Annotated in this window: 49 protein-coding genes and 1 riboswitch (1 of these 50 running past the window's edge); of the genes, 29 read left to right on the top strand and 20 right to left on the bottom strand. The window is 70.0% G+C overall.

All coding sequences use genetic code 11. The features are described from left to right. Positions 1-639, top strand: partial view of a molybdenum ABC transporter ATP-binding protein gene (gene modC, locus UAJ10_RS22010; RefSeq protein WP_322917411.1) — the 3' portion only. It extends 462 nt beyond the left edge of the window; the window shows 639 of its 1,101 coding nt (coding positions 463-1,101); the start codon falls outside the window, past its left edge; its stop codon occupies positions 637-639. On the opposite strand, the gene UAJ10_RS22005 is transcribed toward modC, so the two are convergent. Further along, entirely contained in the window at positions 636-1,619 is a 984-nt protein-coding gene (locus UAJ10_RS22005) for a TolB family protein (protein ID WP_322917410.1), read from the bottom strand. The genes modC and UAJ10_RS22005 overlap by 4 nt on opposite strands. A gap of 96 nt (positions 1,620-1,715) precedes the next feature. After that, complete coding sequence (locus tag UAJ10_RS22000) at positions 1,716-2,063, bottom strand: winged helix-turn-helix domain-containing protein (RefSeq protein ID WP_322917409.1); 348 nt, start codon at positions 2,061-2,063, stop codon at positions 1,716-1,718. 135 nt (positions 2,064-2,198) lie between these two features. On the opposite strand from UAJ10_RS22000, the gene UAJ10_RS21995 reads away from it, so the two are divergent. From UAJ10_RS21995 to UAJ10_RS21975, 5 genes are all read left to right on the top strand, one after another. Beyond that, a complete protein-coding gene (locus UAJ10_RS21995; RefSeq protein WP_322917408.1) occupies positions 2,199-2,894 on the top strand; it encodes a PadR family transcriptional regulator in 696 nt (231 codons plus the stop codon). Positions 2,895-2,903: 9 nt separating this feature from the next. Continuing rightward, positions 2,904-4,283 carry an MFS transporter gene (locus UAJ10_RS21990; RefSeq protein WP_322917407.1) on the top strand — a complete coding sequence of 460 codons (1,380 nt, stop codon included), beginning with the start codon at positions 2,904-2,906 and terminating at the stop codon, positions 4,281-4,283. A gap of 153 nt (positions 4,284-4,436) precedes the next feature. Next, positions 4,437-4,766 carry a hypothetical protein gene (locus UAJ10_RS21985; protein ID WP_322917406.1) on the top strand — a complete coding sequence of 110 codons (330 nt, stop codon included), beginning with the start codon at positions 4,437-4,439 and terminating at the stop codon, positions 4,764-4,766. Positions 4,767-4,915: 149 nt separating this feature from the next. Further along, on the top strand, positions 4,916-5,749 hold the full coding sequence (locus UAJ10_RS21980) for a substrate-binding periplasmic protein (protein WP_322917405.1): 834 nt from the start codon (positions 4,916-4,918) through the stop codon (positions 5,747-5,749). A gap of 82 nt (positions 5,750-5,831) precedes the next feature. Continuing rightward, complete coding sequence (locus UAJ10_RS21975; protein ID WP_322917404.1) at positions 5,832-6,785, top strand: NAD-dependent epimerase/dehydratase family protein; 954 nt, start codon at positions 5,832-5,834, stop codon at positions 6,783-6,785. Here the strand turns inward: UAJ10_RS21975 and UAJ10_RS21970 are convergent. Beyond that, positions 6,775-7,662 (bottom strand): LysR family transcriptional regulator, encoded by an 888-nt coding sequence (locus UAJ10_RS21970; RefSeq protein ID WP_322917403.1) that lies wholly within the window; start codon positions 7,660-7,662, stop codon positions 6,775-6,777. The genes UAJ10_RS21975 and UAJ10_RS21970 overlap by 11 nt on opposite strands. A gap of 142 nt (positions 7,663-7,804) precedes the next feature. Here UAJ10_RS21970 and UAJ10_RS21965 point away from each other — a divergent pair, with 142 nt between their 5' ends. From UAJ10_RS21965 to UAJ10_RS21950, 4 genes are all read left to right on the top strand, one after another. Then, positions 7,805-8,563 carry an SDR family oxidoreductase gene (locus tag UAJ10_RS21965; protein WP_322917402.1) on the top strand — a complete coding sequence of 253 codons (759 nt, stop codon included), beginning with the start codon at positions 7,805-7,807 and terminating at the stop codon, positions 8,561-8,563. Positions 8,564-8,596: 33 nt separating this feature from the next. Beyond that, positions 8,597-9,493: an SDR family oxidoreductase gene (locus tag UAJ10_RS21960; RefSeq protein WP_322917401.1), complete on the top strand. Its 897-nt coding sequence runs from the start codon at positions 8,597-8,599 to the stop codon at positions 9,491-9,493. A gap of 269 nt (positions 9,494-9,762) precedes the next feature. Further along, positions 9,763-10,044: a hypothetical protein gene (locus tag UAJ10_RS21955; RefSeq protein ID WP_322917400.1), complete on the top strand. Its 282-nt coding sequence runs from the start codon at positions 9,763-9,765 to the stop codon at positions 10,042-10,044. Between the two features lie 295 nt (positions 10,045-10,339). Further along, a complete protein-coding gene (locus UAJ10_RS21950) occupies positions 10,340-11,302 on the top strand; it encodes an NAD(P)H-dependent flavin oxidoreductase (RefSeq protein WP_322917399.1) in 963 nt (320 codons plus the stop codon). A gap of 66 nt (positions 11,303-11,368) precedes the next feature. Here the strand turns inward: UAJ10_RS21950 and UAJ10_RS21945 are convergent, their stop codons facing one another. The 3 genes from UAJ10_RS21945 to UAJ10_RS21935 all read right to left on the bottom strand — a co-directional run bounded on the left by UAJ10_RS21945 (position 11,369) and on the right by UAJ10_RS21935 (position 14,295). Continuing rightward, entirely contained in the window at positions 11,369-11,713 is a 345-nt protein-coding gene (locus UAJ10_RS21945) for a hypothetical protein (protein WP_004272344.1), read from the bottom strand. A gap of 105 nt (positions 11,714-11,818) precedes the next feature. Then, entirely contained in the window at positions 11,819-13,171 is a 1,353-nt protein-coding gene (locus tag UAJ10_RS21940; protein ID WP_322917398.1) for an O-antigen ligase family protein, read from the bottom strand. Positions 13,172-13,341: 170 nt separating this feature from the next. Further along, positions 13,342-14,295: a glycosyltransferase family 9 protein gene (locus tag UAJ10_RS21935; protein WP_322917397.1), complete on the bottom strand. Its 954-nt coding sequence runs from the start codon at positions 14,293-14,295 to the stop codon at positions 13,342-13,344. 195 nt (positions 14,296-14,490) lie between these two features. Between UAJ10_RS21935 and ygfZ the strand changes: the two genes are divergently transcribed. Further along, a complete protein-coding gene (gene ygfZ, locus UAJ10_RS21930) occupies positions 14,491-15,414 on the top strand; it encodes a CAF17-like 4Fe-4S cluster assembly/insertion protein YgfZ (protein WP_322917396.1) in 924 nt (307 codons plus the stop codon). On the opposite strand, the gene UAJ10_RS21925 is transcribed toward ygfZ, so the two are convergent. Beyond that, on the bottom strand, positions 15,383-16,567 hold the full coding sequence (locus UAJ10_RS21925; RefSeq protein WP_322917395.1) for a glycosyltransferase: 1,185 nt from the start codon (positions 16,565-16,567) through the stop codon (positions 15,383-15,385). The genes ygfZ and UAJ10_RS21925 overlap by 32 nt on opposite strands. A 344-nt stretch (positions 16,568-16,911) precedes the next feature. On the opposite strand from UAJ10_RS21925, the gene UAJ10_RS21920 reads away from it, so the two are divergent. Further along, the gene (locus tag UAJ10_RS21920) at positions 16,912-19,284 is read left to right on the top strand and encodes a HAMP domain-containing protein (RefSeq protein WP_322917394.1); all 2,373 of its coding nucleotides are present in this window, start codon (positions 16,912-16,914) and stop codon (positions 19,282-19,284) included. A gap of 87 nt (positions 19,285-19,371) precedes the next feature. On the opposite strand, the gene UAJ10_RS21915 is transcribed toward UAJ10_RS21920, so the two are convergent. Further along, positions 19,372-19,812, bottom strand: a complete 441-nt coding sequence (locus UAJ10_RS21915) for a winged helix-turn-helix transcriptional regulator (protein WP_322917393.1) — start codon at positions 19,810-19,812, stop codon at positions 19,372-19,374. Between the two features lie 174 nt (positions 19,813-19,986). Between UAJ10_RS21915 and UAJ10_RS21910 the strand changes: the two genes are divergently transcribed. Together UAJ10_RS21910 and UAJ10_RS21905 are read left to right on the top strand one after the other, a co-directional pair. Next, positions 19,987-20,601 carry an NAD(P)-dependent oxidoreductase gene (locus UAJ10_RS21910; protein ID WP_322917391.1) on the top strand — a complete coding sequence of 205 codons (615 nt, stop codon included), beginning with the start codon at positions 19,987-19,989 and terminating at the stop codon, positions 20,599-20,601. Positions 20,602-20,834: 233 nt separating this feature from the next. Beyond that, positions 20,835-21,578, top strand: a complete 744-nt coding sequence (locus UAJ10_RS21905; RefSeq protein ID WP_322917390.1) for an acetoacetate decarboxylase — start codon at positions 20,835-20,837, stop codon at positions 21,576-21,578. A 53-nt stretch (positions 21,579-21,631) separates the two neighbouring features. Here UAJ10_RS21905 and UAJ10_RS21900 read toward each other — a convergent pair whose 3' ends face one another. Together UAJ10_RS21900 and UAJ10_RS21895 are read right to left on the bottom strand one after the other, a co-directional pair. Next, a complete protein-coding gene (locus UAJ10_RS21900) occupies positions 21,632-22,315 on the bottom strand; it encodes a LysE family translocator (protein WP_322917389.1) in 684 nt (227 codons plus the stop codon). A gap of 26 nt (positions 22,316-22,341) precedes the next feature. Next, positions 22,342-22,442, bottom strand: a riboswitch (ZMP/ZTP riboswitch). A gap of 20 nt (positions 22,443-22,462) precedes the next feature. Continuing rightward, on the bottom strand, positions 22,463-23,740 hold the full coding sequence (locus UAJ10_RS21895) for an MFS transporter (RefSeq protein ID WP_322917388.1): 1,278 nt from the start codon (positions 23,738-23,740) through the stop codon (positions 22,463-22,465). Positions 23,741-24,588: 848 nt separating this feature from the next. Here UAJ10_RS21895 and UAJ10_RS21890 point away from each other — a divergent pair. The 5 genes from UAJ10_RS21890 (at position 24,589) to UAJ10_RS21870 (ending at position 30,480) form a co-directional block, all read left to right on the top strand. Beyond that, positions 24,589-25,155 carry a RidA family protein gene (locus UAJ10_RS21890; RefSeq protein WP_322917387.1) on the top strand — a complete coding sequence of 189 codons (567 nt, stop codon included), beginning with the start codon at positions 24,589-24,591 and terminating at the stop codon, positions 25,153-25,155. Between the two features lie 84 nt (positions 25,156-25,239). Then, positions 25,240-26,841: a flavin monoamine oxidase family protein gene (locus UAJ10_RS21885; RefSeq protein WP_322917385.1), complete on the top strand. Its 1,602-nt coding sequence runs from the start codon at positions 25,240-25,242 to the stop codon at positions 26,839-26,841. A gap of 11 nt (positions 26,842-26,852) precedes the next feature. Continuing rightward, a complete protein-coding gene (locus tag UAJ10_RS21880; protein ID WP_322917384.1) occupies positions 26,853-27,248 on the top strand; it encodes a c-type cytochrome in 396 nt (131 codons plus the stop codon). 294 nt (positions 27,249-27,542) lie between these two features. Next, entirely contained in the window at positions 27,543-29,993 is a 2,451-nt protein-coding gene (locus UAJ10_RS21875; RefSeq protein WP_322917382.1) for a TonB-dependent receptor plug domain-containing protein, read from the top strand. 124 nt (positions 29,994-30,117) lie between these two features. Beyond that, the gene (locus UAJ10_RS21870) at positions 30,118-30,480 is read left to right on the top strand and encodes a DUF1304 domain-containing protein (protein WP_322917381.1); all 363 of its coding nucleotides are present in this window, start codon (positions 30,118-30,120) and stop codon (positions 30,478-30,480) included. A gap of 15 nt (positions 30,481-30,495) precedes the next feature. On the opposite strand, the gene UAJ10_RS21865 is transcribed toward UAJ10_RS21870, so the two are convergent. Next, the gene (locus UAJ10_RS21865) at positions 30,496-31,509 is read right to left on the bottom strand and encodes a DUF6607 family protein (protein WP_322917380.1); all 1,014 of its coding nucleotides are present in this window, start codon (positions 31,507-31,509) and stop codon (positions 30,496-30,498) included. 127 nt (positions 31,510-31,636) lie between these two features. Beyond that, entirely contained in the window at positions 31,637-33,934 is a 2,298-nt protein-coding gene (locus UAJ10_RS21860; RefSeq protein ID WP_322917379.1) for a TonB-dependent hemoglobin/transferrin/lactoferrin family receptor, read from the bottom strand. A 245-nt stretch (positions 33,935-34,179) separates the two neighbouring features. Here UAJ10_RS21860 and UAJ10_RS21855 point away from each other — a divergent pair, with 245 nt between their 5' ends. The 3 genes from UAJ10_RS21855 to pnuC are packed head-to-tail and all read left to right on the top strand — an operon-like array spanning position 34,180 to position 38,195. Then, a complete protein-coding gene (locus UAJ10_RS21855) occupies positions 34,180-36,360 on the top strand; it encodes a TonB-dependent siderophore receptor (RefSeq protein ID WP_322919041.1) in 2,181 nt (726 codons plus the stop codon). A 17-nt stretch (positions 36,361-36,377) separates the two neighbouring features. Beyond that, entirely contained in the window at positions 36,378-37,580 is a 1,203-nt protein-coding gene (locus UAJ10_RS21850; RefSeq protein ID WP_322917378.1) for a phosphotransferase enzyme family protein, read from the top strand. 36 nt (positions 37,581-37,616) lie between these two features. Then, the gene (pnuC, locus tag UAJ10_RS21845) at positions 37,617-38,195 is read left to right on the top strand and encodes a nicotinamide riboside transporter PnuC (RefSeq protein WP_322917377.1); all 579 of its coding nucleotides are present in this window, start codon (positions 37,617-37,619) and stop codon (positions 38,193-38,195) included. Positions 38,196-38,248: 53 nt separating this feature from the next. On the opposite strand, the gene UAJ10_RS21840 is transcribed toward pnuC, so the two are convergent. Together UAJ10_RS21840 and UAJ10_RS21835 are read right to left on the bottom strand one after the other, a co-directional pair. Continuing rightward, positions 38,249-38,524 (bottom strand): hypothetical protein, encoded by a 276-nt coding sequence (locus tag UAJ10_RS21840; RefSeq protein WP_322917376.1) that lies wholly within the window; start codon positions 38,522-38,524, stop codon positions 38,249-38,251. Then, positions 38,521-38,880, bottom strand: coding sequence for a hypothetical protein (locus UAJ10_RS21835; protein ID WP_322917375.1), 360 nt, complete (start codon positions 38,878-38,880; stop codon positions 38,521-38,523). Before UAJ10_RS21835 ends, UAJ10_RS21840 begins: the two co-directional genes overlap by 4 nt. A gap of 138 nt (positions 38,881-39,018) precedes the next feature. Between UAJ10_RS21835 and UAJ10_RS21830 the strand changes: the two genes are divergently transcribed. Beyond that, positions 39,019-39,507: an Lrp/AsnC family transcriptional regulator gene (locus UAJ10_RS21830; protein WP_322917374.1), complete on the top strand. Its 489-nt coding sequence runs from the start codon at positions 39,019-39,021 to the stop codon at positions 39,505-39,507. Between the two features lie 60 nt (positions 39,508-39,567). Next, a complete protein-coding gene (locus tag UAJ10_RS21825; protein WP_322917373.1) occupies positions 39,568-40,359 on the top strand; it encodes a type 2 periplasmic-binding domain-containing protein in 792 nt (263 codons plus the stop codon). Positions 40,360-40,457: 98 nt separating this feature from the next. Here UAJ10_RS21825 and ppdK read toward each other — a convergent pair whose 3' ends face one another. The 3 genes from ppdK to UAJ10_RS21810 all read right to left on the bottom strand — a co-directional run bounded on the left by ppdK (position 40,458) and on the right by UAJ10_RS21810 (position 46,443). Next, complete coding sequence (gene ppdK / locus UAJ10_RS21820) at positions 40,458-43,142, bottom strand: pyruvate, phosphate dikinase (protein WP_322917372.1); 2,685 nt, start codon at positions 43,140-43,142, stop codon at positions 40,458-40,460. Between the two features lie 253 nt (positions 43,143-43,395). After that, positions 43,396-45,525: a glycine--tRNA ligase subunit beta gene (gene glyS, locus UAJ10_RS21815; RefSeq protein ID WP_322917371.1), complete on the bottom strand. Its 2,130-nt coding sequence runs from the start codon at positions 45,523-45,525 to the stop codon at positions 43,396-43,398. 3 nt (positions 45,526-45,528) lie between these two features. Further along, positions 45,529-46,443 carry a glycine--tRNA ligase subunit alpha gene (locus UAJ10_RS21810; protein ID WP_322917370.1) on the bottom strand — a complete coding sequence of 305 codons (915 nt, stop codon included), beginning with the start codon at positions 46,441-46,443 and terminating at the stop codon, positions 45,529-45,531. Between the two features lie 359 nt (positions 46,444-46,802). Between UAJ10_RS21810 and UAJ10_RS21805 the strand changes: the two genes are divergently transcribed. The 4 genes from UAJ10_RS21805 to adhP all read left to right on the top strand — a co-directional run bounded on the left by UAJ10_RS21805 (position 46,803) and on the right by adhP (position 50,954). After that, positions 46,803-48,500, top strand: a complete 1,698-nt coding sequence (locus UAJ10_RS21805; RefSeq protein WP_322917369.1) for a bifunctional aminoglycoside phosphotransferase/ATP-binding protein — start codon at positions 46,803-46,805, stop codon at positions 48,498-48,500. A gap of 6 nt (positions 48,501-48,506) precedes the next feature. Next, positions 48,507-49,466, top strand: a complete 960-nt coding sequence (locus tag UAJ10_RS21800) for a DnaJ C-terminal domain-containing protein (protein WP_322917368.1) — start codon at positions 48,507-48,509, stop codon at positions 49,464-49,466. A gap of 3 nt (positions 49,467-49,469) precedes the next feature. Further along, positions 49,470-49,835: a chaperone modulator CbpM gene (locus UAJ10_RS21795; protein WP_322917367.1), complete on the top strand. Its 366-nt coding sequence runs from the start codon at positions 49,470-49,472 to the stop codon at positions 49,833-49,835. 90 nt (positions 49,836-49,925) lie between these two features. Then, a complete protein-coding gene (adhP, locus tag UAJ10_RS21790; protein ID WP_416235397.1) occupies positions 49,926-50,954 on the top strand; it encodes an alcohol dehydrogenase AdhP in 1,029 nt (342 codons plus the stop codon). A gap of 31 nt (positions 50,955-50,985) precedes the next feature. On the opposite strand, the gene UAJ10_RS21785 is transcribed toward adhP, so the two are convergent. The 3 genes from UAJ10_RS21785 to UAJ10_RS21775 all read right to left on the bottom strand — a co-directional run bounded on the left by UAJ10_RS21785 (position 50,986) and on the right by UAJ10_RS21775 (position 53,794). Beyond that, positions 50,986-51,234 (bottom strand): hypothetical protein, encoded by a 249-nt coding sequence (locus tag UAJ10_RS21785; protein WP_322917366.1) that lies wholly within the window; start codon positions 51,232-51,234, stop codon positions 50,986-50,988. Positions 51,235-51,368: 134 nt separating this feature from the next. Beyond that, a complete protein-coding gene (locus UAJ10_RS21780) occupies positions 51,369-52,847 on the bottom strand; it encodes a class I SAM-dependent methyltransferase (RefSeq protein ID WP_322917365.1) in 1,479 nt (492 codons plus the stop codon). Positions 52,848-52,915: 68 nt separating this feature from the next. Then, positions 52,916-53,794, bottom strand: a complete 879-nt coding sequence (locus UAJ10_RS21775; RefSeq protein WP_322917364.1) for a glycosyltransferase family protein — start codon at positions 53,792-53,794, stop codon at positions 52,916-52,918. A gap of 407 nt (positions 53,795-54,201) precedes the next feature. Between UAJ10_RS21775 and UAJ10_RS21770 the strand changes: the two genes are divergently transcribed. Then, positions 54,202-56,088: a glycosyltransferase gene (locus tag UAJ10_RS21770; protein WP_322917363.1), complete on the top strand. Its 1,887-nt coding sequence runs from the start codon at positions 54,202-54,204 to the stop codon at positions 56,086-56,088. The last annotated feature ends 77 nt before the right edge of the window (positions 56,089-56,165 follow it).

The following is a 56,165-nucleotide window of genomic DNA, read 5'->3' as shown; positions in this document are numbered from 1 at the left end:
GCCGCCCCGCGCATCCTGCTGATGGATGAGCCGCTGGCCGCATTGGATGAGGCGCGCAAGGCCGAGATCCTGCCCTATCTGGAACGGCTGCGCGACCATGCCGGCCTGCCCATCCTGTACGTCACCCACGCGGTGGCGGAGGTGGCGCGCCTGGCCACAACCGTGGTGATGGTGGACCACGGCCGCGTGCGCGCGGTGGGCGCCCCGGGCACCCTATGGTCCCGCCCCGACCTGATGGACCTGACGGGCGGGGCGGAGGCCGGGTCGCTGCTGGACGCGGTGGTGGAGGCGCGCACCGGCGACGGGCTGTTCCAACTGGACACCGCCGCGGGCCGCATCTTGGTGCCCCACCTGCCGCCCCACCTGGCGCCGGGCGCCCGCACCCGTCTGCGCATCCCCGCCCGCGACGTGCTGCTGTCCGACAGGCCGCCGCAGGGCCTGTCGGCCCTGAATATCCTGCCCGGTATCGTCGCCGACGTGCGGGAGGACGCGCACGGCAGCCGGGTGGTGCGCCTGGACTGCGTGGGCGTCCCGGTGATGGCCCGCATCACCCGCACCAGCGCCGACGCGCTGAGCGTCACCCCCGGCCAGGCGCTGTGGGCCATCGTCAAGGCGGTTGCCCTCGACCAGGGAAGTTAAGGCATGGGTTCGTAGCTGACGAAGGCGAAACGCTGGCTGTCCGGCGACCATGAATTGACGTTCAGGGAGCCCTGGCCGCCGAAAAAGGTCAGCAGGGTCCGAATGGGGGCGTCGGCCCGGGGCGCCGCGTCGCCCGGCAGGGCCATCAGACGCAGTTGCACGCCGGGGATGCGGCCGTCGTGCGTCTTGGTGCCGGCGGGGAAGGACAGCATCAGCAGGTGGCGCCCATCCGGTGACGGGTGGGGGAACCAGTCCTCCAGCGCGTCCTGCGTCACCCGCTGCGCCCGCGATTCGTTGGGACCGGCGCCGTCGGCCGGCAGGCGCCAGATGTCCCAGCCGCCCTGCCGGTCGGAGTTGATGTAGATCCAGCGCCCATCGGGGCTGTAGTCCGGGCCGTCGTCACTGGCGGCGATGTTGGTCAGGCGCTGTTCCGCGCTGCCATCCACGGGGCCGTCCACCGGCACGCGGTAGAGGTTGTAGGTTTGGGCGCCGTCGCGCTTGGCGACGAAAGACAGCCACTGGCCATCCGGCGACCAGCCATGGAAATAGCTGGGTGTCGCGGGCGTCATGCGCCGCGCGTCCTCGGTCCGGGCCACGCCGTCCTTACCCACGACATAGACGAAGCTGTCGCGCATGGACCCCACGCCGCACGACGCGGCGATCCTGCCGCCGTCGCGGGTGTAGGCCTTATCGTTGTTGCAGCGCAGGTCGCCCATGGGGATGGCCGTGGGGTGGCCGGCATCCGGTCCCGCCACGGGGATGCGGTAGAGGATGCCCTGGCTGTTGGCCAGCAGCGACTGGCCGTCCGGCGCCCAATTCGGCGCCTCCCACACCGTGTCGTCGGTGAACAGCACCGTGGTCTTGCCGCTGGCGACGTCGAACAGGGTGATGCGGCTGCGGAAATGGTCGTTGTCGGCCGCATGGGCGATGACGGCCGTGGCCAAGGCGGCGACGAAGGTCGTGAAGCCGGCGAAGCGCATGGGGTGTTCCTCCTGCCAATTCTTATGGTGGGAGGGATAGCACGGGGGCCGGTCCGGCGTCTTCTGACAACGTTGTCCAGACGGCCGCGCGCGACCTTAGGCGCCGGGTGGCCGCAGGCGGCCGGCCAGGCTGGCGCGGACGTCGGCCGTGGCCTCGGCCGCCGCCTTCTCCATGGTGCGATAGGCCGCCACCAGCTCATGCCCAAACTCCGTCAGGGCGGCCCCGCCACCCCCGCCGCCGCCCACCTGGGTGGTGACCGAGGGCTGGGCGAAGGTTTGGTTCAAGGCGTCGACCAGCTGCCAGGCGCGACGGTAGGACATGCCCATGGCCCGCCCGGCGGCGGAGATGGAGTGGTGCTCGGCGATGGCTTCCAGCAGACGAATCTTGCCGGGGCCGACGGCGCCCTGGTCACCGAAATCGATGCGGAGGGTGAGGCGGTTCATGGTGCGCATTGAATCGCGGGCGGCGCCCGCCCGCAAGGGGGATGCGCAGGGCCGAACGGAAAACCATCACGCCCATAAAATCCGGGTAAAATGCCGATTGATAGTTTAATCCAACTATATTAGTTTGTTTAAACTATGAAAGCGGAACTCCTCATCCTGGGCGTGCTGCAGGGCGGCGACCTGCACCCCTATGAAATCAAGCGGCGGCTGACGGCGGCCCACGTCGACCATTACATCGACGTGGACGTGGGCACGCTGTACTACGCCGTGCGCAGCCTGGCGCGCGACGGCCTGATCGAGGCCAAGGGGGTGGAGGCGGTGGCCCGTGGGGGAGAGCGCACCACCTATGGGCTGACGCCCGCCGGCCGTGCCCGGTTCCACGCCTTGATGGCGGAACGGCTGGCCGACGTCTCGCCCCGTTATCACCCGCTCTATCCCGCGCTGATGTTCCTGCACCACGCCGATCCCGACGCGGTGGCGGACGCGTTGCGCCAGCGCCTGGCCGTGCAGCGGGACTATCACCGTCCCCTGAAGGCGCTGGCGGACTATCTGGCGCCCGTCCAATCCACGGGCATGCGGGCCATCCTGGAAAACGGCCTGGCCCACCTGGAGACGGAGAACGCATGGCTGGCCAAGCTGGTGGAAACCATCGAGGCCGGCGACATCCGTCCGCCCGACTATGACCGGGCGCGCCTGATGGGCCTGTTTCCCGCGGGCCAGCCGCCCCTGCCCCCGGAATACGCCCAAACGCCGCCGCCGGTGCCGCCGCCACCGGCGGCCAAGACCAGACGTCCCCGGGCGGCCAAGCCCGCCAACCCCCCGTTGTCCTGAGGCACGCCCATGTCCGCCACGACAAAGCCGAAGCGCCCGCCCAATCCCCTGATGCGCAACCGCAATTTCCTGTGGCTGCTGGGTGGCGGCGTCATTTCCATGCTGGGCGACCAGTTCAGCCTGCTGGCCATGCCCTGGCTGGTGCTGGCCGTGACCAACGACACCCTGGCCATGGGCCTGGTGCTGGGCCTGATCAGCCTCCCGCGCGCCGTGTTCCTGCTGGTGGGCGGCGCCCTGGTGGACCGCTATCCCGCGCGCAGCGTGCTGCTGCTGACCAAGTATGTGAACGCCGTGCTGTTGGGCGGATTGGGCGTGGGGGTGCTGACCGGCACCCTGACCATTCCCGTGCTGTGCGTGGTGGCCTTCGGCATCGGCCTTGCCAGCGCCTTCAGCATCCCGGCCGGCACCACCATCCTGCCCCGCGTGGTCCCGGGCGACCAGTTGCAGGCCGCCAACGGCATGATGATGGGCTTGCGCCAGGCCACCCTGCTGCTGGGCCCGCTGATGGCCGGCGGCCTGATCGCCGTGGTCGGCGGCAGCGGCAAGGCCGCCGCCGGCGCACAGGTCCCTGGGGCCCCCGGCGACCTGGCCGGCCTGGGCGCCGCCTTCCTGGTGGACTGCGCCACCTTCGTCATCTCCGCCCTCACCTTGTACCGGGTGCGCATGCTGACCTTGCCCGGTGGCGCTCCGGCGCGGACGGGGGAAAGCCTGGGCGCCGTCTTCCGCTCCATCGGCGACGGCATCCGCCATTTCTGGCGGGATCCGGAGCTTAGGGCCCTGTGCCTTTATTTCTCGGCCACCACCTTCTTCATCGGCGGCCCCTTGCAGGCGGTGCTGCCCGTCTTCGCCCGCGACCGGCTGGCCGACGGCGCCGACGGCTTCGGCCTGATGATGGGGCTGCACGGCGTGGGCACCCTGGTGGGCATGACGGTGTCGGGCGCCCGGCCCAACTTCCGCCTGCGCACCCTGGGCGCCACCATCCTGCTGATCGACAGCCTGGTGGCCCTGGTATTCATGCCCATGGGCCTGGCCCAGCACACCTGGCAGGCGGCCCTGCTGATGGCCATCGCCGGCTGCCTGGCGGGCTTCATCCAGATCGGCGTCTTCACCTGGATCCAGCGCCGCATCCCGCCCGCCATGCTGGGCCGGGGCATGAGCCTGTTCATGTTCATCGTCATGAGCCTGGCACCCCTGTCGTCCGCCTTGTGCGGCTGGCTCATGCGCTACACCCCGCCGCAGATCATGTTCCTGGGCAGCGGCCTGGCGCTATGGGGTATCGTCGCCCTGGGCTTGACGTCGACGTCGCTGCGCGCCATCGCCATGCCGGTCCGCACCCCGCCGGCGGCGGCGCCGGCGGAGACGCCCATCGAAAACCCCGCGGCGGTGTAGCGACCACCCGGTGGGCGGCTGGAGCGGATCGCGGACAGTCTCGAGCCATAGCCCGAACGGCCCTCTCCGTTTGGCAGCCTCCCCCGCGCCGGGGGCCGATGTTAGGGTATCCGACGTCCCGACCGACCTCTTCTACCCCGAAGGAACGGCCAGATGACGCCACCCGATATCCCCGATACCGACCTCCAGGTCACCGACCCGGCGCGCCCGCTGTACAGCCAGGATCCCGATGGGGCGGCCGCCCGCATGCGCCATCTGTTCCAGGCCGGCACGGCGGGCCAGGCGGCCGACTGCCGCGCGCTGGCGGAACTGCTGCTGAACGCCGCCACCGACATGACGGCGGGCGACGCGCTGGCGGTGGAGGCCATCCTGGACCGCCAGCCGCCGGAAATGCGGGGGTGGCTGTTGCAGCGCGCGGCGGCCCTGGCGGCCGCCAGCGGTGTGGTGCGGCACAAGATCGCCAACGCCGCGAACCTGCAATGAAGCGGGCGGTTGCCGCACCTTCACCATCGTTAAGAAATTGGCGTTAAGAAATTGGTAGGTAATCCGGCGGACAATGCCCCACTCCGCCCGGCCCTCCATTCGCCTCTTCCCGGCGCGGATCTTCCCCGCAGCGCCGCCGCCAGGAAGCGATGTCCCATACCCCCGCCGCAGTCCGTACCCCCCATGCGCCCCGCCTTGTGCGGCTGATAGCGCTGTGTCTGGGCGCCTTGCTGGGGACGGCGCCGGCGGCCCTGGCGGGAGAGGCGGCGGTGTCCCTGACGCTGATCACCGAGGAAAACCCGCCGCTGAACTATACCGACCCCGCCACAGGGCGGCTGACGGGCATCATGGGCGATCTGCTGCCGTCGCTGATGACGGCGGCGGGCATCGCCTACCAGGTGCAGGTCATGCCGTGGCGCCGGGGCTATCACACGGTGCAGGAGGTGCCTGGAACCTGCCTGTTCGCGGTGAACGAGACGCCGGAACGGCAGGCCCAATTCCAGTGGGTGGCGCCCATCGCGCAAGGCGGCGCCGCCCTGTTCGCCCGGGCGGACTGGCTGCACTATGATCGCGCCCATCCCGACGGCACGCACACCCTGGCCAGCCTTGACGAGGTGAAGACCCTGGCGGCCGAGGCCCAGGCGCGGGGCACGCCACTGTCCATCCTGGTGCCGGTGGGCACCATGCTCGCCACCACCCTGCGCGATCAGGGGCTGGACATCACCGAGGTGGCGCTGGCCAACCAGATGCCCATGCTGGCTGCCGGGCGCGCCGACCTGGCCGCCGCCGGCGCCATCAGCGGCCGCTGGCTGGCCCGCCAGGCGGGGGTGGCGATCGAGCCGGTGCTGACCTTCGCCGTGGCCCCCGTGGGCATCGCCTGCAACCTGGGCACCGACCCTGCCCTGGTGGCCCGCCTGCGCGCGGCGCTGGAGGGCCTGCGGCGCGACGGCACGCTGGACCGCGTCATCCGGAACTATCAGTAAAGCTTGGCGGTTTCCCCCGTTGCCCTGCCGCCCGCGTCCGTGTCATTGAGGCGGAATCCAGGGCAGGCACAAGGAAGCGGACATGGCCAAGATCGTGGTGACCGGGGCCACCGGGTTCGTGGGCCGCGCCCTGCTGCCCCGGCTGCTGGCCGGCGGGCATGAGGTCATCGCGGTGGTGCGCAACGCCGGCGTGGGCCTGCCCGCCAGCGTGACCCCAGCGCCGGTGGGCGACCTGGCCGGCCCGGTGAACTGGGCCCCGGTGCTGGAGGGGGCGCAGGCCTTGGTCCATCTGGCGGGCCTGGCGCATCAGCGCAACGTCACGCCAACCGCGCTGCAGGCCCTGAACGTCATCGCCACCGTGCGCCTGGCGCAGGCGGCGCAGGCGGCGGGGCTGCGCCGCCTGGTCTATGTCAGCAGCGTCAAGGCCCAGGGCGACCACAGCCCCGGCCGGCCCCTGACGGAACTGGATCCGCCCCTGCCGGAGGACGCCTACGGCCAGTCCAAGCGCGCGGCGGAAGAGGCGCTGGCCACCCTGTGCCCGCCGGACGGCCCCCTGTCGCTGGCCATCCTGCGGCCGCCCCTGGTGCATGGGCCGGGGGTGAAGGCCAACATGGCGGCCTTGTTGCGCCTGGCCACGCGCTGGCCCGTGGTGCCCCTGGGCGGCATCGCCAACCGGCGCAGCCTGGTCAGCCTGGACACCCTGGCCGATGCCATCACCCGCGCGGTGGAACGGGTCGAGGTCACCGGCACCTTCCTGGTGGCGGACCAGCCCGCCCTGTCCACCAGCGGCCTGGTGGCCACCCTGGCCGCCGCCGCCGGCAAGCGGCCCTGGCTGGTCCCCCTGCCGGCGGCGTTCTGGAGCCTGGCTGGCCACCTCCCCCGCCTGTCCGGCATCGCCGACCGCCTGACGGGATCGCTGGAGATCGACGACACGGCCTTCCGCGCCGCCTTCGATTGGCATCCGCCACTGAACCAGAACGAAGCCCTGGCCCGCACGGTCCAGGCCTATCTGCGCGAGACCCGGCCTAGCCTTTGAACAACCCCACCGCCCAGTCGACGAATACCCGGACGCGCGGCGACAACTGGCGGTTGTGGGGATAAAGGACGGAGACGGGAATGGGCGGCGGCGGATAAAGGGGCAGCACCTCCACCAGCCGACCCGACGCAAGGTCCGGGCCCAGGTGATAGCGCGGTGTCTGGATCAGGCCCAGGCCCAGGCGAGCGACCTCCGTGAAGCTTTCCGCGCTGGCGACGCTGATCCGGCCCGGCAGGGTCAGGCTGCGCCTTTCTTCCCCCACCATGAAGTCGAAGGGGAAGGGTCGGCCGGTGGTCGAAGAGACGAAGTTCACCGCCTGGTGCCCGTTGGCCAAGTCGTCGGGCGTGGCCGGCGCGCCGTGGCGCTCCAGATAGGCGGGGCTGGCCACCGTGGCCTGGGGCATCAGGCCCACGCGCCGGGCGATCAGGGCGCTGTCGCGCGGTTCACCCGCGCGCAGCACACAGTCCACGCCCTCGCGCACCAGGTCCACCAGGCGGTCGCCCTCGCTGATGTTCAGCTCAAGGCCGGGGTGGCGGGCCAGGAAATCGGGCAGGGCGGGAAACAGGAAGTGCCGCGCCAGCTTGCCATGCACGTCCACCCGCAGCAGGCCTTTGGGATCGGTGGCGCGGAAGGCGCCCTCCGCCTCTTCCACATCGGCCAGCAGGCGCAGGCAACGCTGGTAGAACGCCTCGCCATCCAGCGTGGGGCTGACGTGCCGCGTGGTGCGGTTCAGCAGCCGCGTGCCCAGCCGCCCCTCCAGCTGTTGCAGGGTGTGGGTCACGGTCGCCCGGGGCATACCCAGATCCTCCGCCGCCGCGGTGAAGCTGCGCCGTTCCACGATGCGGGTGAAGACGCGCATGGCGTCGAAGCGATCCATGGGACATCCGGCTATTGTTTATGTTTTTTGGATAATGATGGCAGATATAACCCATTTATCCAGAAACGGCCAGGGCGCACCTTTCCTTCATCGAATGCAGCGGCCCGCGACGCGGCGCCGAACCGAAGGAAAGGAACACGTCATGACCACGAACACGAACCCCAAGAAGACCGCCCCCAAGGTCGCGCTGGTCACCGGGGCCGCCCGCGGCATCGGCGCCGCCATCGCCGAACGCCTGGGCCGTGATGGCCACACCGTCATCGTCAACTACGCCGGCAGCGCCGCCGCGGCCGAGGCCGTGACCGCCAAGATCGAGGCCGCCGGCGGCCGCGCCCTGACCGTGCAGGCCGACGTGGCCGACGCCGACGCCGTGAAGACCATGTTCGACCGGGTGGAGGCCGCGTTCGGCGGCGTCGACATCCTGGTCAACAACGCCGGCATCATGCCCCTGGGCGCCATCGCCGACATGGCCGACGACGCCTTCGACAAGCTGATGGACGTCAACCTCAGGGGCACCTTCAACACCCTGCGCGAGGCGGCGCAGCGCCTGCGCGAGGGCGGCCGGGTCATCAACTTCTCCTCCAGCATCGTGGGGCTGTACCCGCCCACGTACGGCGTGTACGCCGCCACCAAGGCGGCGGTGGAGGCCCTGACCGTGGTCATGGCGCGGGAGATGCGCGGCCGGTCCATCACCGTCAACGCCATCGCCCCCGGCCCGACCGCGACCGAGCTGTTCCTGAACGGCAAGCCGCAGGAGGTGGTGGACCGCTTGGCCAAGCAGGCCCCGCTGGAGCGGCTGGGCCAGCCCGAGGACATCGCCGCCGCCGTCGCCTTCCTGGCCGGCCCGGATGGCGCCTGGATCAACGGCCAGGTGCTGCGCGCCAACGGCGGCATCATCTGAACCGGCACCCGAAGGAATGAGGAGCACCCGATCATGAGCCAAGTCATCGTCATCACCGGCGCCTCCAGCGGGTTCGGCGCCCTGGCCGCCCGCGCCCTGGCCCAGGCCGGCCACACCGTCTACGCCACCATGCGCGACACCCGGGGCCGCAACGCCCCGCAGGTGGAAAAGGCCAAGGCCTACGCCGCCGAACACGGCGTGGACCTGCGCGCGGCGGAGATGGACGTGCAGTCCGACGCCTCGGTCGAGGCCGCCGTCGCCCAGATCATCAATGAGGCCGGCCGCCTGGACGTCATCGTGCACAACGCCGGCCACATGTCCTTCGGCCCGGCGGAGGCCTTCACCCCGGAACAGTACGCCCGGCTGTTCGACATCAACGTGCTGAGCACCCAGCGACTGAACCGCGCGGCGCTGCCCCACCTGCGCCGTCAGGGCAAGGGCCTGGTGGTGTGGGTGTCCAGCAGCAGCACGCGGGGCGGCACCCCGCCCTACCTGGCGCCCTACTTCGCCGCCAAGGCCGCGATGGACAGCCTGGCCGTCAGCTATGCCTCGGAACTGACCCGCTGGGGCATCGAGACGGCCATCATCGTCCCGGGCGCCTTCACCAAGGGCACCAACCACTTCGCCCACTCGGGCTCGCCGGCCGACACTGCCCGCGCCGCCGAATACAACCAGGGGCCCTACGCCGATGTGCCGGACCGGGCGCTGAAGGGCCTGGCGGCGCTGGAGCCGCCGGACGCCGACGCCGCCAGCGTGGCCGACGCCATCGTGCGGGTGGTGGACCTGCCCCACGGCAAGCGCCCCTTCCGCACCCACATCGATCCGTCGCAGGACGGGGCGGAGGTGGTGAACGGCGTCGCCGACCGGGTGCGGGCCGAAATGTTCCACCGCATCGGGCTGGAGGATCTGCTGTCGCCCAAGGTGTCATGAACTTGGGGCGCCTAATCCGGCGCCGTGGCTTCTTAAACCAACCCGTGTAGACCGGATGGGGGTGCCTTAGTACTAGGGCACCCCTTTTCGTCGTGGGGAAGCAGAGCCCCAGAATTCACCCGCCTTTCCGCCTACGTCGGACTGCTTCATGACAGGTGGCGGTGCCCATGCTAGCGTTCCACCTGTGATTGGTCATTTGCAGTCCCATTTCCCGATCCGTGAAAAAGACTTGGGGGCGCCGTTCAAACCCTTGCTGACCGGAGGAAATCTTGAAGAATAATCGTCACCGCTTCCTGTGGCGCGGCCTGCTGGCCGCCGCCGCCCTGACCACCGTCGCCGCCTGCGGGTCGTCCCGGCCCGAGCGTGTGGACCTCAGCCACAGCTACCGCATGGTGGATGAGCGCGGCCGCACCGCCGGCCAGGTGGTGTTCTATCCGGCCGGCGGCGGCGCTGTTTACGACGCCGACAACAATCTGATCGGCAGCGTCGCCCCGCCCAATTCCACCACCATGGCGCCGCCCCCGGCGCCGGTGCCGCGCAACTATCCCTAAAGCTCTCCCAGCCCTCAGACACGTGGTTCCCCTCCCGCCTGAGGCTCCTTGGGTGGGGACCGGCCGCCCCGGTCCCCACCCATTTTCTTGCGCGCGCCGTGAAAAATTTCTGGGCGCACGGCAGTGGGCTGCGCCTGGACTTTCACTCCGCCCGTGGTTTTTGGCCTGCCGCCCCCGCATTGACGGGCCCCGGACCCCATGGCATTCAGGCGGAACCGGCCGTGCGCGGCCGAGGAGGTTCAAGCCAAATCCAGGGCCAAGAACCAAGCCAAAAATACAGGGGAGACGCCGTTCCATGAGCCTGCCGCCCGTCCTTGCCCAGAACCTGGCGCTGCCGGTCATCGCGTCGCCCATGTTCATCGTGTCCAACCCGGATCTGGTCATCGCCCAATGCCTGGGCGGCATCGTCGGGTCCTTCCCGGCGCTGAACGCCCGGCCGAAGGAGGCGCTGGACGATTGGCTGACACGGATCGACACCACCCTGGCCGACGCCCGCGCCGCCCATCCGGACGCCAAGATCGCGCCCTATGCCGTGAACCAGATCATCCACCAGTCCAACGACCGGCTGGAACACGACATGGAGGTGTGCGTGCGCCACAAGGTGCCGATCATCATCACCTCGCTGCGGGCGCCCGGCGACATCGTGCCCCACGTCCACAGCTACGGCGGCCTGGTGTTCCATGACGTCATCAGCCTGCGCCATGCGGAAAAGGCGCTGGAGGCCGGGGTGGACGGGCTGATCCTGGTGGCCTCCGGCGCCGGCGGCCATGCCGGGGCGCTGAGCCCCTTCGCCCTGGTGGGGGAGGTGCGACGCTTCTACGACGGCCCCATCATCCTGTCCGGCGCCATCGCCACCGGCGACGCCATCCTGGCGGCGCAGGCCATGGGGGCTGACCTCGCCTACATGGGCACCCGCTTCATCGCCACGACCGAGGCCAACGCCGCCGCCGGCTACAAGCAGGCCATCGTGGACGCCAGCGCGTCCGACATCGTCTACACGCCCTTCTTCACCGGCGTCGCCGGCAACTACCTGAAGTCCAGCATCGTGGCCGCCGGCATGGATCCGGACAACCTGCCCCAGGTGGACCGCAGCAAGATGAACTTCGGCGTGGCCGCCTCGGGCGCCAAGGCCTGGAAGGACATCTGGGGCGCCGGCCAGGGCGTGGGCGCCATCGGCGACGTCTTGCCCACCGCCGATCTGATCGCGAAGCTTAAAGACGAATACGCGGCCGCCAGGAAGCGCCTGCTGGGCCTGTAAAAGTCCTCATGAACGAAGAAGGGGCGCGCCGGCCGGACCGGCGCGCCCCTTTTCTTGGCAGGGGGCTTAGTGGTCGGAACCGTGCAGGATCTGGCCGCGGATGCCGGTGTCGTAGGCCAGGCCCGCCTCGGTCACGATGGCGGCGTTGGGGAACTGCGATTTGATCAGGCCCTTGCGTTCCAGCGCCACCCAGGCGGCCTCGTTGGACAGGCCGGTGGCGTCGGCCGACATCACGGTGTAGGGGCCCAGGTGGAAGTGGTTGCCGTGCGCGTGCGGGAAGCGGTCGACCATCACGCCGCCCTCGACCACCGGCTGGCCCACGCCCTCGAGCCCCGCCAGGACCTGCAGCAGGGTCAGGGTCTTCAGCTGTAGGGCGTTCAGGTTCAGCGGGTTCTTCTTCACGGGCGGCATGGGCGGATCCTCAAAGGAAGGGCGGTTGGGCAATGGATATGGGGTTGCCATTTACCCCCGCCAGCCCGCCGGGGGCAAGCCGCCAGCAATGCTGCCCCGCCCGCGTCAGGTCTTGCCGGCCCGCGCCCACCATCCCGCCGGCAGGTTCAGTTCCAGCAGACCCGCCGCCAGCATGATGCCGCACAGCCACCAGGTCTGCCACACGCCGTAGGAGAAACAGCCCACCGCGACGGTGGCGGCGATGGCGGCCAGCGCCGTGGCCTGGGCATAGGCCGGTAGGCGCCGCGTGCCCCAGGCCAGCCCGACGCCCAGCCAGGTGTAGAGCAGGCTGCCCACCACCCCCAGCTCCAGCAGCACCTGCAGGAAGATGTTGTGCGGATGCAGGGGGATGATGGGGGATTCGGGGTGGAACTTGGAAACCTCGCCCTCATCCGGGATGTTGCGGGAACTGTCCAGCCCCCAGCCGACGAGGGGCTTTTCCAGGATGCGGCGGGCGGCCACGTCCCAGATTTCCACCCGATGGCGGAAGCTCCACGGCATGCGCGCCTCCTCCGTCAGGCCGGCGCGGTGCAGGGCCAGCGAGATGGGGATGGACAGGGTGGGACCGGCCACCAGGGCCACGATCAGCACCACCCGGGCCGCGCGGGCGGAAAGCCGCGCCAGGCCGTAGAACACCAGGCCAACGCCCAGGCCCACCTTGGCCGAGGCGCTGGTGCCGCCCAGCGCCGCCAGGAAGAAGGCCGCCGGCATCACCCAGGCCCAAGGCATGGCCCGCCCCGCCGGGGGCACCCTCATCGCCGCCAGCGCCGGCAGGCGGGCGACGGCGCCGCAGCCGGTGACCCAGGCCAACCGCGCCAGGCCCAGGCCCAGGGGCCAGGCCAGGGTGGCGAACAGCACGGCGGGCCGGTTCAGCGCCCGGTCATGGTCGACCTTCGTGCCCTCAAGCGCCTTTTCCAGACGGTAGATGGGCTGGTCGCCGACCACCTCGATGGCGAAGATGGCCAAGCCCACCAGCATGCCGATGACGGCCCAGCGGATGAGCAGCCACCGCCGCCGCTCATCCACCTCGCGCAGGGTGCCCATCCAGAACAGGAAGGGCACGACGGTGTAGAGGAAGGTCAGCAGCTGCCCCACGCCATCCTTGCGCACGGGCGTCCACAGCACGGACACCGCCCCCAGCAGCAGGCACAGCGCCAGGGGCAGCAGTGGCGTGGCGCGCCAGGTCGCGCGGGCGGTCAGCAGGGTGGGCAGCCGGCGGGCCGTGACCACGTAGAGGATGCCGCCGAGGAAGGACAGGCTGATCAACGCGGGCGCCGTGCCCAGGGGCAGCAGGGCGCAGACAAAGCCCAGCACGGTCAGCAGGAACAGCGTCAGGCCGGTCCATGCCAGGCTGAAGGGCGGCGCCTCCCGTGCGGCGGCGGGCTCGGCCGCCGGCTGGGCGACGGGTAAGGGGGACATGACCGGTGCACTGGTCCGCAGTTCGCGCGTGGTCTGGGTTGACGACATCTTGCTCCAGCGTATCTCTGCGGTGGCCCAAGGCCCCCCAGCCTGGCCACCAAGGGCACCAACCTTTTACTCGGGAACGGCGCCGGTCCTAGCGCTTTTTCGTCAGGTCACAGGATAGGCATTCAATGGACCGTCCCCAGGGCCAGCAATTCGGTCGCGGCGTCCGCCACCTGGCCGAGGGAAAGCGCCGCCATGCGGGCCTCGGGCGATGCGCCCGGCGCGCCCGCCGGCGCCACCACGGCCCGGGCCCGGGCCCCCCACGGCGCATAGAGGTGCGAGGGTGTGGGCCCGAACAGACCCAGCGTGGGGGTGCCCGCCGCGGCAGCCACGTGCATCAGGCCGCTGTCGTTGCCGACGAACAGCCGCGCCCGTTCCAGGCAGGCGCCCGCCAGCAGGGGATCGGTGCGACCCACCAGGTCGATGACCCGGCCGGCGCCCAGCGCGGCGCCCAGCGCGTCCAGCACCGGCGCGCAGCGCGGCCGTTCCGCCTCCGCCGCCAGGACCATGACCCGCGCGGGATGGGGGCCGGCCGCCAGCGGGTCGGCCACCATCCGCAGGGCCAACGCGGCGAAGCGATCCGCCGGCCATTCCTTACCCGTCCAGTTGGCGGCGGGGCCCAGCGCCAGGATGGGGGCGCCGTCGTCTGGTCCCAGCAGGACGCGCGCCTCGGCGCGGATGGCGTCATTCAGGAACAAGCGGGGGTTGGGCGGCGGCTCCAGCCCCAGCACGCGGCCCAGGGACACGACCTTGGGCTGGCGGTCGTCACCGCCCCGGAAGGTGGCGCGACGGCTGGCCAGGACCAGGCGGGACACGGCGCTGTCGCGCAGGTCCACCACCCAATCCCAGCGGCGGCCCGCCACCTGCAGCCACAGGTCCAGCCAGTGGCCGGCCAGGCGCCGCTTGGGCATGGCGATGATCTCGTCCAGGCGGGGCACGGCGCGGAACAGGGGTGCCGCGATGGGGCCGCAGGCGATGGTGAAGCGGGCGTCGGGCATCTGGTCCACCAGATGTCCCAGCAAACCGGTCGTCAGCACCGCGTCGCCCAGACGGGTGGAGGTGATGAACAAAACCCGCAACAGACTGGCCCCCAACCCACGGCATGACCCCGGCGACCGGCCCCTTATACAAGCGCCGTCAGACGCTTGCCAATGCGGCGATGGCGGTCGACCCTTGCGTAGGGTCAACCCTGGGGCCGGGAACCCTTGCGGCGGGACGCGCCACGCCTTACCTGTTGAGGCCACCCCTCGGGCAAACTGTTCAGGTCCGGCATCATGACTGAAGGCGTCGCATTTTCCTGGCCGCTGGCCGCCCATGCGGCGGCAGGCCGGCTGGCCGACCGGGGCGTTCTGGCGCTGACCGGACCCGACGCCCGCACCTTTCTGCAGGGGCTGATCACCAATGACGTTCGCCGCGTCAGCCCCGGCCACGCCATCTACGCCCTGTTCCTGACCGCCCAAGGCAAGTTCCTGCACGAGCTGTTCGTGATCGCCCAGGTCGACGTCGACGGCAACGAAACCCTGCTGATCGAGACGGAGGCGGCGCGGGCGCCCGATCTGCTGCGCCGCCTGTCGATGTACAAGCTGCGGTCCAAGGTGGCCTTGGCCGACGCCAGCGCCCAGTGGGCGGTGGGCGTGGCCCTGGATGGGGCGCCGGCGGACGCCGCGCCGGGTGCCGGCGGGATCATGGAAACACCAGAGGGCCCGGCCATCGCCTATATCGACCCGCGGCATGCCGGCCTGGGCCTGCGCCTGCTGCTGCCGCGCGCCGTAGCGGAGGGCCTGCCCGACGCGGCCGTCGCCTACGCCCGGCGCCGGCTGGATCTGGGCGTGCCCGATGGCAGCCGCGACCTGGTGCCGGAGAAGTCCATTCCGCTGGAGAACGGCATGGACAGCCTATCCGCCGTGGCCTTCGACAAGGGCTGCTACATGGGCCAGGAACTGACGGCCCGCACCCATTATCGCGCCCTGATCCGCAAGCGCCTGATGCGGGTGACGGCAAGCGACGGGCAAGCCCTGCCCGCCGCCGGCACGCCGGTGACGTGGGGGGAGCGCGAGGTGGGCGAAATGCGCAGCAGTCTGGGGCCCCTGGGCCTGGCGGTCCTGCGGATCGAGGACGTGGAAAAGCCCGACGTGGCCCTGAGTTGCGGCGGCGTGCCGCTGACGGTCAGTGGCCCGGTGCCGGCGCCCCGGCCTTGAGCGCGGCGGCGGCGGCGGCCTCGGCCGAGGCGAGCAGTTCGGCGTAGAGCCGGTCCAGCGCCTCCAGGCTGGTGGCCTGGTTGTAGGCGGGCAGTTCCGGCCGGTGGCGGAGGCGGAGGCGAGTCCCACGGGCCTGCGCCATCGCCTCCAGCGCCACGCTCAACTGCTCCGCCAAATCATCGGCGTCGCCCAAGGCCGCCAGGGGGGCCAGGGCCAGGCCGCCACCCGTTCGTGCGCCATAGAGCGCGGTGAACGGGCCCCCGCCTTCCTGCGACGGGGGTTGCAGGATGGTGCGGGCCCCTTCCGAGGCGGATGCCACCACCGGCACGCCGGCGTCCAGCGCCTCCAGGAACACCAAGCCGAACGGTTCGAACCGGGAGGGGGAGCAGAACAGGTCGGCGGCGTGATAAAAATCCTTCACGTCACCCCGGAAGCCCAGGAAGCGGATGGCCGGGCAGTCGGCCGCCTGCTGGCGCAGGGCGCCCATCTCCGGCCCATCGCCGACGATAGCGAGCTTGAGATGCGGGTGGTCCAGCCCGCGCACCGCGCCGACCAGCAGGTCGAAGCCCTTTTCCCGGATCAGCGGGCCCACACCCAAGGCCAGCACGTCACCCGGCAGTTCCGCCCCCATTTCCGCGCGCAGCGCCGCGATGCGCCCGGCATGCGGGACGGGGTGGGGCTGCCGCCACAGGTTCACGCGGGCGATGCGTCCCTCGAACCCGCCCAGCTTGGCCTCCTGCGCCTGCCAGTCGGTGGTGGCGACCACGGCGTCGTGGTTCTGGTACCAGCGGCGGCGGTAGTCGGGGTGCATGGTGGCCAGCAAAGACGGGCGACCCGGCAACAGCGGTCGCAGCCGGCCGACGGTCTGGCCCGCACGGCCGCCATGGCAATGGATGACATCCGGTCGGAAGCGGCGGATATGGCTCCAGATCCCCGGCGCCATGAGGCCGGGGCCCACCGTCACCACCCGCAGCCCCGGCAACGCCCCCGAGGGAGGCAGCTGGTCACGGATGGAATGGCCGCCCGCGTCGGCGCAATCGGCCCGGACGATGAGCAGAACGTCGTGATGGCGGGCCTGGGCCGTCGCCAGTTCCGCGACGTGGCGTTCCGCCCCCCGGAACCCTTTGGACAATATAATCTGGACGATACGCATACAGGCCCTCGATACGAAACCCGCGCAGCCACAACGGCGCAGACAACCGGGCCCCTTCACCCAGGATCCAGGCGCACCAACCTCGCCCGACCTGATCCTTCCTACGCCCTGCCCGGCGTGGGGGCAAGCCCCCGCCCCGCGCCCGGCATTAAGGTCGCAATCGGCCGCACATGGTCACACGGTCCTGGTACGCGCCTGACGACGCCAACCCATCACCGCGCCAACCGGCGCAAAGTGCTTAAGTACAAAGTCATTGACGAAGGCGGGGCGCCCTCTCACACCATGCGCCTTGGGCCGGCGCCGGCGTCGCCGGAGCGGGGAATGGACGACAGGCGGGTGGGGGTATGAGGTCAGGGGTCAGTTCATCGCACGGCGCCGCCAGAGGGGGCCATGCCGGCAGCCTGCGGCGCGCCAGCGGCTGGATCGCCGCCCTGGTCGTTGCCGCGTCGGTCGCCCTCGTGGCGGCCGCGACCTATAACATGGCCCTATTCAGCCGCGTCGACCGGTCGTTGGATGAGACGCCGGCCACGGCCGCAGCCAAATCCCGCGCCCTGGACGAGGCGCGGTCAGCCCTGGGCAACGGCGGGCTGCTGAACGCGCTGGCCGTCTATGCTGAAACCGGCAGCGCCCAGGCGCGGGCCGACATCGCCCAGGCGCTGGAAACGGCGGACCGGAACATCCGCGCCTTCGAAGGCAACCGCCTGACCACGGCCGAATCAGACCTGGCGCGCGACCTGCATCGCCTGATCGACCGCTACCGCGCGGCGGTGGCCGCCGCCGGCGACAAGCCGCAGGCCCTGTCCGGCGCCACCGGCCTGTCGCTGATGACCCTGCACGCCGCCGTGGCCGACCGCATCGCCCAGCTGCGCCGGCAGGAGGTGCAGACCACGGCAGACGTGCTGGCCGGTCCGGCCCGCGCCGGCTTCTGGCTGGGCATCGCGGCGGTGGGCGCCATGCTGGCCACCGCCGCGGCGGCCCTTTGGCTGATCCGCCTGCGCCTGCTGGTGCCGCTGGCCCAGTTGCGCGACAGCGTGGGTGGAGTCGCCCGGGGCGACTGGCGCGTGCCCGTGGCCGGCACCGACCGCGCGGACGAACTGGGCGACATGGCCCGCGCCATCGAGGGCTTCCGCCGCCAAGTGGCCGACCTGCCCGACGTGTCCATCATCACCGAGAACGGTCGCGTGCGCCTGAAGTTCGACGGCGACGCCGGCGACCTGTTCGACCAGCTGACCACCCGCCTGCGCAGCGCCGGCGACACCCTGGCCGGCAACGGTGACGCCGTGTCCACCCTGGTGGCCGACACGCGACGCGATCTGAGCGGCCTGCTAAGCGGCACCCAGCGCGACCTCACGGAATTGCTGGGCGACACCCGGCAGGAACTGACCGACGGCGTGCGGCGTATGGGCGAGCTGTGCGGCGTCGTGGCCAAGGCCGCCGGCGACAGCAACCGCGAGATCAAGGAGGCGACGGAGCTGCTGAGCCGCGCCGCCCTGCAGGTCCACGCCTTCGACGACCGGGGCGGCGGCGGCGGGCTGGACAACCTGGTGGAGGCGCTGCGCCGCAACGCCGACCTGGTGGCCAACACGGTGCTGACGGCCGGCGAGGACGTGGGCCGCGTCGTGCGCGGCCTGTCGGAGACGGAGGGGGAGCTGCGCCGCGCCACCAGCGAGGCGCAGCAGGCCAACGACCGCATGAACAGCGCCATGGGGGACCTGCAGAACAAACTGCTGGCCTCGGTCAAGCTGCTGCGCGCTTCGGGCGAGATGCTGGCCAGCAGTTCCGCCGAGGCCACCGCCGGCCTGACGCGCGCGACGGAGGCGGTGGGCAACAGCGACCGCAACCTGCAGGCCGCCTTGGCCCACGCCGGCGATCGGCTGGAACGGGTGACGGGCCGGGTGGAAGGCTCCGCCGAATTGCTGCGCGGCACGGCGGACGAGGTCACGCGCAACCTGTCGGGCGCCCTGGACGGCCTGAACCGCGCCAACCGCCTGATCGAAACGGCGGCCGAGGCCAACAGCACCCGCCTGGAGCCGGTGGCGGAAAGCCTGGCGGCGGTGCAGCGCGACCTGGCGGGGGCCGCCGCGGGCGTGGCGCTGCGCGCGGGCGAGATGACCCGCACCCTGGACAGCCTGGGCAAGATATCGGAGGCCATGCGCGCCGAGCTGGAGCGCCGCAGCGCCGACCCCGACCAGAAGGCCGCCGCCGACGAGGCCATCGCCCGGCTGGAGGCCACGGCCCACGCCCTGGGCGACCGGGCCGGCAGCATCGGCGACACCGCCACCCGCCTGTCGGATATGCTGGCCGCCGGCCTGGGCGACGCCGGGACGCGGGTGGAAGAGGCGGTGCGCGACCTGCGGCGCGAGGCCGCGACCCTGGCGACCGACGCCGGCGGCGCCACCAACGCCCTGAACCGCGCCCTGGCCCGCCAGGATGAGGCGACGGAGTCCCTGCGCGCCCTGACCGGCGGACTGGCGGAAGCGTTGGCGCCGCGCGTCGATCCCAACCTGGCCACCGTGCAATCTCTGGCCGACGGCCTGCGCATCCGCATGGAGGCGGCCGATCGCACCATCCGCGGCCTGCTGGACCTGACCGGTGACCTGAAGGCCCTGGTCGACAGCAGCCGCGCCCACGAGCAGGCCAGCACCGCCGCCACCAAGGACCTGGGTGACCGGCTGGCCGCCATCGCCGAGCAGTTGCGCGCCACCGCCGGCGGCTGACGGCCGTCCGGCACCGTGCCACATGAAAAAGGGCGACGGCCATAATGTCGCAGCGGCGAGTCGCCCCAGCCTTCACACGCCAGGCCCTCACACGCCGTCGTAGTCGCCCGACGCGGCGTCATAAGCCCGCCGGCTGGCGCGGATGGCGGGCTGGTGCAGGGCGGCCCACTGGGCCAGGTGCGCCAGATGGGCGGAGAAGCTGCGGCCCAGGTCGGTCAGGGCGTATTCGACTTGCGGCGGCGTGGTCGGAAACACGGTGCGGCTGGCCAGGCCGTCGCGTTCCAGCTTGCGCAGGGTTTGGGCCAGCATGCGCTGGGAGATGCCGTCGATGGCGCGGCGCAGGGCATTGAAACGAGCGGGGCCCCCGTCCAGGTGACGGATGACCAGGACGCTCCACGCGTCGCCCAGGCGGTCCAGCACGTCGCGCACCGGGCAGACGCCATCCTCCGCGTCGGGGCGATATCCGGCGGCCACCACGTCCTCGGCGATGACGGGTTCCACGGCTGCTTCGGGCGTGCGTCCGTCCATGAGTGTCTCCGTCCTGACCGTGCCAACTGATACCGGCGCCGGTGGTAATGCCGCGGTAACCAGGGCACCGGAACATGCCTTCTTCAAACCTGGCGGCTAAAATGGCATCTGGTTACCGAACGTAACCTAGTCCGCTGCGCGACGGTTCGCCAGCGCTTAAACCGGAGACATCCCATGAAGATCGCCCTGATCGGCGCCACCGGCAATGTCGGCACCCGCATCCTGGCGGAGCTGCGCCGCCGCGGCCACACCGTCACCGCCATCGCCCGCGACGTGTCCAAGGTGCGGCCCCAGGACGGCGTGACGGCCAAGGCCGGCGACACCGGCGACGCCGCCGGCTTGGCCCCCCTGCTGGCCGGCCACGACGCCGTCATCAGCAGCACCCGGTTCCAGGGCCTGGACCTGTCCTCGCTGCTCAGCGCCATCAACACCGCCGGCGTGAAGCGCCTGCTGGTGGTGGGCGGTGCCGGCTCGCTGGAGGTGGCGCCGGGCGTGGCCCTGATCGACACGCCCGAGTTTCCGGCCGCCTACAAGGCGGAGGCGGGCGCCGGCCGCGACGTGCTGAACGCGCTGCGCCAAGGCGACACAGGGGTGGAATGGACCTTCCTGTCGCCGTCCGCCTTCTTCTTCGCCGGGGAACGGACCGGCCGGTTCCGTCTGGCCGACGACCAGCTGCTGGTCGACGCCACGGGCAAGAGCCAGGTCAGCTACGAGGATTTCGCGGTCGCGCTGGTGGATGAGGTGGAGAGCCCGGCCCACGCCAACCGCCGCTTCACCGTCGGTTATTGATAAGACTGGGGAAACGGGGTGCGGCCATCCGCCGCCCCCGCGCCCCTTTGTTTTGATGCGGCGCAACAAAAATTACTCGGACAGGGAATGGTTTTCCGGGAATGCATCCGCCATCCTGGTCATCCCTTCGTCCGGGTATCGGTCCGCCGCCAAGGTCCAGCAACCATCCCGCTTGTCGACCGATCCCGGTGCTTCCCCCCTTTAGGCCCCGAATGCCTGGGAGTAGTGCCGACATGAATCGTGACGAGATCCTCTCCGCCAGTTCCATGCCCCTGTTCAGCCCCAGCTATCCCCGGGGGCCCTACCGCTTCATCCGCCGCGAATATCTGATCATCACCTATGAAAGCGACCCGGAGGCCGTCCGCCGGGCCCTGCCGGAACCGCTGGAGCCGGCGCCGGGCAACCTGTGCTTCTATGAATGGATGAAGATGCCGGACAGCTCAGGCTTCGGCGATTACGAGGAGAGCGGCACGGGCATCGTCGCGCAATTCAATGGCGAGCCGTGCAATTTCTCCGTCCAGATGTACCTGGACGATGAGCCGCCCATCACCGCCGGCCGTGAGATCTGGGGCTTCCCCAAGAAGTACGGCATCCCCCGCCTGAAGGTGCAGAAGGACACCCTGACCGGCACCCTGCACTATGATGAGGAGCGGGTGGCGATGGGCACCATGACCTACAAGCACTTCAGCCTGGCCGACCGGCTGGATGAGGTGGCCAAGGGCATCGGCAAGCTGAACGTGAACCTGAAGTTCATTCCCGACGTGGACGGTGGCCCCAAGGTGGCCCAGCTGGTGGGCTACAACCTGACCGACGTGCATGTCCACGGCGCCTGGGACGGACCGGCCCGCCTGCACCTGATGCCGCACGTCAACTGCCGCGTGGCCGACCTGCCGGTGCGCCGCATTGTCGGCGGCCGCCACCAGGTGGTGGACTTCACCCTGCCCTTCGGCCGGGTGCTGCACGATTATCTGGCCTGACGCGGCGCGGGTGGGCGCGTCCGCGCCCACCCGTCCCCTACTCAATTACGGCGTCAGCGCGCCAAGGCCGCATCGCGCACGGCATCGGCCATCAGGCGCAGGCCCAGCGCGCCCATGACGGTGCCGGTCACCCGGTCGATGCCGCCCTTGGCCCTCAGGTAGGCGCGGCGGGGCGCCTCCAGCGAAAAGGCCAGGGCCACGACGCTGTACCAGCCAGCCTCGATCAGGAAGATGACCGGCGGCAGGAACAGCAGCAGGAGGGGCGGCCCCTCGAACTCGGGCTGGGCGGGCAAGAGGGCGGCGAAGATGCTGGCGTAGGCGATGGCCGTCTTGGGATTGCTGAGCTGGGTCGCCAGCGCCACGACGAACGCCCGGGCCAGGGACGGCGCGCGGCCGTCGGCGGGCATCCCCGCGCCCGTGGCCGGGGGTCTGCCCGCAGCCGTACCCAGGGGCGTCCCCGCCCCGCGCCACATGCGCAGGGCGAGATAGAGCAGATAGAGGCCGCCCACCAGGCGCAGCGCGATGTTCAGCCACGCCACCTGGGTCAGCAGCGCGGTCAGACCCAGCAGGGCTAGGGTGCCGAAGAAGGCGCCGCCCACCCCCATGCCGGCGGCGGCGGCCAGGCCGTTGCGGCGGGACTGGGTGACGGCGGTGCGGGTGACCAGCACGAAGCTGGGCCCGGGGGCCATGGCCCCCAGCAGCAAGGCCACGAGGATGGGGATCAGGCTGGCAAGCATGGCACGCCCCTTTCCGTTCAATACGGGTGGATGGCCCAGGCGTGCGGCACGGGGGTGCGTCCGCGCTTCCCGATGGTGCCCCATCTCGCCCCCGTTCCGGGGCGCGACGCCAGTCACGCGGATAAAAAGAGCGTAACCGCCGCGGCCCTATCCCGCAACCAGGGTATGCCGGTCCGCCCGACGGCCGAAGACCAGCGCCATGCCCAGGATGATGGCGCCACACGCGGCCATGACCAGGGGCGTGGGCAAAAGGTTCAACACCGTGGGTGCCGCCGTCATGGCCACCAGGGTTCCCAGGCAGTCCAGCACCAGGAACAGGCGGAAGACGGCGGCGATCTCACTCCCGCTGAAGCGGATCTGGCGAAGGGTGGTCAGGGGGATTTGGGCCAGCGGCCCGCCCGTGGCCGTGGCCGTGGCCGACAGGGCGATGGCGAGCAAGGTCCAGGGGGCGGGCACGAACGTGGCCAGCGCCATGAGGACGAAGCCACCGCCCACCAGAACGTCGCCCGCGATCACCAGGGCCATGGGCCGGCGGGTCAGCATGCCCCCGGGCGGCAGGCTGCCCACCACCAGGTTGCTGACCAGGTTGCCGGCGCCGTAGGCCGAGAACAGCAGGGCCAGGGCGGACAGGCCGCTGAGGCCGAATCCGGCCAAAGCCCGCTGGCTCACCAGCAGCGGCAGCGCCAGCCAAATGGTCAGCGTCCACAAGCCGCCGCTCAGACCGCTGCGCCACAGCAGATAAGTGAAAGGCGGCTCCCGCCGCACCAGGCGCCAGCCGGCCAGCAAGCGCCCCGCGAGGGTATCCATCGCCGCCGCCGCATGCGCGGGCGCCCTCTCGGCGGGGTCGGCGATGTGCGACCGGACACTGAACACGGCGCAGGCCGACGCCAGGAAGCTGAGGCCGTTCACGCCCATCAACGCTACCGTCGGCATCAGCGTCGCCAGGGCGCCCGCCAGGGTGGGGCCGACCAGGCGCGCCAGGCGCAAGGTGCCGTCGAACAGGGCGTTGGTGGCGGCCAGCAGGCTGCGGTCCGCCGTCAGCCGTGGCAGAGAGGCCTGCAGCGCCGGGTCGAACAGCCCCGCCAAGGCGGACAGCGCCACCGACGGCACCACCAAGGTCCATAGGGTGAGATGCCCGGTCAGCGCCGCCAGCACCGGCACCGCCGCCAGGCCGGCCCGCGCCAAGTCGGCCGCCATCATGACGCTGCCCTGGTCCCAGCGTTCGACCCAGGCGCCGGCCAGCAGCGCCACCGTCATCAGCGCCACCGTGTCGGCCGCCGCGACATAGCCGGTGTCGGGCCCGACCAGCCCGACGGCCAGCCAGACCAATGCCATCTGATGCAGCTGGTCGCCCACCGCCGACAGCGACAATGCGCCCCATAGACGGGCGATGGGGCCGTGGGCCAAAGGTTTCAGCAGGCGCATCGGAAGGACGTCGGGGATGGGGGCCGCGAGGGGTCCCTTCCTGCTTACAGCAAGCGTCCGGCCTGTCCAGTGCCGTTCCCCACGGGGCAGCCCTTCCCACAGCCTAAAGCTTCACAGGACCGCCGCGTCTGCACAGCTTTGCGGCAACATGCCTGTAACAATCCTGAATTGCCCAATCACTGTGCGCCCCGTTCGCCCCCACCTCGGCCGAAATGCTTATATCGCAGCCGCGAACGAATTGGCCCGGTTATTGCTGATAAACTCTGACAGAGTGAAAACGGTCTCATCCCGCTGAAATGGCGGGCTGAGATCGGAGTTTTGGCAGTTGGGTCGATAAAAGAGAGACGTGAGCAGAGTTTCATCCACTCCTTAATTTGACAGAGACGCATGACGAAACGGGCCGTCACCATCGTTGTCAAAGATATTTGCCGGACTCCGGGTCACGTTGATCTGGGCGTGGGCCGGCGCACCGGAAAGATTCCTCCTCACGACACTTTCCATTTCGAGAATGGTATTGCGGTTATGGCCGTCCACGTGGGCGGCCATTCGTATTTTCAGCGGCCATTTCCTTTCACATCCCCGTCAACCTAAGCATGAGGACAGGCCCCGGGAGCCGCGCGCGGCGCTGACCCGGCAGCGCACCCCTGTACCGGCGACTTCTGGGAATTGTGCGATGCACACCTCCAAAGCCGCCGCCGACTACCCCACTCCGCCCGCCGGGCCCGGCCCGGCGGGCCGGAGACGACAAGTCCGGCCGCTTGAAATCAAAAGTGGCACCGGCGCGCGCCGTCAGAAAGCGGGCGTCCGTTGATGCAGGACCATAAAAAACGGAACAGGAGAGCCTTGCCTTGACCACCCATTCCACCCGCAGCCCCGAGCGCCGCATGGCCCGCTTCCTGGGCGCCCTGGCCCTCACCGCCGTGCTGGCCGCCATCATCACCGAAGCCGGCATCATCTCATCCAGCGGAACGGCGACGGCCAAGCAGCCCATCACCCGCACCGACGCCGCCGGCGGCTTTCCCATCTCCGCCGCCGTGACCGTGCCGGCGGGATCGGACGTGGTGTACCTCAGCGGCATGACGCCGTCGGTGGCCGACCCCAGCGCGCCCAAGGGCAGCCCGCAGGCCTATGGCGACACCGCCACCCAGACCGTCAGCACCCTGAACAAGATCAAGGAGGCGCTGGCCGCCCAGAAGCTGACCCTGGGCGACGTGGTCATGATGCACGTCTACCTGGTGGGCGATCCGGCCCATGACGGCAAGATGGATTTCGCCGGCATGATGTCCGGCTACACCCAGTTCTTCGGCACCGCCGACCAGCCCAACAAGCCCGCCCGCACCACCGTGCAGGTGGCGGGCCTGGCGGCCCCCGGCCTGATGGTCGAGATCGAGGTGATCGCCGCCCGCGCGCCCTGACGCCGTTCCGGCGGCCGAGGGGGCCTGGTGACGCCCGCCGCGATCCGGTGGGCCGTCCCGCGATGCGGATAAGGAGGGGTGCATATGCCTGCCATGACGGACCTACCCCGCGCCGGGGTGACGCGGCGCCATTTTCTGGAAAAGGCGGCGCTGCTGGGCGGCAGCGCCATGGTGATGACGGCGCTGAACGCCTGGGGGGCGGGCATCGCCTCCATGACCAGCGCGCCGCCGGCCCTGCGCGGGTCGGGGGCGGGGCACAAGCTGTTGATCCTGGGCGCCGGCGTCGCCGGCATGACGGCCGCCTATGAGATGTCCAAGCTGGGCTACCAAGTCACCATCCTGGAGGCCCGGGCCTTCGGCGGCGGCCGCTGCCAGACCGCCCGTAAGGGCTTCAAGATGACGGAGCTGGGCGGGGAGGAACAGGAGTGCAAGTTCGATGAGGGCCTGTACCTGAACCACGGCCCCTGGCGCATCCCGTTCTGCCATCGCTCCACCCTGCACTACACCAAGACCTTCGGTATCCCGCTGGAGGTCTTCGTCAACGAGAACGATGCCAGCTACGCCCAGTTCGACACGGGCAAGGGCCCCCTGGCCGGCAAGCGCGTGCGCCAGTTCGAGGTGCGGGCCGACATGCGCGGCTACACGTCGGAACTGGTGGCCAAGGCCGCCACCTCGGGCAAGCTGGACACCGGCCTGGCCAAGGACGACGTGGAGCTGTTCATCGAGTACCTGCGCGGCGAGGGCTATCTGGAGAGCGACCTCAGCTATCGCGGCACGGAAGGCCGCGGCTACAAGGTCAACCCGGGCGCCGGCATCGACGACCCCGGTCCCGGCGTGCCCAGCACCCCCTACGCCTTTCCTGACCTGGTGCAGTCCCGGCTGTGGCGCATGGTCCAGTCGGTCGGCACCTTCGACCAGCAGCACACCATGTTCCAGCCGGTGGGCGGCATGGACCGCATCGCCAAGGGCTTCGAGAAGCACGTCGGCCACCTGATCAAGTACAACGCGGAGGTGGAGCGCATCCGCCAGTCCGACAGCGGCGTGACGGTGGACTACCTGGACACCAAGACGGGCAAGCGCGCCACGGTCAGCGCCGATTATTGCCTGTGCACCATCCCGGTCAGCGTGCTGCGCAGCATCGATGCCGACTTCTCCGACGCCTACAAGCAGGCCATGGGCCAGCTGTCCTACGACCCGGTTTGCAAGATCGGCCTGCAGATGAAGCGCCGTTTCTGGGAAGAGGACGACGCCATCTATGGCGGCCATGTCTACACCGACGCGCCCGGCATCAATTTGATCAGCCTGCCGTCGTCCGGCTGGCAATCGGCCAAGGGCGTGCTGCTGGGCTATTACATGTTCGGCGCCGACGCGACCGATATGAGCGGCAACACGCCGGCGGAGCGCGCCGCCATCGCGCTGGAGGCGGGGCAGCGCATCTTCCCGCAATACAAGGACAGCTTCGAAACCGCCTTCTCCGCCTCCTGGCACCTGATCCAGTACAACCTGGGCGGCTGGGGCAATTGGAGCGCGGACGCGCGGGCGAGCGCTTACCCGGTGCTGGTCAAGCCCGACCGCCGCATCTACCTGGCGGGGGAGCACATCAGCTACATCGGCGGCTGGCAGGCGGGGGCCATCGAGTCCGCCTGGCACCAGATCGCCCAAATCCACCAGCGCGTGGCGGCGTGAGGAGGAGCGGGATGCGCCAGACCATCATCCTCACCGCCGCCATCGCCGGCCTGGCCACGGCGGCGCCCGCCCTGGCCCAGGACGTGGCCAAGGGCCAGGACCTGTTCAACCACAAATGTGCCGCCTGCCACCAGAAGACGGGCTTGGGCGTGAAGGGCGCCTTCCCGGCACTGGCCGGCGACCCCTTCGTGCAGGGCGATCCCGAGCCGGTGGTGCGCACCGTGTTGCAAGGACGCGGCGGCATGCCCACCTTCGCGGCCCTGCTGAGCGAGGAGCAATTGGCCGACATCATCAGTTATGTCCGCCAGGCCTGGGGCAACAAGGCCCCGGCCGTGGATCCGGGCTTCGTCGCGACCGTGAAGGCGAACGCCCATCCGCAGGACAAGGCGCCGACCGTCACCCACTGAGGGGAACGGCCGGCCCATCATGCAACGGGTCTTCAAGGATATCTTTCCTGGCAAGGGGGTCGGGAAGCCCCCAGGCCGGGAAAGACATCCGGAGGAACCAAGACAAGGGAAAGGAGCACGCCTGAAAGTCAAATTGCCTTTTAAAAGGGCAAATATACTTGATCCTCACAATCGATGAGGATTTGAAAAGAAGCGGCCGGGGCAATGAGTCGCTTCAATTCAGAAAAATATGCGGGGAATCGCGCCATCAAGCTGCCGTGATCTAACAAAACATCCAAAGATCAGGGGGCCAACATGACGCTTACGAACAACACCAACGCCATAAATGGGCGTAAAGCCTTGAGCATCGCCCTGCTGTGCACGGCGGGCTGGCTCGCCATGGGCACCGCCAACGCCGCCACGGCGCCGGCGCCGGCGGCCGACGCGGACGCCCTGTCGGAAATCGTGGTGACGGGCAGCCGCCGCGTCGACCGCTCGGTCGCGGACAGCCCGTCGCCCATCGACGTGTTCACGCCGGAGGATCTGTCGCGCCAGGCGGGCGGTGACACCAACGACCTGCTGCGCCAGCTGGTGCCGTCCTTCAACGTCGCCCGCTTCTCCATCTCCGACGGGTCGACCTTCGTGCGCCCGCCGACGCTGCGCGGCCTGCCGCCCGATGAGACCCTGGTGCTGATCAACGGCAAACGCTTCCACCGCTCGGCCCTGGTGCAGATCGGCGCCAACGGCCTGACGGTGGGCTCGCAAGGTCCCGACCTGGCGCAGATTCCGGCCATCGCCATCAAGCAGCTGGAAGTCTTGCGCGACGGCGCCGCCGCCCAATACGGCTCGGACGCCATCGCCGGCGTGATGAACTTCACCCTGAAGGATAGCGCCGACCAGGGCACGGTGGTGGCCCAGTGGGGCCAGACCTATGCCGGCGACGGCGGCAGCGCCCACATCCAGGCCAATTCCGGCCTGCCGCTGGGTGACCGCGGCTTCGTCAACATCAGCGCCGAATATGTGAAGAACGACCCGACCTCGCGCGGGACCCAGCGGCCCGACGCCGCCAAGCTGGCGGCCCAGGGCCTGACCATCCCCAACCCGGCCCAGCGCTTCGGCGACCCGGCGGTGGAGGCGGAGCGGCTGTTCATCAACAGCGGCGTGGACCTGGGCGACAATTCCAAGATCTACCTGTTCGGCAACTTCGGCCACAGCTACGCCAAGGAAAGCTTCAACTACCGCAACCCCACCACGGTGTCGTGGCTGATCACGCCCATCACCCTGGACAGCGGCGCCAGCTTCAAATGGAACAGCGTCTTCCCCAACGGCTTCACGCCCTGGTTCTACGGCGACATCCTGGATAGCAGCATCACCGGCGGCTACAAGACGACGCTGAAGTCCGGCCTGATCATCGACGCCAGCGCCAGCTACGGCAAGGATGAGCTGCGCTACAGCATCCGCAACACCGTCAACCCCTCGCTCGGGCCCAGCAGCCCGCATCAGTTCTATGTCGGCACCCAGATCCAGGAGGAAACCAACCTGAACCTGGACCTGACCTACCCCATCAACCTCAACTGGCTGGCCAGCCCCCTGACACTGGCGGGCGGCGGCGAATACCGGCGTGAGACCTACACCATCAAGTCGGGCGACGTGGCCTCGTACCAGGCGGGCAAGTACTACACCTACGGCATGCCCATCGGGTCCAACGGCTATCCCGGCTTCACCGCCACCGACGCCGGCCAGTATCCGCGCGGCAACTACGCCTTCTACGCCGACGCCGAAGCCGACATCATCAAGGACCTGAGCGCCGGCGTGGCCCTGCGCTACGAAGACTTCGACGATTTCGGCGACACCACCAACTGGAAGATCTTCGGCCGCTATCAGCTGACCGACTGGGTGGCCGTGCGGTCGTCCATCAACACCGGCTTCCGCGCGCCCACGCCCGGCCAGTCGCACATCAGCAGCACGCAGACCACCTTCAAGGCGGGCAGCCCGGAACCCATCGTGCTGGGCACCTTCCCGGTCGACAGCGTGGTGGCCCAGTACTACGGCGCCAAGACGCTGAAGCCCGAGACATCCTTCAACATCGCCGGCGGCCTGGTCTTCGACCTGCCCGGCGGCGTCAACCTGACCGTCGACTACTACAACATCAAGGTCGAGGACCGCATCGGCATCACCAGCGACTTCACCGTGTCCGCCGCCGACCAGATCAAGCTGGCGGCGCTGGGCGTGGTGGGCGCCAACACCCTGGGCAACGTCAACTTTTTCACCAACGCCTTCGACACCCGCAGCCAGGGCGTGGACATCGTCGCCAACAAGACCTTCGAGGTTTATGACGGCGACCTGCACCTGACGGCGGCGGCCAACATCAACCACACCGACGTCACCAAGTACGACGCCAGCGTGATCGACGCCAACCGCAAGGCGGACATCGAGAACGGCCTGCCGCATTACCGCGTGAACCTGACCGCCAGCTACGACATCGGCGCGTTCAACTTCATGTATCGCGGCAGCTACTACGGCGCCTGGCAGGACAACTCCAGCGCCGGCCAGCATTATGACCCCGCCTGGATCTTCGATGCGGAGGTCGCCTACAAGGTGACCGAGGATCTGACCGCCACCGTCGGCGCGCAGAACCTGTTCGACAAGTACCCGCAGAAGAACCGCAGCGCCGGCCGCCTGAACTATGGCGACCAGTACCCGGACACCTCGCCCTTCGGGTACGACGGCGGCATGTACTATTTCCGCATGGCCTACAAGTTCTGACGGGCGCGACCATCGCCAGGGGAAAGCCGTCCGGGAAACCGGGCGGCTTTTTCTTTGGGCGACGGCGGTCTTTCCCGTCATAGTGGTGGCCATAACAACTCAAAAAATGGGGAACGTCCTTTTCATGAGCATGATCGCGAACATCCTGGTGGCCGTCGTGGCCCTGCTGCACGCCTGGTTCCTGGTGCTGGAGATGGTGCTGTGGACCAAGCCGCTGGGCCTGCGCACCTTCCGCAACTCCCCGGAAAAGGCCGCGCAGACGGCCGTGCTGGCCGCCAACCAGGGCCTGTATAACGGCTTCCTGGCGGCCGGCCTGCTCTGGGGCCTGGCCTATCCCGACCCGGCGCCGGCGCTGCACATCAAGACCTTCTTCCTGGTGTGCGTGATCGTGGCCGGCGCCTACGGCGCCTGGTCCGTCAGCCGCCGCATCCTGGTGATCCAGGCGATGCCGGCGGCCGCGGCCCTGGCGCTGCTGTGGCTGGCGTGAAAGGGCCGGCCGGCGTCAGGCCCCGGACTTGGCCGGGCCTTGCGTCGCGTCGGCGATGACGCGGCGGGCTTCGGCGATGGCGTCCGGCGTGCTTTTGCCGCCTTTGGCGATGGTGTCGGCCAAGCCCATCAGCGCCTTGCCGGTGACGGAGCCGTTGTTGGCCTCCTCCGCCACCGTCACGCCCTGCTGCCGGGCGATGACCTGGTCCCAGGCGGCGCGCACGGCCGCCCAGTAGGTCGCGGTCTTGGCCCAGTAGTCGTCCGCCGCCGCGATGGGGAAGTCGCTGAAGCGGACGTAGGTGTTGACCACCGCCTCATGGACGAAGGTCACCAGGGCGCCGTCGCGGACGCCCAGCTTGGCGTTGTCCTGCTCATGCACCCAGCCGGCGGGCGTCAGGGCGTGGCGGTTGGTGCCGTTGTAGCGATCGTAGGGCGGGTGCCGGGTGGCGTCGCGGCGGGCCAGGGGGCGCCACGTCTCGTCACTGGTCCAGCGTGAAACGCCGTCATCATGGCGCCAGCGACCCACCCCGCCATAGCGCGGCGAATCGTCCGTCTGCCACACGGTCTGCGACCAGGCGCCCTTGCCCACGGCAGCGTCCACCGGGGTCAGTGACCAGTGGCCGGTTCCCTGGTAGGTCAGCACCGCGGCCGGCTGGTGGACCCAATCCTGCCGCCAATGCTTGACCACCACGGGCAGGCCATCCTCGCCATCCACCACCAGGATGTGCTGCAGGCGGATGACGGAGCCTGAGTCCTCCACCACCCGCACCACCTCCTCCCCGCCGCTGACCTTGGGCGGGATGGGGGTGTAGTCGGGCAGGAAGGACGTGGTTTCGCGGAAATCGAACGTCACCTTGTAGGTGCCGGCCATGCCCAGGATGGCCTTCCGGTCCCGCTCCGGCGCCGTGCCGGCGGTGGGCGCCATGTCGGCGGCGGATGCCGCCAGGGGCAGGCCGGTGGTCAAACCCAGCAGGGCGGCGCCGGTCAGGAAGGCGCGGCGGCCGGTTTCAAGCGTGTCATGCGTCATCATGGGATGGCCTCTCGGGGCAGGTCATGCGATCGGGGAGGAAAGTGGCGGCGGGCACGGGCGGGCCCGCCGCCACCGGGATCCGGCCTGGCATCCCCCCGCCGGCCGGATCGGGACCAGAGCGTCGGGATCAAAGCTTCAGGGTCAGCGAGGCGCCGAAATTGCGGCCCGGCTGGGTCCAGGCGTCCAGCACGTTCGACGTGGAGGCCTGGCCGCGCACATCGCCCCACCACCAGTACTTCTCATCCGTCAGGTTGAAGACGCCGGCCCTGATGCTGGCGTTCTCCGTCACGGCCCAATAGGCGGTGGCGTCCAGGATGGTGAAGGCCTTGGGGATGAAGTAGGTGGCGCTGCTGACGTCGGACCGGTCCTTGGCCCCGGAATGGGTCATGGTGACCTGGCCGCCGAAGCGGCCCGCCGGATCGCGGTAGGTAACGCCCAGCACCAGCTTCCACGGGTCCACGCTGTCCAACGGCGTGGTGACGCCACCCGACGTGCTGTCGCCGTGGGTGTAGGAGAAGGCAGCCAGGGCGCCGATGCCCGAGTTCAGGGTGACCTGGCCCTTGGCCTCCGCCCCCTGCAAGCTCACCCGCGACAGGTTCACATACTGGTAGACGGCCGGGTTGGCGGCCGTGAAATTCCCGCCGACCTGCACCTGGTCGATGAAGTCGCGGTAGCGGCCGGCGTAGCCGGTGAGGCTGGCGTCCCAGCGGCCGCCGCCCAGCACGGCGTTTTCGCCACTGTTGCCCCCAGCCTTTTCACCCCAGCCGCCCCAAGAACCGTTGAACTTGAACCCGCCCTCGATGGTCTGGCTGGTTTCCGCCTTCAGGTTGGGGTTGGAGACGGACTTGTAGTTCTGCGTCGGGTTGGCGAAGCCGTTGTTGACCTGTGACGGCGCCGGGGCCTTGAAGCCCTCGGCAAGGTTCACGAACACGCCCACGTCGGGCAGCAGATGATAGAGGACGCCCAGCTTGGGCGAGACGTGGCTGTCATCCTTGGAGATGGGCGCAAGCGCCGTGAACAGCGGGTCGTCCTTCTTGGGCGACAGGTCGTAATAGTCGAAGCGCACGGCGGGATAGAGCGTCAGCCGCCCGTCGAAGGCGCTGATCTCATCCTGCAGGAAGATGCCCGCCAGCGTGTAGTCGGTGGTGGGGTAGGCCCGCGACGGGAAGGCGTCGCCGGCGGAGGGCACCGTGCCCGCGCGCAAGGATTCCTGGTGCGTCACCGAATAGTCGCCGCCGTACACGAAGGTGTGCGTCAGGTCGTGGCCCAGCGTCTTGCTCTGCGCCTGGATGTCGATGCCGTAGACGTTGGTATCGAAGGTGCTGTCGCGCGTGCGGTCGGCGGCGGTGTTGCGATCCTCCGCCCCGTACTGGGTGGCGTGGGTTTCCTGGTAGTAGGCCGTCCAGTGCAGGCTGTCGACGATGTCGGCGCCGATGTCGTAGCGGTGGTCCAGGCTGACGCGGTTGCGATCCTGACGATCCCGGGCGATCAGGCCCAGCACGCTGGTTGAGGCCAGCGGCGGCTTGGCGATGGCGCTCAACACCGTGGTGTTGGTGTGGTTGTCGTCATGGTCGAAGGTCAGGCGCAGGCGATGGGCGTCCGACGGCTCAAACACCACCTTGGCCAGGACGGCGTTGGACTGGAGGTCCTGCGGATTGGCGGTGGTGCGGTCGGTGTTGGCGGCGTTGTTGGAGCCGTCGGTCGCGGTCTCATTGCCGTCGCGGCGGGTGTAGGCCACCAGCGCCTGCAGCTTGCCCAGCCGCCCGGCGGCCAGCGCCCCCTTGGACCAGGCGCCGTCGGCGGAGGTGTAGCCCACGCTGCCCTGGGCGGCCCAATCCTTACCTGAGGTCAGGAAGTCGTCCGGGTCCTTGGTGATGAAACTGACGGCCCCGGCCACGCCGTCGCTGCCGTAGAGCGCCGAGGCGGGCCCACGCAGGATCTCCACCGACTTCAGCAGGCCCAGGTCGACATAGTCGCCGCGCCCCATGTTCTGGGCGCCGAAGCTGTAGGCGTCGGGCACGCGGATGCCGTCGGTCAGCATCAGGACGCGGTTGCCCTCCAGCCCCCGGATGTTGAAGCCGCTGTCGCCGTCACGGCCGGTGGACCCGCCGGCCAGGGTGAAGCGCGCCGGGCTTTTGCGGACGGACACGCCGGGTTCGTACCGGACCAGATCCTTGATGTCCGTCACCAGCTGGTCGTCGATCTGCTGGCTGGTGATGACGCTGACACTGGCCGGGACGTCGCTCACGTCCTTGGCCGTGCGCGTGACGGTGACGGTGACCGTCGCCGCCGGATCACCATCGGCGCCATCAGCCGGCGCGGCCCCAGGCACGACCTCCGCCGGCGCCGCATGGGCCAGCGGGGCGCCCCCCAGCGCCGCCAGCAGCCAAAGTGGCGCGGTCGCCTTCAACAGCGTTCGCCGCATTGTTGTTTCCCCCATCAGGTTGGTTCCTGGTGCAGCTATATGACGCATGATATTAAGAATCAATATCATTCTCAATGCCGACCCGGGGGCGGCGCAACCCCGCCCTGAACAGGCAGAGGTTTGACCCGGCGGCGGGAATCCGCCAGAAACCGCACATTCCAGCGTTGCTCGTGACCAACCCCACCCGCGCCCCTCGGCGGCGGACAAGGGGGGCGGTCCCGCCCTTTCAGGATGACAGTCCCGTGATGATTTCCCGCCGCCGACCCACCCGCCTGTTGCAGTCCGTGGCGGCGATTTCCCTGATGATGGGGGGTGCCGCGCACGCCGACCCGGCCGACCAGCCCAACACGGTGATCGTGACGGGCGTGCGCGACCAAGGCTTCCGCGCCACCGACACCCAGTTCGGCGCCGCCGGCACGGTGCTGGACACCCCGGCCTCGGTCAGCGTCGTGACCCGCGACCTGATGGACGATCAGCAGGCCCGGCGCCTGAGCGATCTGATCCGCAACGACGCCTCGATCGGGGAGAACTACGCGCCGGAAGGCTATTACGAGGACATCGCCATCCGGGGCTTCCCCCTGGATCTCGCCACCGGCCTGCGGATCAACGGCCTGACCATCGCCGGCGAGCAGCCGGTGGCGCTGGAGAACAAGGAACGGGTGGAGTTCCTGAAGGGCCTGGCCGGGGTGGATGCCGGCGTGGTGGCCCCGGGCGGCCTGGTCGTTTACGTCACCAAGCGGCCGGCCGATGTGGCCAGCCTGATCCTGGGCACCGACAACCGGGGTGGCCTCTACAGCGCGGTGGACGTCGGTTCCGTCTTTGGCGAGCGCAAGCAGTACGGCCTGCGCCTGAACGCGGCGCATGAGGACATCGCCAGCTACGTCGATCACGCCGACGGCTACCGCAATTTCGGCGCCATCGCCGGCGACTGGCGGGCGACGGCGGACGACACCGTCAACCTGGACCTGGAATACCAGCGCCGGGTACAGCACTCCGTCTCCGGCTACCAATTGCTGGGCGGCACGGCCCTGCCGGCGCTGGACACCGTGTCGCCGTCGCGCATGCTGGGCGCCCAGTCCTGGACCAAGCCCGTCACCATCAACGCCCTGAACCTGTCCGGCCAGTATGAGCACCGCTTCAGCGACGATTGGCGCCTGAAGGTGCAGGTGGGCCACAGCCGCACGGTCATCGACGACAACGTGGCCTTCGCCTATGGCTGCTATTATGTCGCCAGCTGCGCCGCCGGCGAGTCCCCCGGCTACTACTTCGCGCCCAACGGCGACTTCGACGTCTACGACTACCGGAGTCCCAACGACGCGCGCGAGGATGACCAGGCCCAGGCCCTGCTGCTGGGCAAGGTGGCGACGGGCGCCATCGGCCACAGCCTGAGCCTGGGCGCCAGCGTCTTCCGCCGCACGGTGACGCAGACCGACTACGTCTATGACTATGTCGGCAGCGACAACATCTACAACCCCACGCCCCTGGCCTTCGCGCCCTCGCCCAACAATCCGGGCGCCAATTACGAACGGTTGGACAGCCGCCAGTACGCCGCCATCGCCATGGACCGGATCGACCTGGGCGCGCTGGCGACGGGGCTGGAGCTGGATGCCGGCGTGCGCACCGTGTTCCTGCGCGAACGCGCCTATGACATCGACCACACCACCATCCGCAACACGGCGGAGACCCTGCCCCTGCCGCAGGTGGCCCTGGTCTACAAGCCGCTGTCGGCCGTGACCCTGTACGCCAGCCATGCGCGCGGCCTGTCCCTGGGCGGCCAGGCGCCGGCCTGGGCCACCAACGCCAGCGAAATCCTGTCGCCGTCCCTGTCCTGGCAGGATGAGGTGGGCGCCAAGTACGACTGGAACGGCCTGCTTCTGGGCGCCAGCGTCTTCCGCCTGAGCAAGGCCTATGAGTACGCCAAGCCCGACGACAGCGCCTACGGCTTCACCTATGTGCGCCAAGGGACGGAGCGGCACGACGGCCTGGAACTGAACGCCGCCGGCCAGGTGACCGAGGCCCTGCGCCTGACGGCCAGCGCCACCTTCATGCACGCCGTGACCTATGGCACCGGCACCCCCAGCTATGACGGCCACCAGGCCATCAACGTGCCGCATGTGCGCACCGCCCTTTACGCCGACTACACCCTGCCGCATCTGGACGGGCTGGCCCTGCTGGCCGGCTGGCAGTACGTGGGGGAACGGGCGGCGGCGCGCGACGCCGTGGCCACCGCGCCGGCCTACAATCTGTTCAACGCCGGCTTGCGCTACGCCCCCAGCGCGCTGGACAACAAGCTGACCCTGCGGCTGTCGGTCGACAACCTGCTGGATCGGCGGTACTGGAAAGATGTTGGCGAGAGCGCCGGCGACGCCTATCTGCATCTGGGGGCGCCGCGCACGGCGCGCTTCACGCTGCAGTATTCCCTATAAGGTCATTTCCCCGCTTCATGAGCGCCTCCCCCGCCCGGTCCACGCTAGAGAGCCTGCGCCCCACCCATGGCATTGTCGCCCATGGCATGGGCGTAGGCGCGGTGCTGCCCGACTGGCCACCCCTGACGGTGGCGGAGGTGGCGGGCCTGCTGCGCCATTACCCGGACGCGGGCACGGTGCGCGGCATCCTGAGCCACAGCCCGCGCCCGTTCTCCGCCGCCTCGGTGGTGGCGACGGTGGGTGGCGCGCGCACGGCGGTGTTCGTGAAGCGCCACCACGCCCGGGTGCGGACGTCCGCTCAGCTGGAGGATGAGCACGCCTTCATGGACCACCTGCGCCGGCGCGGCGCGCCCCTGGGCGTGCAGATCTGCGACGTGCTGGCGACCGCGACGGGCGACCGCGCCCTGACCCTCGGCGAATGGACCTATGAGGTCCACGGCCTGGCGCCGGGCCTGGACCTGTACCGGGACGCGCTGTCCTGGACGCCCTTCCGCGACCTGGGCCACGCGCACGCCGCCGGCACCGCCCTGGCCCGGCTGCACCGGGCGTCGGAGGGGTTCGACCGGCCGCATCGCCGGGGCCAGGCCCTGGTGTCGGGCTTCACCCTGTTTTCCAGTGACGACCCGCTGGCGGCCATGGCGGACTATGTGGCGGCCCGGCCGGCGTTGGCCGACTACCTGTCGACCCGCCCCTGGCGGCGCGACACCCAGCGCCTGCTGCTGCCCTTCCACGAGGCGCTGCGGCCCCACCTGGGCGACCTGCCCAGCCTGTGGACGCACAACGATCCGCACGCGTCCAACCTCACCTGGACGGGCACCGGCCCCACGGCCGGCGTGTCGGCAGTGCTGGACTTCGGCCTGGCCGACCGCACCACGGCCCTTTATGACCTGGCCACCGCCATTGAGCGCAACACGGTGGAATGGCTGGCCCTGACGGAGGGGCGGCAGCCCGCCGTGCACCTGGACCAGGTGGCGGCGCTGATGGCGGGCTATCACGCCGTCAGCCCCCTGGACACGCGCCGGCGCCAGGCGCTGGCGGCCTTGCTGCCGGTGGTCCACGCGGAATTCGCCCTGGCGGAGACCGACTATTTCCATGGCATCACCCGGTCGGTGGAGAACGCGGGCCTGGCGTATGAAGGCTATTTCCTGAGCCATGCGGCCTGGTTCCACGGGGCCGACGGCCAGGCCCTGCTGGCCCACATCCGCGACCTGGCCCTGTAACCACCCGACGTAACCACCCGACCGGCGGCCCCCCCCATGTCCCCCTTGGAAATCATCGCCGTCATCGTCAGCGCGCTGGCGGTCTGGACCACCACCCGCCGGTCCTTGTGGTGCTGGCCCCTGGGCCTGGCCTCGGTCGCGCTATACGGCGTGGTATTCCTGGAGGCCAAGCTGTATTCCGACATGGCCTTGCAGGCCGTGTTCGGCGCCTTCCTGGTGTATGGATGGGTGTGCTGGTGGCGGGGAAAGCGGGACGATGGCGAGGTGGTGGTGGCGCCCCTCGGCCTGAAGGCCGCGGCCTTGAGCCTGGTGGCCGGCGTCCTGGCCAGCGTCGTTCTGGGCTGGGGCATGGCCCGCTGGACGGACGCCTCGCTGCCCTACCTGGATGCCACCCTGGCGGGCTTCAGCCTGGTGGCGCAGTACTGGACGGCGCGCAGGCACATTGAAAACTGGTGGCTGTGGATCGCCGTCGACATGGTCTATGTCGCCATGTACGTGGTGAAGGACCTGTACCTGACCGCCGGCCTCTACGCCGCCTTCATCGTGCTGGCCATCCTGGGCCTGCGCAGCTGGCGGGCCGGCACGGAAGCACCGCCCGCTGTGCAGCCGTTATAGACTGTTCCCTCAAAAGCTCCGGCGGACGCGGTCGCGTCCTGGTTTTCTTTCCCTTAAACCGACCCCGCGACCGCGTGCACGCCCACCACGCCGCGGAACAGGGCGGCCACGCGCTCGCTGTACGCCGACGCGGTGTCGGGCAGCTGGATGTCCACCTCCAGCATGTCCTCGCCCGGAAGGTCGGCGCGGCGGCGGGCGTAGACGTGCAGGGGTACGATGTCGAGACGGGCCAGCGTGCCCATCAGGCGCGACAGCAGGCCGGGACTGGCGTCGGCCGCCACCGACAGCATAACGGGGCTGGTGGTCGGTGGCGTCGCGGTGGCGGTCATACCCGCGTCTCCGGCAATCCTGCGACCGGCACGGCGGCCACGGCCACGGCGCGGCGCACGGCGGCCTCGGCCGCATCCCCCTCATACCCGACGACGACGGCATGGGCCGTGGCCCAGGGCCGGCCGGCGCGGCGGTCGGCTTCGCCCCGGTGGCGGGCCACCGACAGGGCGTAGTCGATGGCGGCGTCCAGGCCGTCGGTGTTCTCCAGCGGGTCCAGGCGGCTCCAGTCCAGGGTTACGTCCACCGGGCCGGCGCGGTTCACGGCCAGGGCGACGAAACCGTCGCCGCTGCGCACCAGCGTCAGGGTGGGATGCAGGACGGCATAGTCGGCGGGGGAACAATCCAAGGGGGACATGGCGGCGGCTCTTCAACAAATCGTGTTCCGATGAGAGCAACAATAGCGATCGGGGCGCGCATAGTCTTTGCGAAGATCGCCGGAAACGGCCATCATCAACATGACTCATGTTCTACAATGGCATATTGGAGATGAACCATGCGACACAAGCTGGATGGGCTGGATTGGAAGATCCTGGACGTGCTGCAGCAGAACGGCGCCGCCTCGGCCGCCGACGTGGGCGACAAGGTGGGGCTGTCGCAATCGCCCTGCTGGCGCCGCATCCAGCGGCTGGAGGAAACGGGGCTGATCCGCCAGCGCGTGGCCCTGCTGGACCGGCGGGAACTGGGCCTGAACTTCCTGGTCTTCGCCCACGTGAAGCTGGAGGCGCACGCCGGCGACAGCCTGGACGCCTTCCGCCGCGCCATCGCCGACATACCGGAGGTGCTGGAGTGCTTCGTGCTGATGGGCCAGGTGGATTTCCTGCTGCGCATCGTCGCCAAGGACGTCGAAGCCTATGAGGCCCTGTTCTTCAAGAAGCTGTCGCAGCTGCCGGGGGTGCGGGAAATCAATTCGATGATGGCAGTGTCGACCGTCAAGGAAACGACCGCGTTGCCGTTGGGGCAGCTGCGCGCCGAATTGGGGTAGTCCAGGCAGGGGACCTTGACCATCTGACCGGGCAATTCCCCCCGCCGGGCGTGCCACACCATGACCCCCACCCGCCGCACCCTCCTGTCGCTTCTGCTGGCGCTGCCCGCCGGGGCCATGGGAAGGGGCATCGCGGCGGCGCAGACGGCGCCCGAGCCCATCCGCGTGCTGGTGCCGGAACTGCCGGTGCTGGGGGAGCGCGCCGCCGACGGCCAGGCCAGGGGCCTGGTGGTGGAGCAGGCGCAGGCCATCCTGGACCGCGCGGGCATCCACGCCACCATCGAGCTGCTGCCGGTGGTCCGCGTGTATGCCGAGCTGGCGCGGGAACGGCCCCCCGGCGGCCCCAAGGTCTACGGCATGGTCGCCGTGCCCATCCGCGATCCTTACAAGGCCCTCGTGCCGCTGGCCCTGACCATGGCCGTGCGTCTGGTGGCGGTGGCGCGGCAGGGCGTGTCGCTGGCGAAGCCCGACGACCTGCGGACCGTGGGCCCGGTGGCCGTGACCGCCACGGGCACCCAGGCCCTGGTCCCGGTCATCCAGCGCTACGGACTCACCGTGCAGACGGTGCCGTCCATGCTGAACGGCCTGCGCATGATGGCGCACGGCCGGGTGAACGCCGTCATGGGCATCTCCTCCGTCATCGACGTGGTGGCACGGGAAAACAACCTGACCGACCAGCTGGGCGACCGCGTGCAGGTCAGCACCATGGAGGCCTGGCTGTCCTGCGACCCCGCCACCCGCGACGCCCCCGAAACGGCGATCCTGCGGGACGCGGCCGAGGCCCTGTACCGCGAGGGCCGCCTGGACGCCATCGCCCGCCAGCATTTCCAGAAGGCGGCGACGGGGAGCTAAGCCGGCGCCCCAGACGCCTCAAAAATCAAGGGCGGCGGGGTCACCCCTGCCGCCCTCGAACCCTCTACCCTCAAACCCTCGGCGCGGAGAGTCGCCGCTTACGCCTCGCTGGCCGGCTTCTCGCCCATCAGGGCCGCCTGCGCCGCCGCCAGGCGGGCGATGGGCACCCGGTAGGGGGAGCAGGAGACGTAGCTGAGGCCCACCTTCTCACAGAAGTAGACGGAGGCCGGGTCGCCGCCGTGCTCGCCACAGATGCCCAGCTTGATCTCCGGGCGGGTCTTGCGGCCCCGCTCGGCGGCGATGGACACCAGTTCGCCCACGCCTTCCGTGTCCAGGGTCACGAAGGGGTCGTGCTCGAAGATGCCGGCCCGCTGATAGTCGGGCAGGAAGCCGGCCGCGTCGTCGCGGCTGATGCCGAAGGTGGTCTGCGTCAGGTCGTTGGTGCCGAAGCTGAAGAACTCCGCCGACTGGGCGATCTCCGCCGCCCGCAATGCCGCGCGCGGCAGCTCGATCATGGTGCCGACCAGATAGTCGATCCGCACGCCAGAGGATTGCTTCACCTCGCCAGCCACCCGGTCGATGACGGCCTTCAGGATGTCCAGCTCCTTCTTGGTGCCGACCAGGGGGATCATGATCTCCGGCGTCACGGTCTGGCCGGCCTTGCCCACCTCGACCGCCGCCTCGAAGATGGCGCGGGCCTGCATCTCATAGATTTCGGGGTAGGAGATACCCAGGCGGCAGCCGCGATGGCCCAGCATGGGGTTGGCCTCGTGCAGCTGCAGGGCGCGGTGGCGCACCCGCTGGATGTCCGTGCCGGCGGCCTTGGCCACCTCGTCCATCTCCGCCTCGCTGTTGGGCAGGAACTCGTGCAGCGGCGGGTCCAACAGGCGGATGGTGACCGGCAGACCGGCCATGATGCGGAACAGCTCAACGAAATCCTGGCGCTGCATGGGGGCGATCTTGGCCAGGGCGGCGCGGCGGCCGGCCTCGGTCTCCGCCACGATCATCTCGCGCACGGCGATGATGCGCTCGGTGTCGAAGAACATGTGCTCGGTACGGCAGAGGCCGATGCCCTCGGCCCCGAACTTCACCGCCGTGCGGGCGTCCAGCGGGGTTTCCGCGTTGGTGCGCACCTTCATGCGGCGGAAGCGGTCGGCCCAGCCCATCAGGGTGGCGAAGTCGCCGGACAGTTCCGGCTGGATGGTGGGCACGTGGCCCAGCATGACCTCGCCGGTCGAGCCGTCGATGGTGATGACATCGCCGGCGGCGATCTTCTCGCCCCGCACGGTCATGACCCCGGTCTTGTAGTCGATGCGCAGCTCACCCGCGCCCGACACGCAGGACCGGCCCATGCCGCGCGCCACCACGGCCGCGTGGCTGGTCATGCCGCCGCGGGTGGTCAGGATGCCGGCGGCGGCGTGCATGCCGTGGATGTCTTCCGGGCTGGTCTCAACGCGGCAGAGGATGACCGCCTCACCCATCTGAGACTGGCGTTCGGCCTCGTCGGCGGAGAACACCACCTTGCCGCAGGCCGCACCCGGGCTGGCCGGCAGGCCCTTGGCGATGATCTTACGTTCGGCCTTGGGGTCCAGGGTGGGGTGCAGCAGCTGGTCCAGGGACTTGGGCTCGATGCGGCGCACGGCCTCGGCCTCGTCGATCAGACCCTCCTGCGCCATGTCCACGGCGATCTTCAGCGCCGCGGCAGTGGTGCGCTTCCCGTTGCGGGTCTGCAGCATGTACAGCTTCTTCTGCTGCACCGTGAACTCGATGTCCTGCATGTCGCGGTAGTGCCGCTCCAGCTTCAGGCGCACGGCGTCCAGCTGCTGGAACACCTCCGGCATGCTCTCTTCCATGGCCGGCAGGTCGGAGCCGTTGGCCTGGCGGCCGGCGACGGTCAGGTGCTGCGGCGTGCGGATGCCGGCCACCACGTCCTCGCCCTGGGCGTTGATGAGGTATTCGCCGTAGAAGGCGTTCTCACCCGTGGACGGGTTGCGGGTGAAGGCGACGCCGGTGGCGCAGTCGTCGCCCATGTTGCCGAACACCATGGCCTGGACGTTCACAGCCGTGCCCCAGCTGGCTGGGATGTCGTGCAGCTTGCGATAGGTGATGGCGCGCTGGTTCATCCAGCTGCCGAAGACGGCGCCGATGGCGCCCCACAGCTGTTCCTGCACATCCTGCGGGAAGGGGCGGCCCAGGGCCTCCTGCACCACCTCCTTGTAGCCCTCGATCACCGCCTGCCAGTCGCCGGCGTCAAGGTCCGTGTCGTAGTTCAGGCCCCGGTCGCGCTTGTGGCTGTCCAGGATCTCTTCGAAATGATGGTGGTCCACGTCCAGGACGACATTGCCGTACATCTGGATGAAGCGGCGGTAGCTGTCATAGGCGAAGCGTTCGTCGCCGGCGCGCTTGGCCAGGCCCCGGACGGTGACGTCGTTCAGGCCCAGGTTCAGCACCGTGTCCATCATGCCGGGCATGGAGGCGCGGGCGCCGGAGCGGACGGAAACCAGCAACGGATTGCCGGCATCGCCGAAGGTGGCGCCGATGATGCCCTCCACCGCCTTCAGCCCGGCGGCCACCTGGTCCTTCAGCTCGGCCGGATACTGGCGGCCGTTGTCGTAGAACCAGGTGCAGACCTCGGTGGTGATGGTGAAACCGGGCGGCACGGGCAATCCCAGATTGCTCATCTCCGCCAGGTTGGCACCCTTGCCACCCAGAAGGTTCTTCATCTCGGCCCGGCCCTCGGCCTTGCCATCACCGAAGCTGTACACCCACTTGGACACGCTCATGGTTCCTCACCCGATGAGTTCGGCGGAGCGGCGGCCGGTTCGCTCATGGGCCGCCACGCGCCAGTTTCCCCGAAGTTTTTCACTGCGATTTGTGTTTTTTCGAGGTCCGGCCAAGACCGGCCCCGGTTTGTCACGCGTACTGAAATCAAAGCCTTGCAAACATTCCCGGCCAACGGAAGGGCCAAGATTGTGACCGCCCCCAAGGTCCCGGGCGCCAAACGAAAACGGGGGCCGGTTTCCCGGCCCCCGCGACTCACCCCTCGATGACCGAGAAGTCCGCCACATGGTTCAGCGTGCGACGGATGCCGGCCAGCAGACGCAGCCGGTTGGCCCGCAGGGCCGGATCGTCGGCGTTCACCGTCACCTTGTCGAAGAAGGCGTCCACCGGGCCGCGCAGGGAGGCCAGGGCCGCCATGGTGCCCACGTAATCCTCGGCGGCCAGCGCCGGTTCGGACGAGGCCCGGGCGGCATCCAGCGCCGCCGCCAGCGCCTTTTCCTCATCCACCTGCAGCAAGGCGGCGTCCGGCAGGCCGTCATGGGCGTGGCCGTCCTTCTTCTCCTCGATGCGCAGGATGTTGGCGGCGCGGCGGAAGGCGGCCAGCAGGTTGGCGCCGTCGTCGGTGTTGACGAAGCCGGCCAGCGCGTCCACGCGGGCCAGCAGACGGACCAGGTCGCCCTCCGCCCGGCCCGCGAGTGCCGCCGCGATCAGGTCGTGCCGCACGCCCTTCTCGCGCAGGGCCACCACCAGGCGGTCGGCGAAGAAGGCCAGCAACTCGCCGTCCAGGGCGGCGTTGTCCAGGGCCAGCTGGCCGCGCGCCACCAGGAACAGGTCGCTGAGATCCACGCGCAGGCCGTTCTCCACCACCAGGCGGATGACGCCCAGGGCGGCGCGGCGCAAAGCATAGGGATCGCGGGAGCCCGTGGGCTTCTCATCGATGCCGAAGAAGGCCACCAGGATGTCGATCTTGTCGGCCAGGGCCACCGCCACGGAGACCGGGGCGGTGGGGCAGCTGTCGCTGGGGCCCAGGGGCTTGTAATGGTCGGCGATGGCCTCGGCCACGGCGGCGCTCTCGCCCTGCTCATAGGCGATGTAGCGACCGACGACGCCCTGCACCTCGGGGAACTCGCCGACCAGGCCGGTCACCAGGTCGGCCTTGGCCAGGCGGGCGGCGCGGCGGGTGGCGTCCACGTCGGCGTGGATGGCCCGCGCGATGACCGCCGCCAGGCCTTCCACCCGGTGAACCTTGGCCGCCGTGGTGCCCAGCTTGGCATGGAAGGTGACGTCGGCCAGCTTCTTGGCCTGGTCTTCCAGCGGCACCTTGCGGTCCAGGTCCCAGAAGAACTTGGCGTCCGACAGGCGGGCGCGCAGCACGCGCTCGTTGCCGGCCACCACGGCCCGGCCACTGTCCTCGGTGGTGCGGTTGGCCATCAGGATGAAGCGCGGCGCCAGCTTGCCATCAGCCGTCTCCAGCGCGAAATAGCGCTGGTGCGTGCGCATGGAGGTGGTAAGCACCTCCGCCGGGACGTCCATGAAGGCCTGGTCGATGGTGCCGATCAGGCCCACCGGCCATTCCACCAGGCCGGCCACTTCCTCCAGCAGGCCGGGGTCGTCGCGCAGGGTAAGGCCCTCGGCGACGGCCAGCCTGTTGGCCTGTTCCAGGATGCGGGCCTTGCGCGCCTCACGATCCAGCACGACGAAGGCGTCGGCCAGCTTTTGCTGGTAGTCGGCGAAATCGGTGATGGTCAGCACGTCGGGCGCCAGGAAGCGGTGACCGCGCGTGGTGTTGCCCAATCTGAAAGTTTGACTGCCTGGATTCTCGGAAAAGTCTCCAGCGTAAATCGTGCTGATAACGCCGGAACCAGAATGGCTAAAATCGAACCCGCCTGGAATGGTCTGACCATCAAACACAGCCAAGATAGAATGGAGAGGTCTTACCCACTTTAGCCCACCGGTACCCCAGCGCATAACCTTAGGCCACGGAAAATTCCAGAGCACATAATCAAGGGCGTCACGAACAACATTTGCAGTAAGTTCCCCAGACTTTTCAGTTACTGCAAACCAGAAAACTCCTTTACCAGTGTCGCGCTGTTCGCACTGGTCTAGGCTGGTAAGGCCGGCACCGCGCAGGAAGCCCTGCACGGCGGCGTCGGGAGAACCGACACGAGGCCCCTTGCGCTCTTCGCGTTGGTCCTGCCCGCGCACTGGCAGTCCAGTGACGGCCAGGGTCAGGCGGCGCGGGGTGGAATGGGCGATGGCGTCCTGGAACGCCAAACCGGCCTCGGCCAGCTTGGTGGTCACGAGGCGCTTGAGGTCATCGGCCGCGCGCACCTGCATGCGGGCGGGGATTTCCTCGGAAAACAGCTCGATCAGCAGCTCGGCCATGGCTCAGGCCCCCTTACCGGAAACGGGCCCAGGCAGGGTCCAGTCCACTTTCTTGTCTCCCGCCACCCAGGCCTCGCAGCAGGCCTTGGCCAGGTTGCGGACGCGCAGGATGTAGCTCTGCCGCTCCACCACCGAAATCACGCCGCGCGCGTCCAGCAGGTTGAAGTTGTGCGAGGCCTTGACGCACTGCTCATAGGCTGGCCAGGCCAGGCCGCGCTTCAGCAGCTCGGCGCACTCATGCTCCGCGTCCTCGAAATGGCGCAGCAGCATGGCGGTGTCGGCGGCCTCGAAGTTATAGGCGCTCTGTTCCCGCTCATTGCGGTGATAGACGTCGCCGTACTTCACGCCCTGGCCGTTGAAGTCCAGGTCGTACACGTTCTCGACGTTCTGGATGTACATGGCCAGGCGTTCCAGGCCGTAGGTCAGCTCCGCCGCCACGACCTCGCACTCGATGCCGCCCACCTGCTGGAAGTAGGTGAACTGCGTCACCTCCATGCCGTCGCACCACACTTCCCAGCCCAGGCCCCAGGCGCCCAGCGTGGGGCTTTCCCAGTCGTCCTCGACGAAGCGGATGTCGTGCTGCGCCGGGTCGATGCCCACGCGGCGCAGGCTTTCCAGGTAAATCTCCTGCACGTTGGCCGGCGAGGGCTTCAGGATCACCTGGTACTGGTGATGCTGGTGCAGGCGGTTGGGGTTCTCGCCGTAGCGGCCATCCTTGGGCCTGCGCGAGGGCTGCACGAAGGCGGCCTTCCACGGCGTGGCGCCCAGGGCGCGCAAGGTGGTGGAAGGATGGAAGGTGCCGGCCCCCATCTCCATATCGTAAGGCTGGAGGATCAGGGCACCTTGCTCCGACCAGAACTGGTGGAGCGTCAGGATAAGTCCCTGGAAACTGAGCTTCGCCGCGCCTGAGGCCGCCATTGCCTGACCGTCTTCACCCTGGAAGGGCGGAAAAGGAACTTTTGGGGTTCGAAAACCCCTCCTCCCCGGCCCTTTGTTGCGTTGCGGCGCACCTTACAAGGCGGGTGAACCCCAAATCAAGGCGGCGACCGGCGCGTTTCCCGCATGCGCGCCCCGTTTTGACGCGGGTGTGACACGCGTGTTCCGCAATGGGGCGGGTGTGATTCCCCCGGCGCGGGTTCCGCAATGGAACGAGCGCGCCGCCGCTTGATCCCGCTCAAGGCGGCGGAACCGCCGGGGGGCCTATGCTTTTCCCCAAGAGAGCCTGCGGCACGCCGTGGCCCGGGTTCCGCCTTTCCGCAATCAGGGAGTCTGCCGCCATGGACGACCAGACCGAGACGCTCGCCTTCCTGGCCCACCCGGAATCCTTCGGGGCCCGGGGCCGGGTGGAGCGTATCGACACCCACATTTCCCACGTCTTCCTGGCCGGCGACCGCGCCTACAAGCTGAAGCGCGCCGTGCGCTATTCCTATCTGGACTATTCCACGGTGGAACGGCGGCGGCACTTCTGCCTGGCGGAGCTGGCGGTCAACCGCCGCTTCGCCCCCAACCTGTACCTGGGCCTGCGCCCCATCCTGCGGACGCCCGACGGTCTGTCCCTGGGGCCGGAATGGGCGGCGGGGGAGGATGAACCGCCCCTACCGCCCGATCAGGTGGTGGATTGGCTGCTGGTCATGCGCCGTTTCGACCAGGACGCCCTGCTGGACCGCATGGCGACGCAGGGCCGGCTGACGCCGCAACTGATGCTGGACCTGGCCGACCGTCTGGCCCGCCTGCACCGGGCGCAGCCCGGGCGCACGGAAGGCGGTGGGGCCAAGGGCCTGGGCGAGGCCATCGCCATCACCCGCGCCAACCTGAAGCCGGGTGACGCCTTTTCGGCCGCCGACATCCGCGCCTGGAACACGAAGGTGCAGGCGGCCCTGTCGGCGCAGGGGCACCTGCTGGACGCCCGGCGCGACGCGGGCCGGGTGCGCGACTGCCACGGCGACCTGCATCTGGGCAACGTCTGCCTGGTGGACGGCACGCCCACGCCCTTCGACGCCATCGAGTTCGACCCCGCCCTGGCCTGCACGGACGTGTTGTACGACCTGGCGTTCCTGCTGATGGACCTGTGTTTCCGCGACCGCGTTGACCTGGCCAGCCTGGTGCTGAACCGCTACCTGGACCTGACGGGGGAGGATATGGCGGGACGGGAAGGCCAGGCCCTGGGCGGCCTGCCGGCCCTGCCCCTGTTCCTGTCGGTGCGGGCGGCCGTGCGGGCGCAGGTGACGGCCGCGGCCGCCCGGCGCCAGACCACGCCCACGCAGAAGACCGCCGGCGCGGTGGAGGCCGACCGCTACCTGCAACTGGCGCTGGACTTCCTGCGTCGCGACCGGCCGCGCGTGGTGGCGGTGGGCGGCTTCAGCGGCACGGGCAAGTCCACGCTGGCCCGCGCCCTGGCCCCCCTGCTGGGTACGGCCCCGGGGGCGCGCGTGCTGCGCACCGACGTCATCCGCAAGCAGCTGTTCGGCGTGGCGCCGGAGCAGGCGCTGACCCATGAGGCCTACAGCCCGGCGGTCAGCGCCGCCGTCTACGACCGCCTGCGCAGCCAGGCCGCCGCCTGCCTGGCCGCCGGGCGCAGCGTCATCCTGGACGCGGTGTTCGCCGACCCCGCCGAGCGGGCCTTGGCGGCGGAAGTGGCGGCGCAAGCCCATGTCCGTTTCACCGGCCTGTGGTTGCGGGCGCCGGAGGCGGTGCTGGCGGACCGGTTGAGCCGGCGGGGCCAGGCGGCGGCCCGGGATGCCTCGGACGCGAATATGCCCGTCTTGCTAAGCCAGATGCGCAAGGGCGCCGGCGACGTGCGCTGGGCTATCCTGGACGCCGGCCCCACCCCGGCCACGGTGCTGCGCCAGGCGGAAGCCCTGTTGCCGCCCCCGGCGGGGGAGGCCGGCCGTCCCACCGCGGGAGGCCCGCCGACCGGTCGCCCCAAGGCCGGCCGCATGATCGCATCCCCTGGTCCCTCCCCTGGAATGAGGTAGCCTACGGTGGATCCCTATGCCCTGCTGGGCGTCGCCCGCGACGCCGATGAGAAGACCATCCGCAGCGCCTATCGCGCCCTGGCCAAGAAGCATCACCCGGACCTGAACCCGGGCAAGCCGGAGGCCGAGGCCAAGTTCAAGGAGATCGCCGCCGCCTACGCCCTGTTGTCCGACGCGGACAAGCGCGCCCGCTTCGACCGGGGGGAGATCGACGCCACCGGGGCGGAGACCACCGCGCGCGGGCCCGCCGGCGGGGGTGGTTATTATCGCCAGTACGCGGGGGATCCTTTCGCCAGCGGGCATGGCCGCTATTCCGCCGGCGCCGCGGACTTCGGCGGCTTCGATCATGACGACCTGGAAAGCCTGCTGCGTCGCGCCTTCAACCAGGGCGGCGGCACCGGGGGCGCTCGCGCCGGTGGGTTTCCGCTGAAAGGCCAGGACGCGCACTATTCCCTGACGGTGGATTTCCTGACCGCCGCCCGGGGCGGCACCCGCCGGCTGACCCTGCCCGACGGCCAGGTGCTGGACGTCACCATCCCCGCCGGCCTGAAGGACGGCCAGGCGCTGCGCCTGGCGGGCAAGGGCGGGCCGGGCATGAACGGCGGCCCCCCCGGCGACGCCTACGTGGAGGTGGCGGTCTCGCCCCACCCGCTGTACCGCCGCGACGGCGACGACATCATCATCGAACTGCCGGTGACGCTGAAGGAGGCGGTGCTGGGTGCCAAGGTCAAGGTGCCCACCATCCACGGCAGCGTCATGCTGGCCATCCCGCCCCGCTCCAGCAGCGGCACCCGCCTGCGCCTGAAGGGCCGAGGCATCCGCGAGGGCCACCAGATGGTGGAGCTGAAGGTGGTGTTGCCGCCGGGGGAGGAGCCGGAGCTGGCGGCCTTCCTGGAAGGCTGGAAGCCCCGGCATGACGCCGATCCGCGCGCCGGCCTGGCCGACCTGCATCATGAGGGAGCTTGAGCCATGGGCACGCTGACCCTGTTGACGCTGGAGGCCGTGTGCGCCCGCTTCCCCGACGTGGGGGAGCGGGACATCCACTGGTGGGTGACGCAAGGCTGGGTGCGGCCCGATGGCGCCCCGGCGCCGGAACACGCGGCCGACTGGCGCTTCCACCCCGTGGATGTGGCCCGCGTGGGCTTGATCCGCGACCTGCGCCACGACATGGGCGTGGCCGACGACACCCTGCCCCTGGTGCTGTCGCTGATCGACCAGGTCTACAGCCTGCGCGCCGCCCTGCGCGGCGTGGCCGGCGTGCTGGACCGCCTGCCGTCCGAGGTGCGCCAAACGGTGCTGGCCGTCACGGAAGGGGAAGATCCGCCCGGTCCTTGACCCATCTCAAGGCCGCGGGCGGCCCGGCGGTATCTTCTGTCGGCGAACGAACGGCCACCGCCGTTCGCCCGACAGGAAGGACCGTTCCCCATGTCTCTGCCCCGGACCATGAAGGCCGCCGTCGTCCACACCCTGGGTAAACCCCTGGACATCCGCGAGGTCGCGGTGCCAGAGGTCGGCCCTGGCCAGATCCTGGTGCGCATCCAGGCCAGCGGCGTCTGCCATACCGACCTGCACGCCGCCGACGGCGACTGGCCGGTGAAGCCGCAGCCGCCCTTCATTCCCGGCCACGAGGGCGTGGGCTACGTCGCCGCCGTGGGCGCCGGCGTCACCAACGTGAAGGAGGGCGACCGGGTGGGCGTGCCCTGGCTCTACACCGCCTGCGGCCACTGCGAACATTGCCTGACGGGGTGGGAGACGCTGTGCACCGCCCAGCAGAACACCGGCTATTCCGTCAACGGCGGCTATGCCGATTATGTCCTGGCGGACCCCAACTTCGTCGGCCACCTGCCGGACAGCGTAGGGTTCGAGGAGATCGCCCCCATCCTGTGCGCCGGCGTCACCGTCTATAAGGGCCTGAAGGAAACGGAGGCGCGGCCCGGCCAGTGGGTCGCCATCTCCGGCATCGGCGGACTGGGCCATGTTGCCGTGCAGTACGCCAAGGCCATGGGCCTTCACGTGGCCGCCATCGACGTCGCCGACGACAAGCTGGACCTGGCCCGGAAGCTGGGCGCCGACCTGACGGTGAACGCGCTGAAGGAAGACCCGGCCAAGCGCCTGCACAGCGACATCGGCGGCGCCCACGGCGTGCTGGTCACCGCCGTTTCCCGCCCCGCCTTCGCCCAGGCCGTTGGCATGAGCCGCCGCCACGGCACCGTGGCCCTGATCGGCCTGCCGCCCGGCGAATTCGGCCTGCCCATCTTCGACGTCGTGCTGAACCGCATCACCGTGCGCGGCAGCATCGTCGGCACCCGCGCCGACCTGGCCGAGGCCCTGGCCTTCGCCGGCGAGGGCAAGGTGAAGGCGGAGGTGGAGGTCCAGCCGCTGGACGCCATCAACACCATCTTCGACCGCCTGCGCGCCGGCACGGTCAACGGCCGGGTGGTGGTGACGCTGTAAGCAAAGTATCCGGCGGCGCTGGTCACATCCGTCAGCGCCGCTGCGGGCACTCGGGCTTGCCGCAGGGGGTGGAGCCCCGGGCGACGTAGGCGCCGCAGACGGCGCAGGCGTGCAAATCCTCGGCGGCGGGTTCCGGCGCCCGGGGGGTGGCGGCGCCACCGGACGCGCGGGGCGCGGGCGCCCCACCGGCCATCTTGCGCCGCTGGGCCAGGGCGCCCCACTGATAGGCCTTCCACACCAGGACGACCAGTCCGACCAGGACCACCAGTTTCGCCAGCATCAATGGCCCCGCATGGTGGTGAAGGGCGGGGGGAGAGGATGGTGGGTCATGGATGGCGTGTCTTGGGGCAACGGGGCAAGGCGGCGGAGCTTAAGCCCCCGCCGCCTGGGCGTCAAAGCGGCATGTCGTTGCCGTCACAGCACACCCAGGCGCGCCAGGCGGGACAGGGCGTCGGGGGGCATGACCATTTCGCCCGCCCAATGGGCGGCCAGGGCGCCCATCTCCTCCACCGAGGCCATGACGCCGCCGCCGGTGACGGCGGAGGCCAGGCGTTCCGGCAGGCGGGTTTCGGGGTCCGGCGTGCCGCCGGCCATCAGGCTGTCGGCCAGCAAGGCCTGGTTCAGCCGCCGCACGCCGGGCAAGGCCGCCTGGATCTGGGCGTCGGCCAGACAGGGGGCCAGCACGTCGCCCGCCACCAGGATGGCCAGGGCCCGCAACAGCCAGCCGGCGCTGTCGGGGCCCCAGTCCGCCACCGTGCGGGCCAGATGCTCCACCAGGTCCGCCAGGGTGGCGGGCCCGCCGGCCAGCACCGCCAGCACGGGGTGGAACAGGCGTGAGACCTCCGGATCCGGCGGGCCCAAGGGCAGGGTGAAGTCCGGCAGGGCGGCGCCCGGTTCGCCCAGGGCCACCAGGCGCAGGGCGCCCAGGCGGGCCACGCGCTGGCGCGCGTCCAGCGCCAGCGGGCCGCGCACGAAGATGTCGCGGCGCAGCGGCTGGTTGGTGACGTAGTCCTTCACCGTCTCGGCCAGGGCCCGGGTGGGGGCCGCCGCCGCCATGTCCTGCTGCGCCCGGGTCATCATCAGGTCGGGGAAGTTCTCGACCCAGGCGGCGCTGCCGGCGTAGCTGAGCTTGGCGGCCGCCAGGTCATCGGCCACCTGGGCATGGTAGGCTGGCCGCCAGCCGCTGTGCATGTATTCGTGCACCAGATAAGGCGCCGTGGCGCCGCGCAGCCGGTCCGCCCGGGCGCTGGCGGCCGCGTTGCCGCTGAAATATCCCGCCCCCTGGTTCAGCAGGTGCAGCAGCAGGTCGCGCGCCTGGTCGCCGGCGGCGGCCTTGGGGCCGGGCAGCGCCTGGCCGTAGGCGTTCAGCAGGAACTGCACCGGCATGGCCGCCGCCCAGCCCGGCAGGCAGTTATAGCTGAGATAGGCCGCCCCGCCGGGCTTCAGCCGCCGGGCGATGAGGCGGGCGATATGCCCCCGGCTCTCATCCCCCACCCAGGTGTAGACGCCGTGCAGGACGACGTAGTCCAGGGGCGGCAGGTGGCCGGCGGCGTCACCGGCCCCATCGGCCACCAGCTCGGCGAAGTCGGCCTCGATCAGGCGGATGTTGGCAAGGCCGGCGGCCTGGGCCAGGCGCTGGGCGCCATGGATGTGGGTGGGGTTGAAGTCGACGGCGATGACCGTCATGTCCGGCCGCGCCGCCGCCAACGCCAGGGCCGAGAGGCCGTGGCCGCAGCCCAGCTCCAGCCACACCGGGCCACGTTCGCCCGGTTGGGGCGGCGCCACGCCCGCCAGCACCAGGGCGGTGTCCAGCCACAGGGGCGACAGCTCCCGGTACCAGCCCCGGGTATAGTCGATGTCGGAGGCGTAGCCCCGGGTCCAGTCGGTGGTCATGCGAAGGAAACTCTCAGCGCCTGAAACACGACTGATACGGCGCGGCCCCCCCGGCGGCAAGCCCGGCTTTAGGGGTGCGGACGCCGCGTCAACCCCTGCCACAGCCCGCCGGCGAAGGCCGCCAGCTTGGGCAGGCGTCCTTGCTCCATCACCGCGATCTTGACGGCGGTGGAGGCCAGGATGCGCAGGGTCCAACCGGTCAGCGCCGGCACCGCCCGCCGGTGCAGCCGCCAGGTCCACAGCGCGTTACGCGCCTGGAACCAGCGGCGGCGGGCGGCGTGATGGGTGACCGCCACTGCCCGACCGCCCGCCTGGACGTGGGTGACGGCGCCCAGCCTGTGGTCCACCAGGGCGTCGCGCACCGCCACCAGGCGGAAGCCGGCGCGGCGCAGGCGCAGGGCGTATTCCACATCCACCCAGTCGATGAAGAAATCATCGCGCAGGGGGCCGCAGGCCCGCGCGGCCCTGGCGCTGACCAGACTGCCGGACGCGGGGGCCAACAGAAGGTCGGGCAATAGCGGGTCGTCGAGTCGGCGCACCACCGCGCAGCGCCGGCCATCCGGGCTGACCACCCAGGGCGAGTCGGGGCCCCCATCCGGTTCCACATTGCGGGCGGCCAGCAGGCCGGTGCCGGGCGGCGCGGCCGCCAGGGCGCCGGCATAGGCGGCGCGCAGGCCGGGGCGCGGCACACTGTCCTGGTCCAGGAACAGCAGCCAGTCGGCCCCCTGGGCCAAGGCCTGGTCCACCAGGCGATTCTGCGCCGCCGCCAGTCCGATGTTGGCTGGGTCCGCCAGCAGGACGGCCCCGGTCGCCGTCACCGCGCGGTCGACCCGCGCGTCGCCGCCGACATCCCGCCCCCGCTCCTGCTGGAACAGGTGGACGCGGTCGGCCACGCCGGCGGCGGCGGCCAGGCAGGCGGCCAGGCCGTCGTCGGGCCGGTAGGCCACGACCAGGGCGGCGATACGGCCGGGAAACGGGGCGGCGGAGGCAGGGGGGGAACGTCCATGGCCGTCTTGGATAGCAGCCGGCCCCGGCCTTGGCGACACCCCTTCTGCGGTGGCGGGTGGCGGAGAGAGGCACCCCGCATTGCCGCTTGACCCGGGGCCGGGCTGTCCCCCATGAATCGCCTGATAACGACATGGGCGGCCCCGATGGGATGGGGGACCGGCCGGTTGGGGGAGCGCCGATCAGTGCCGGGTTGAACCCTGGCGCGGGGTTGGCGCTTTGTTGTTTCTGGGGACCGGGGCGCCTGGGGCGTCCGACGGGACCGAGGCTGTTTTCCAAGAGGCGGGGCAACCGGCACGTGGATCAGAAGAACCCGGACCACCCCCCGGCAAGGGGATCGCAAGACGCGGTGGCCGCGCATGACCTTGAAGGGGCGCCCCTGGGCGCGCACCCCGGCAGCATGCATGTGCCCGGCACGGCCATAGACGCGGCCCCGCCCCCGCCCACGAAGCCCTTGCGCGGCCCCACGGGCATGGCCCTGGTCCGGGCGCTGAGCCGCATGGTGGCCCATGGCCAGTTCGGCGACGTGGCCAGCCGCCTGTGGCAGTCGCTGGCGCCCCGGTCGTTCTACCGCGCCTGGACCCTGCGCCGCGACGGCCCCCGCCGCACCGAGGCCGGCGAGATATCGGTGGCCCTGGCCCGCCTGCCCGCCCCGCCGCGCGTCAGCCTGATCATGCTGGGGCCGGAGAACAGCGGCCTGAAGCCGGCCGCCTGGGCCATCGCCGTGCGCCGCACGGTCGACAGCCTGACCCGCCAGATCCACGACAATTGGGAGCTGTGGCTGCCGGCCGACACCGCCACGGATTTCCGCGACCCGCGCGTGAAGCGCCGGGGCGCCGGCCTGCCCGCCCTGGGTCAGGTGGAGGGCGACACCGTCGCCCTGCTGTCACCGGGTGACCTGCTGCCCCGCCACGCCCTGGCCCTGTGCGTGCTGGCCATGGCGCAGAACCCGGACACCCAGATCCTCTACACCGATGAGGAATGGACCGACCGCCTGGGCCATCCCCTGCGCCCGGTGCTGAAGCCCGCCTTCGACCCCGACCTGCTGTACGGGTCCAGCGGCGTCTATCCCGGCCAGTTGCTGCTGATGCGCACCGCCCTGGCGCGCCGGGCCATGGCGGTGGGCCAGCAGCCGGGCCGGCTGGATCGGTACCGCCTGCTGTTGGAGGCGACGCACCTGGCGGGACGGCAGCACGTGCGCCACATGCCGCGCGTGCTGATGCGCCGCCGCCGGCCCCTGCCCCTGGGCGGCCTGCCGGCCCTGCAGTCCTTCCTGGCGACCTATCATCCGGGTGCCGTGGCCGAACCGGTGACGGAGAAGGATCCCAAGGGCGAGGGCCACACCGCCCGCCGCGTCATCTGGCCCCTGCCGGACCGCCAGCCCGTGGTCAGCCTGCTGATGCCCACCCGCGACCGGGTCGACCTGCTGCGCCCCTGTGTCGAGGCCATCCTGGGCGAGACGCGCTATCCCGCCTTCGAACTGCTGGTCATGGATCATGAGAGTCGCGACCCGGAGGCCCTGGCCTATCTGGAGTCGCTGCGCGACCGCCCGGGCGCCCGGGTCATCCAGCATCGTGGCCCCTTCAACTTCGCCGACATGATGAACCGCGCCGCCGTCGCCGCCGCCGGCGAGGTGCTGGTGTTCCTGAACGACGACATGGAACCGCAGCACCCCGAATGGCTGCGCGAGCTGGTGTCGCAGGCCCTGCGTCCCGACATCGGCGCCGTGGGCCCCAAGGTGCTGTCGACCAACGGCACCATCATGCACGGCGGCATCGTGCTGGGCCTGGGCAACGGCCCGGGTGCCGCCCGTCTGGCCGGGTCGCGCTTCGCCGGCCGGCCGGGCGACACCGTGGGCGACCTGGGCATCGGCCTGTGCGCCCACCGGGTCAGCGCCGTGGCCAGCGCCTGCATGGCCATCCGTCGCAGTTGCTTCGAGGCGGTAGGCGGCTTCGACGCCGACACCTTCCCCATCGCCTTCAACGACGTGGACATTTGCCTGCGTCTGGAACAGGCGGGTTACGCCACGCTGTGGACGCCCCATGCCGTGCTGACGGCGCTGGAACCCTACGCGTCGGACCGGCGGGAACGGGTGGAGCAAGAGCGCCTGGCCTTCCTGGAGCGCTGGGGTGCGGCCATCGGCCACGACCGGTCCTGGAACCCCGGCCTGTCGCTGGACGGTCCGGAGGACTGGCTGGCCCTGCCCGGCCTGGTGCATGGGCCGGTGACGAGATAGCCATTCGGCGGCCGTCAGGCGCCAGGCGCGGGCACGTCCAAAATCGTGAATGGCCTGGTATCGCCGGCCTTGATCAG

Origin of the sequence: Nitrospirillum guaranorum (assembly GCF_034653275.1) — a bacterium.
Lineage (GTDB): Bacteria > Pseudomonadota > Alphaproteobacteria > Azospirillales > Azospirillaceae > Nitrospirillum.
Note: the sequence above shows the minus strand (reverse complement) of the source record. Positions and strands in the feature narration are given on the sequence as shown.

Excerpts from the sequence above, each read along its gene's own strand:
- UAJ10_RS22005 (WP_322917410.1), bottom strand. The coding sequence starts at position 1,619 with ATGCGCTTCGCCGGCTTCACGACCTTCGTCGCCGCCTTGGCCACGGCC.
- UAJ10_RS22000 (WP_322917409.1), bottom strand. The coding sequence starts at position 2,063 with ATGAACCGCCTCACCCTCCGCATCGATTTCGGTGACCAGGGCGCCGTC.
- UAJ10_RS21995 (WP_322917408.1), top strand. The coding sequence starts at position 2,199 with ATGAAAGCGGAACTCCTCATCCTGGGCGTGCTGCAGGGCGGCGACCTG.
- UAJ10_RS21990 (WP_322917407.1), top strand. The coding sequence starts at position 2,904 with ATGTCCGCCACGACAAAGCCGAAGCGCCCGCCCAATCCCCTGATGCGC.
- UAJ10_RS21985 (WP_322917406.1), top strand. The coding sequence starts at position 4,437 with ATGACGCCACCCGATATCCCCGATACCGACCTCCAGGTCACCGACCCG.
- UAJ10_RS21980 (WP_322917405.1), top strand. The coding sequence starts at position 4,916 with ATGTCCCATACCCCCGCCGCAGTCCGTACCCCCCATGCGCCCCGCCTT.
- UAJ10_RS21975 (WP_322917404.1), top strand. The coding sequence starts at position 5,832 with ATGGCCAAGATCGTGGTGACCGGGGCCACCGGGTTCGTGGGCCGCGCC.
- UAJ10_RS21970 (WP_322917403.1), bottom strand. The coding sequence starts at position 7,662 with ATGGATCGCTTCGACGCCATGCGCGTCTTCACCCGCATCGTGGAACGG.
- UAJ10_RS21965 (WP_322917402.1), top strand. The coding sequence starts at position 7,805 with ATGACCACGAACACGAACCCCAAGAAGACCGCCCCCAAGGTCGCGCTG.
- UAJ10_RS21960 (WP_322917401.1), top strand. The coding sequence starts at position 8,597 with ATGAGCCAAGTCATCGTCATCACCGGCGCCTCCAGCGGGTTCGGCGCC.
- UAJ10_RS21950 (WP_322917399.1), top strand. The coding sequence starts at position 10,340 with ATGAGCCTGCCGCCCGTCCTTGCCCAGAACCTGGCGCTGCCGGTCATC.
- UAJ10_RS21945 (WP_004272344.1), bottom strand. The coding sequence starts at position 11,713 with ATGCCGCCCGTGAAGAAGAACCCGCTGAACCTGAACGCCCTACAGCTG.
- UAJ10_RS21940 (WP_322917398.1), bottom strand. The coding sequence starts at position 13,171 with ATGTCCCCCTTACCCGTCGCCCAGCCGGCGGCCGAGCCCGCCGCCGCA.
- ygfZ (WP_322917396.1), top strand. The coding sequence starts at position 14,491 with ATGACTGAAGGCGTCGCATTTTCCTGGCCGCTGGCCGCCCATGCGGCG.
- UAJ10_RS21925 (WP_322917395.1), bottom strand. The coding sequence starts at position 16,567 with ATGCGTATCGTCCAGATTATATTGTCCAAAGGGTTCCGGGGGGCGGAA.
- UAJ10_RS21920 (WP_322917394.1), top strand. The coding sequence starts at position 16,912 with ATGAGGTCAGGGGTCAGTTCATCGCACGGCGCCGCCAGAGGGGGCCAT.
- UAJ10_RS21915 (WP_322917393.1), bottom strand. The coding sequence starts at position 19,812 with ATGGACGGACGCACGCCCGAAGCAGCCGTGGAACCCGTCATCGCCGAG.
- UAJ10_RS21910 (WP_322917391.1), top strand. The coding sequence starts at position 19,987 with ATGAAGATCGCCCTGATCGGCGCCACCGGCAATGTCGGCACCCGCATC.
- UAJ10_RS21905 (WP_322917390.1), top strand. The coding sequence starts at position 20,835 with ATGAATCGTGACGAGATCCTCTCCGCCAGTTCCATGCCCCTGTTCAGC.
- UAJ10_RS21900 (WP_322917389.1), bottom strand. The coding sequence starts at position 22,315 with ATGCTTGCCAGCCTGATCCCCATCCTCGTGGCCTTGCTGCTGGGGGCC.
- UAJ10_RS21895 (WP_322917388.1), bottom strand. The coding sequence starts at position 23,740 with ATGCGCCTGCTGAAACCTTTGGCCCACGGCCCCATCGCCCGTCTATGG.
- UAJ10_RS21885 (WP_322917385.1), top strand. The coding sequence starts at position 25,240 with ATGCCTGCCATGACGGACCTACCCCGCGCCGGGGTGACGCGGCGCCAT.
- UAJ10_RS21880 (WP_322917384.1), top strand. The coding sequence starts at position 26,853 with ATGCGCCAGACCATCATCCTCACCGCCGCCATCGCCGGCCTGGCCACG.
- UAJ10_RS21875 (WP_322917382.1), top strand. The coding sequence starts at position 27,543 with ATGACGCTTACGAACAACACCAACGCCATAAATGGGCGTAAAGCCTTG.
- UAJ10_RS21870 (WP_322917381.1), top strand. The coding sequence starts at position 30,118 with ATGAGCATGATCGCGAACATCCTGGTGGCCGTCGTGGCCCTGCTGCAC.
- UAJ10_RS21865 (WP_322917380.1), bottom strand. The coding sequence starts at position 31,509 with ATGATGACGCATGACACGCTTGAAACCGGCCGCCGCGCCTTCCTGACC.
- UAJ10_RS21860 (WP_322917379.1), bottom strand. The coding sequence starts at position 33,934 with ATGCGGCGAACGCTGTTGAAGGCGACCGCGCCACTTTGGCTGCTGGCG.
- UAJ10_RS21855 (WP_322919041.1), top strand. The coding sequence starts at position 34,180 with ATGATTTCCCGCCGCCGACCCACCCGCCTGTTGCAGTCCGTGGCGGCG.
- UAJ10_RS21850 (WP_322917378.1), top strand. The coding sequence starts at position 36,378 with ATGAGCGCCTCCCCCGCCCGGTCCACGCTAGAGAGCCTGCGCCCCACC.
- pnuC (WP_322917377.1), top strand. The coding sequence starts at position 37,617 with ATGTCCCCCTTGGAAATCATCGCCGTCATCGTCAGCGCGCTGGCGGTC.
- UAJ10_RS21840 (WP_322917376.1), bottom strand. The coding sequence starts at position 38,524 with ATGACCGCCACCGCGACGCCACCGACCACCAGCCCCGTTATGCTGTCG.
- UAJ10_RS21835 (WP_322917375.1), bottom strand. The coding sequence starts at position 38,880 with ATGTCCCCCTTGGATTGTTCCCCCGCCGACTATGCCGTCCTGCATCCC.
- UAJ10_RS21830 (WP_322917374.1), top strand. The coding sequence starts at position 39,019 with ATGCGACACAAGCTGGATGGGCTGGATTGGAAGATCCTGGACGTGCTG.
- UAJ10_RS21825 (WP_322917373.1), top strand. The coding sequence starts at position 39,568 with ATGACCCCCACCCGCCGCACCCTCCTGTCGCTTCTGCTGGCGCTGCCC.
- ppdK (WP_322917372.1), bottom strand. The coding sequence starts at position 43,142 with ATGAGCGTGTCCAAGTGGGTGTACAGCTTCGGTGATGGCAAGGCCGAG.
- glyS (WP_322917371.1), bottom strand. The coding sequence starts at position 45,525 with ATGGCCGAGCTGCTGATCGAGCTGTTTTCCGAGGAAATCCCCGCCCGC.
- UAJ10_RS21810 (WP_322917370.1), bottom strand. The coding sequence starts at position 46,443 with ATGGCGGCCTCAGGCGCGGCGAAGCTCAGTTTCCAGGGACTTATCCTG.
- UAJ10_RS21805 (WP_322917369.1), top strand. The coding sequence starts at position 46,803 with ATGGACGACCAGACCGAGACGCTCGCCTTCCTGGCCCACCCGGAATCC.
- UAJ10_RS21795 (WP_322917367.1), top strand. The coding sequence starts at position 49,470 with ATGGGCACGCTGACCCTGTTGACGCTGGAGGCCGTGTGCGCCCGCTTC.
- adhP (WP_416235397.1), top strand. The coding sequence starts at position 49,926 with ATGTCTCTGCCCCGGACCATGAAGGCCGCCGTCGTCCACACCCTGGGT.
- UAJ10_RS21785 (WP_322917366.1), bottom strand. The coding sequence starts at position 51,234 with ATGCTGGCGAAACTGGTGGTCCTGGTCGGACTGGTCGTCCTGGTGTGG.
- UAJ10_RS21780 (WP_322917365.1), bottom strand. The coding sequence starts at position 52,847 with ATGACCACCGACTGGACCCGGGGCTACGCCTCCGACATCGACTATACC.